This window comes from Serratia sp. NA_112.1 (assembly GCF_052691715.1).
The window spans coordinates 282380-339145 of sequence record NZ_JBQZFO010000001.1; the positions used below are offsets into that span (position 1 = coordinate 282380).

At 54.8% G+C, this 56766-nt stretch carries 52 protein-coding genes, 6 tRNA genes, 1 pseudogene and 1 riboswitch (2 of these 60 only partly in view); of the genes and pseudogenes, 11 read left to right on the forward strand and 48 right to left on the reverse strand.

The features are described from left to right. A protein-coding gene (locus tag ACUTQ5_RS01410; RefSeq protein WP_445649776.1) for a GGDEF domain-containing protein crosses the window boundary here: on the forward strand, positions 1-298 show its final stretch. The gene continues 1151 nt to the left of window position 1, outside the view; only the last 298 of its 1449 coding nucleotides appear in the window; its start codon lies beyond the left edge, outside the window; its stop codon occupies positions 296-298. A gap of 5 nt (positions 299-303) precedes the next feature. Here the strand turns inward: ACUTQ5_RS01410 and ACUTQ5_RS01415 are convergent, their stop codons facing one another. Together ACUTQ5_RS01415 and ACUTQ5_RS01420 are read right to left on the reverse strand one after the other, a co-directional pair. Next, the gene (locus ACUTQ5_RS01415; protein ID WP_174353239.1) at positions 304-465 is read right to left on the reverse strand and encodes a YnfU family zinc-binding protein; all 162 of its coding nucleotides are present in this window, start codon (positions 463-465) and stop codon (positions 304-306) included. Between the two features lie 269 nt (positions 466-734). Beyond that, complete coding sequence (locus ACUTQ5_RS01420) at positions 735-1214, reverse strand: cold-shock protein (protein ID WP_445650239.1); 480 nt, start codon at positions 1212-1214, stop codon at positions 735-737. Positions 1215-1381: 167 nt separating this feature from the next. Here ACUTQ5_RS01420 and ACUTQ5_RS01425 point away from each other — a divergent pair, with 167 nt between their 5' ends. Further along, complete coding sequence (locus ACUTQ5_RS01425; protein WP_174353238.1) at positions 1382-1891, forward strand: VOC family protein; 510 nt, start codon at positions 1382-1384, stop codon at positions 1889-1891. Between the two features lie 30 nt (positions 1892-1921). Here ACUTQ5_RS01425 and ACUTQ5_RS01430 read toward each other — a convergent pair whose 3' ends face one another. The 5 genes from ACUTQ5_RS01430 to ACUTQ5_RS01450 form a co-directional block, all read right to left on the reverse strand. Continuing rightward, positions 1922-2749 (reverse strand): amino acid ABC transporter ATP-binding protein, encoded by an 828-nt coding sequence (locus ACUTQ5_RS01430; RefSeq protein WP_445649777.1) that lies wholly within the window; start codon positions 2747-2749, stop codon positions 1922-1924. A 9-nt stretch (positions 2750-2758) separates the two neighbouring features. Further along, on the reverse strand, positions 2759-3646 hold the full coding sequence (locus ACUTQ5_RS01435; protein ID WP_445649778.1) for an amino acid ABC transporter permease: 888 nt from the start codon (positions 3644-3646) through the stop codon (positions 2759-2761). 48 nt (positions 3647-3694) lie between these two features. Next, the gene (locus ACUTQ5_RS01440) at positions 3695-4222 is read right to left on the reverse strand and encodes a GNAT family N-acetyltransferase (RefSeq protein ID WP_445649779.1); all 528 of its coding nucleotides are present in this window, start codon (positions 4220-4222) and stop codon (positions 3695-3697) included. 92 nt (positions 4223-4314) lie between these two features. Further along, positions 4315-5640, reverse strand: a complete 1326-nt coding sequence (locus tag ACUTQ5_RS01445; protein ID WP_445649780.1) for an LLM class flavin-dependent oxidoreductase — start codon at positions 5638-5640, stop codon at positions 4315-4317. 184 nt (positions 5641-5824) lie between these two features. Next, positions 5825-6988, reverse strand: coding sequence for a M20 peptidase aminoacylase family protein (locus ACUTQ5_RS01450; RefSeq protein ID WP_445649781.1), 1164 nt, complete (start codon positions 6986-6988; stop codon positions 5825-5827). Positions 6989-7334: 346 nt separating this feature from the next. Here ACUTQ5_RS01450 and cspE point away from each other — a divergent pair, with 346 nt between their 5' ends. Next, a complete protein-coding gene (gene cspE / locus ACUTQ5_RS01455; protein WP_002210315.1) occupies positions 7335-7544 on the forward strand; it encodes a transcription antiterminator/RNA stability regulator CspE in 210 nt (69 codons plus the stop codon). Positions 7545-7609: 65 nt separating this feature from the next. Here cspE and ACUTQ5_RS01460 read toward each other — a convergent pair whose 3' ends face one another. From ACUTQ5_RS01460 to ACUTQ5_RS01475, 4 genes and pseudogenes are all read right to left on the reverse strand, one after another. Then, complete coding sequence (locus ACUTQ5_RS01460; protein ID WP_445649782.1) at positions 7610-8800, reverse strand: multidrug effflux MFS transporter; 1191 nt, start codon at positions 8798-8800, stop codon at positions 7610-7612. A gap of 5 nt (positions 8801-8805) precedes the next feature. Next, positions 8806-9402 (reverse strand): TetR/AcrR family transcriptional regulator, encoded by a 597-nt coding sequence (locus ACUTQ5_RS01465; RefSeq protein WP_445649783.1) that lies wholly within the window; start codon positions 9400-9402, stop codon positions 8806-8808. 301 nt (positions 9403-9703) lie between these two features. Next, positions 9704-10087 (reverse strand): fluoride efflux transporter CrcB, encoded by a 384-nt coding sequence (gene crcB, locus ACUTQ5_RS01470; RefSeq protein ID WP_135315492.1) that lies wholly within the window; start codon positions 10085-10087, stop codon positions 9704-9706. A gap of 75 nt (positions 10088-10162) precedes the next feature. Beyond that, positions 10163-10225: riboswitch (Fluoride riboswitch) on the reverse strand. A gap of 151 nt (positions 10226-10376) precedes the next feature. Next, positions 10377-10867: pseudogene (locus ACUTQ5_RS01475) on the reverse strand (diguanylate cyclase); the annotation flags it as partial. Positions 10868-11084: 217 nt separating this feature from the next. On the opposite strand from ACUTQ5_RS01475, the gene tatA reads away from it, so the two are divergent. Beyond that, the gene (tatA, locus tag ACUTQ5_RS01480) at positions 11085-11294 is read left to right on the forward strand and encodes a Sec-independent protein translocase subunit TatA (protein ID WP_445649784.1); all 210 of its coding nucleotides are present in this window, start codon (positions 11085-11087) and stop codon (positions 11292-11294) included. 95 nt (positions 11295-11389) lie between these two features. Here the strand turns inward: tatA and lipA are convergent, their stop codons facing one another. The 13 genes from lipA to leuS all read right to left on the reverse strand — a co-directional run bounded on the left by lipA (position 11390) and on the right by leuS (position 24887). Further along, positions 11390-12355 carry a lipoyl synthase gene (gene lipA, locus ACUTQ5_RS01485; protein ID WP_445649785.1) on the reverse strand — a complete coding sequence of 322 codons (966 nt, stop codon included), beginning with the start codon at positions 12353-12355 and terminating at the stop codon, positions 11390-11392. Continuing rightward, complete coding sequence (gene lipB, locus ACUTQ5_RS01490) at positions 12348-13016, reverse strand: lipoyl(octanoyl) transferase LipB (protein WP_085115566.1); 669 nt, start codon at positions 13014-13016, stop codon at positions 12348-12350. The genes lipA and lipB overlap by 8 nt, the downstream gene beginning before the upstream one ends. Positions 13017-13150: 134 nt before the next feature. Next, positions 13151-13414, reverse strand: a complete 264-nt coding sequence (gene ybeD, locus ACUTQ5_RS01495) for a DUF493 family protein YbeD (RefSeq protein ID WP_009636895.1) — start codon at positions 13412-13414, stop codon at positions 13151-13153. Between the two features lie 111 nt (positions 13415-13525). After that, the gene (dacA, locus tag ACUTQ5_RS01500; protein WP_445649786.1) at positions 13526-14737 is read right to left on the reverse strand and encodes a D-alanyl-D-alanine carboxypeptidase DacA; all 1212 of its coding nucleotides are present in this window, start codon (positions 14735-14737) and stop codon (positions 13526-13528) included. Positions 14738-14915: 178 nt separating this feature from the next. Next, positions 14916-16001 (reverse strand): endolytic peptidoglycan transglycosylase RlpA, encoded by a 1086-nt coding sequence (rlpA, locus tag ACUTQ5_RS01505; RefSeq protein ID WP_445649787.1) that lies wholly within the window; start codon positions 15999-16001, stop codon positions 14916-14918. 10 nt (positions 16002-16011) lie between these two features. Further along, positions 16012-17124 carry a peptidoglycan glycosyltransferase MrdB gene (mrdB, locus tag ACUTQ5_RS01510; RefSeq protein ID WP_153857718.1) on the reverse strand — a complete coding sequence of 371 codons (1113 nt, stop codon included), beginning with the start codon at positions 17122-17124 and terminating at the stop codon, positions 16012-16014. 8 nt (positions 17125-17132) lie between these two features. Beyond that, positions 17133-19028: a peptidoglycan DD-transpeptidase MrdA gene (mrdA, locus tag ACUTQ5_RS01515; RefSeq protein WP_445649788.1), complete on the reverse strand. Its 1896-nt coding sequence runs from the start codon at positions 19026-19028 to the stop codon at positions 17133-17135. 38 nt (positions 19029-19066) lie between these two features. Further along, positions 19067-19537, reverse strand: a complete 471-nt coding sequence (gene rlmH, locus ACUTQ5_RS01520) for a 23S rRNA (pseudouridine(1915)-N(3))-methyltransferase RlmH (RefSeq protein ID WP_445649789.1) — start codon at positions 19535-19537, stop codon at positions 19067-19069. Between the two features lie 3 nt (positions 19538-19540). Next, positions 19541-19858: a ribosome silencing factor gene (gene rsfS / locus ACUTQ5_RS01525; RefSeq protein WP_012005640.1), complete on the reverse strand. Its 318-nt coding sequence runs from the start codon at positions 19856-19858 to the stop codon at positions 19541-19543. Between the two features lie 188 nt (positions 19859-20046). Further along, positions 20047-20709, reverse strand: coding sequence for a nicotinate-nucleotide adenylyltransferase (gene nadD / locus ACUTQ5_RS01530; protein ID WP_445649790.1), 663 nt, complete (start codon positions 20707-20709; stop codon positions 20047-20049). Then, on the reverse strand, positions 20699-21733 hold the full coding sequence (holA, locus tag ACUTQ5_RS01535) for a DNA polymerase III subunit delta (protein ID WP_445649791.1): 1035 nt from the start codon (positions 21731-21733) through the stop codon (positions 20699-20701). The genes nadD and holA overlap by 11 nt, the downstream gene beginning before the upstream one ends. Further along, positions 21730-22290 carry an LPS assembly lipoprotein LptE gene (lptE, locus tag ACUTQ5_RS01540; RefSeq protein ID WP_445649792.1) on the reverse strand — a complete coding sequence of 187 codons (561 nt, stop codon included), beginning with the start codon at positions 22288-22290 and terminating at the stop codon, positions 21730-21732. Before lptE ends, holA begins: the two co-directional genes overlap by 4 nt. A 14-nt stretch (positions 22291-22304) precedes the next feature. Then, positions 22305-24887 (reverse strand): leucine--tRNA ligase, encoded by a 2583-nt coding sequence (leuS, locus tag ACUTQ5_RS01545; protein ID WP_445649793.1) that lies wholly within the window; start codon positions 24885-24887, stop codon positions 22305-22307. Positions 24888-25276: 389 nt separating this feature from the next. On the opposite strand from leuS, the gene ACUTQ5_RS01550 reads away from it, so the two are divergent. Continuing rightward, positions 25277-25759 (forward strand): zinc ribbon-containing protein, encoded by a 483-nt coding sequence (locus tag ACUTQ5_RS01550; RefSeq protein WP_445649794.1) that lies wholly within the window; start codon positions 25277-25279, stop codon positions 25757-25759. A gap of 58 nt (positions 25760-25817) precedes the next feature. On the opposite strand, the gene ACUTQ5_RS01555 is transcribed toward ACUTQ5_RS01550, so the two are convergent. From ACUTQ5_RS01555 to miaB, 12 genes are all read right to left on the reverse strand, one after another. After that, on the reverse strand, positions 25818-26516 hold the full coding sequence (locus ACUTQ5_RS01555; RefSeq protein WP_445649795.1) for an FMN-dependent NADH-azoreductase: 699 nt from the start codon (positions 26514-26516) through the stop codon (positions 25818-25820). A 147-nt stretch (positions 26517-26663) separates the two neighbouring features. Continuing rightward, positions 26664-27596 carry a pyrimidine-specific ribonucleoside hydrolase RihA gene (rihA, locus tag ACUTQ5_RS01560; protein WP_445649796.1) on the reverse strand — a complete coding sequence of 311 codons (933 nt, stop codon included), beginning with the start codon at positions 27594-27596 and terminating at the stop codon, positions 26664-26666. A 115-nt stretch (positions 27597-27711) separates the two neighbouring features. Beyond that, entirely contained in the window at positions 27712-28437 is a 726-nt protein-coding gene (locus ACUTQ5_RS01565) for an amino acid ABC transporter ATP-binding protein (protein ID WP_445649797.1), read from the reverse strand. After that, positions 28437-29111 carry a glutamate/aspartate ABC transporter permease GltK gene (gltK, locus tag ACUTQ5_RS01570; RefSeq protein WP_445649798.1) on the reverse strand — a complete coding sequence of 225 codons (675 nt, stop codon included), beginning with the start codon at positions 29109-29111 and terminating at the stop codon, positions 28437-28439. The genes ACUTQ5_RS01565 and gltK overlap by 1 nt, the downstream gene beginning before the upstream one ends. After that, positions 29111-29851, reverse strand: coding sequence for an amino acid ABC transporter permease (locus ACUTQ5_RS01575; protein ID WP_445649799.1), 741 nt, complete (start codon positions 29849-29851; stop codon positions 29111-29113). Before ACUTQ5_RS01575 ends, gltK begins: the two co-directional genes overlap by 1 nt. Positions 29852-30048: 197 nt before the next feature. Then, positions 30049-30945, reverse strand: coding sequence for an amino acid ABC transporter substrate-binding protein (locus tag ACUTQ5_RS01580; RefSeq protein ID WP_017891918.1), 897 nt, complete (start codon positions 30943-30945; stop codon positions 30049-30051). A 381-nt stretch (positions 30946-31326) separates the two neighbouring features. Then, positions 31327-32856, reverse strand: a complete 1530-nt coding sequence (lnt, locus tag ACUTQ5_RS01585; protein WP_445649800.1) for an apolipoprotein N-acyltransferase — start codon at positions 32854-32856, stop codon at positions 31327-31329. 7 nt (positions 32857-32863) lie between these two features. Continuing rightward, positions 32864-33742 carry a CNNM family magnesium/cobalt transport protein CorC gene (gene corC / locus ACUTQ5_RS01590; RefSeq protein ID WP_012005653.1) on the reverse strand — a complete coding sequence of 293 codons (879 nt, stop codon included), beginning with the start codon at positions 33740-33742 and terminating at the stop codon, positions 32864-32866. Positions 33743-33826: 84 nt separating this feature from the next. Then, positions 33827-34300: an rRNA maturation RNase YbeY gene (ybeY, locus tag ACUTQ5_RS01595; RefSeq protein ID WP_445649801.1), complete on the reverse strand. Its 474-nt coding sequence runs from the start codon at positions 34298-34300 to the stop codon at positions 33827-33829. Then, the gene (locus ACUTQ5_RS01600) at positions 34297-35352 is read right to left on the reverse strand and encodes a PhoH family protein (protein WP_012005655.1); all 1056 of its coding nucleotides are present in this window, start codon (positions 35350-35352) and stop codon (positions 34297-34299) included. The genes ybeY and ACUTQ5_RS01600 overlap by 4 nt, the downstream gene beginning before the upstream one ends. A gap of 214 nt (positions 35353-35566) precedes the next feature. Next, positions 35567-35902: a zinc ribbon domain-containing protein YjdM gene (locus ACUTQ5_RS01605; RefSeq protein WP_261095554.1), complete on the reverse strand. Its 336-nt coding sequence runs from the start codon at positions 35900-35902 to the stop codon at positions 35567-35569. A 141-nt stretch (positions 35903-36043) separates the two neighbouring features. After that, complete coding sequence (miaB, locus tag ACUTQ5_RS01610) at positions 36044-37468, reverse strand: tRNA (N6-isopentenyl adenosine(37)-C2)-methylthiotransferase MiaB (protein ID WP_445649802.1); 1425 nt, start codon at positions 37466-37468, stop codon at positions 36044-36046. 196 nt (positions 37469-37664) lie between these two features. Here miaB and ubiF point away from each other — a divergent pair, with 196 nt between their 5' ends. Further along, positions 37665-38846 (forward strand): 3-demethoxyubiquinol 3-hydroxylase, encoded by a 1182-nt coding sequence (ubiF, locus tag ACUTQ5_RS01615; RefSeq protein ID WP_445649803.1) that lies wholly within the window; start codon positions 37665-37667, stop codon positions 38844-38846. A 107-nt stretch (positions 38847-38953) separates the two neighbouring features. On the opposite strand, the gene ACUTQ5_RS01620 is transcribed toward ubiF, so the two are convergent. From ACUTQ5_RS01620 to nagB, 12 genes are all read right to left on the reverse strand, one after another. Further along, positions 38954-39028, reverse strand: a tRNA-Gln gene (locus ACUTQ5_RS01620). Positions 39029-39047: 19 nt separating this feature from the next. Continuing rightward, a tRNA-Met gene (locus tag ACUTQ5_RS01625) sits at positions 39048-39124 on the reverse strand. 38 nt (positions 39125-39162) lie between these two features. Then, positions 39163-39237, reverse strand: a tRNA-Gln gene (locus ACUTQ5_RS01630). A gap of 47 nt (positions 39238-39284) precedes the next feature. Continuing rightward, positions 39285-39359, reverse strand: a tRNA-Gln gene (locus tag ACUTQ5_RS01635). A gap of 30 nt (positions 39360-39389) precedes the next feature. Further along, a tRNA-Leu gene (locus ACUTQ5_RS01640) sits at positions 39390-39474 on the reverse strand. 10 nt (positions 39475-39484) lie between these two features. Further along, positions 39485-39561 (reverse strand) — tRNA-Met (locus tag ACUTQ5_RS01645). 220 nt (positions 39562-39781) lie between these two features. Then, a complete protein-coding gene (asnB, locus tag ACUTQ5_RS01650; protein ID WP_445649804.1) occupies positions 39782-41446 on the reverse strand; it encodes an asparagine synthase B in 1665 nt (554 codons plus the stop codon). Between the two features lie 289 nt (positions 41447-41735). Continuing rightward, entirely contained in the window at positions 41736-43190 is a 1455-nt protein-coding gene (locus ACUTQ5_RS01655; RefSeq protein WP_445649805.1) for a carbohydrate-binding protein, read from the reverse strand. 338 nt (positions 43191-43528) lie between these two features. Continuing rightward, entirely contained in the window at positions 43529-44281 is a 753-nt protein-coding gene (locus ACUTQ5_RS01660; RefSeq protein ID WP_012005661.1) for an HAD-IIA family hydrolase, read from the reverse strand. 67 nt (positions 44282-44348) lie between these two features. Then, positions 44349-45569, reverse strand: a complete 1221-nt coding sequence (gene nagC, locus ACUTQ5_RS01665) for a DNA-binding transcriptional regulator NagC (protein ID WP_445649806.1) — start codon at positions 45567-45569, stop codon at positions 44349-44351. 153 nt (positions 45570-45722) lie between these two features. Beyond that, positions 45723-46862, reverse strand: coding sequence for an N-acetylglucosamine-6-phosphate deacetylase (gene nagA / locus ACUTQ5_RS01670; protein WP_445649807.1), 1140 nt, complete (start codon positions 46860-46862; stop codon positions 45723-45725). An 18-nt stretch (positions 46863-46880) separates the two neighbouring features. Further along, a complete protein-coding gene (nagB, locus tag ACUTQ5_RS01675; protein WP_012005664.1) occupies positions 46881-47681 on the reverse strand; it encodes a glucosamine-6-phosphate deaminase in 801 nt (266 codons plus the stop codon). 334 nt (positions 47682-48015) lie between these two features. On the opposite strand from nagB, the gene nagE reads away from it, so the two are divergent. The 5 genes from nagE to ACUTQ5_RS01700 form a co-directional block, all read left to right on the forward strand. Then, the gene (nagE, locus tag ACUTQ5_RS01680; RefSeq protein WP_445649808.1) at positions 48016-49962 is read left to right on the forward strand and encodes a PTS N-acetyl glucosamine transporter subunit IIABC; all 1947 of its coding nucleotides are present in this window, start codon (positions 48016-48018) and stop codon (positions 49960-49962) included. A gap of 241 nt (positions 49963-50203) precedes the next feature. Then, positions 50204-51868 carry a glutamine--tRNA ligase gene (glnS, locus tag ACUTQ5_RS01685; RefSeq protein ID WP_445649809.1) on the forward strand — a complete coding sequence of 555 codons (1665 nt, stop codon included), beginning with the start codon at positions 50204-50206 and terminating at the stop codon, positions 51866-51868. 578 nt (positions 51869-52446) lie between these two features. After that, positions 52447-53850, forward strand: a complete 1404-nt coding sequence (gene chiP / locus ACUTQ5_RS01690) for a chitoporin ChiP (RefSeq protein WP_445649810.1) — start codon at positions 52447-52449, stop codon at positions 53848-53850. 59 nt (positions 53851-53909) lie between these two features. Further along, the gene (gene chiQ, locus ACUTQ5_RS01695) at positions 53910-54236 is read left to right on the forward strand and encodes a ChiQ/YbfN family lipoprotein (protein WP_445649811.1); all 327 of its coding nucleotides are present in this window, start codon (positions 53910-53912) and stop codon (positions 54234-54236) included. Between the two features lie 14 nt (positions 54237-54250). Beyond that, on the forward strand, positions 54251-56766 hold the 5' portion of the coding sequence (locus ACUTQ5_RS01700; RefSeq protein WP_445649812.1) for a beta-N-acetylhexosaminidase. Its footprint extends 142 nt past the window's final position; the window shows 2516 of its 2658 coding nt (coding positions 1-2516); its start codon is at positions 54251-54253; its stop codon lies beyond the right edge, outside the window.

Sequence of the window (56766 nt, forward strand, 5' to 3'; positions counted from 1 at the left end):
GGGGGAAGAGTTTGCCATTATGCTGCCGCGAGCATTGGCAGCGCAGGGGGTGGCACTGGCAGAACATTTGCGGCAATTGGTACAAAAAGCCGATTTGCTCCCCACGGGCAAAGTGCCGTTGAATATCACCATCAGCGTTGGCGTCGCCAGTCTGGGGATGAACGAAGTTAAATCCTTGGAACAGCTAATGAATATGGCAGATATCGCGCTTTATCGCGCCAAGTCGCAGGGGCGTAACCGGGTGGAGTCGTTTAACGCGGTGAGTGGCAACAGCGTTGGCCACATCATGTTTAAATAAGAGCTTCAGTTCTGCTTGGGTTCAAACTCGGTACCGCAATTTGGGCAGATAAGCATGACATTTTGCCGCAGAGTCGAGCATTTTTGGGTGGTGACGTAGGCGCATTTCGGGCAGGCGATTTTGGTAGAGCGGTTGATAAAGCCTTTAACACTGCTGGTATCAGACATAATAAAATGGCCTGTGTCAGGTGAAAGCCCACGCTAACACAGGTGGTATCAAATTGCTTAGAATGTTTTATACCCGTCGCCTTTCAAGCTGCAGTGTTGTTACCTGCACTATCTCCCCCCAGTTACTTGACTTTAGTAAGCGCCAGGGGATGAGCTAGCTGGTCGTCTGGCTGTGCTGTACAGGGATGTACAAATGCCGCGAGCGCATGGACGCGCCAGAGCGGCCAACTCGAAATTCATAGGGTATATGCGGCTGGCGGTGGTTGTGATTACAGGCTTTTCAACACTTTCAGGGTTTCATCCATGTCGATCTCATGTTCAGAGAAGGTATGGGTGTCGTTCTGGAAGGTGGTGATGGTCAGCATGCGCAGCGTTTGCATGGTTTGCGGCGCTTCTTCGGACTGCGGGCGAATGCGGTTCATCAACAGGCCGACCGACAGCACGGTATTTTCTTTATCCACGTCCGCTTTCACCGGCACTTCTTTGGTGAAGGTGTTGAAGGCTTTGATGCTGGTGATCTTGATTCTTTCGTTGGCGATGATGATGTACTTGCTCGACGCCAGTACCTTGACCGCAAACGCCGATGGGCCTTTGGTGTTGTTGGTCGGTTCGAAGGTCACCGCCGCGTTTTTCTTAATCAGCTCCGGGTTCTGCACTTTAATCACGTGAAAATAACGATTTTCCCCGTTCTCATCGGTAATAAAGCCGAAGCCTTTGTCTTCAAAAAAAGTCGTTATCTTGCCGTTCATCATCATTCTCATAAAGTCGCTCAATACAGTGCATATGATAGCGCGGAATGCCTTGCAGTGACAGGTTGCGTGCCCGGCATTTGATAATGCGATTACGGCATTTAGTGGGTTTGTGGCCACATGCTATTTTCTTTCTGACTTTAATTCATTTCTGAAAGGGAAAATCGATGGGTATTAAACGGCTTAACCATGCGGTGCTGTATGTCAGCGATGTGCAGCAAAGCGCGGATTTTTATCATCAGGTGCTGGGGTTTAAGCTTAAACCCTCAGGCAGCCCGGATAAAGCGGTGTTTACCCAGGCGGCCGATTCGGATAACGATCACGATCTGGCGCTGTTCAGCAAGAACCTGGGGCAGCAGCGGGCCGGGGTATTTCGCGCCAACGGTGAGCCACCGGCGGAAAACGAGCCGCCGGCCGGGTTGTACCACTTGGCCTGGGAGGTCGACAGCCTGGACGAACTTGAGCGCATCCGCGACCAGTTGGCGCAGCGCGGCATTCTTGGGCTGGAGGAAGATCATGGCGTGCACAAAAGTATCTATGGGCACGATCCGGATGGGTTACTGTTTGAAGTGACCTGGTTTATTCCTCCGGCGCTACTGACCGAGCAGGATCGTAATCAGCGCGGCATCAAACCGCTGGATTTTACCGCTGAAAAACGCCGTTTCGCGTTGCTCTAACAGAGCGGGGCGTAGTTGACGCCCCGCTGATCACAGCACTTTATTGAGGAAGTTGATGGTGCGGGGGTGTTGCGGATGGTTTAGTACCCGACGGGCATCTCCCTGTTCGACGATTTGCCCATCGACCATGAACACAATCTGATTTGCCGCCTCGCGGGCAAAGCCAATTTCATGAGTGACCACCACCAGCGTTACGCCAAGATCTGCCAAGCCCTTGATGACGTCCAAGACTTCACCGACCAGTTCTGGATCGAGCGCCGAGGTCGGTTCATCAAACAAAATCACCTTCGGGTTCAGTGCCAAAGCGCGGGCAATGGCGATGCGCTGCTGTTGCCCGCCGGACAGATGGCGAGGGTAGGCATCAGCCTTGTGGCGCAGGCCGACGGTATCCAGCAGCTGATAAGCCACCTCTTTGGCCTCGGGCCGCGAGTAAATTTTATGCACTATCGGGGCTTCAATGATGTTATCCAGTACCGTCAGGTGAGGGAACAGGTTGAAGTTCTGGAACACGTAACCGACGTTGATGCGCTGCTTGAGGATAGCGTTCTCTTTTAGCTCATACAGCTTGTCACCTTTGCGCCGGTAGCCGACATAGTCGCCGTCGATGCGGATAAAGCCTTCATCGACACGCTCCAGGTGGTTGATGGCCCGCAACAGGGTAGATTTGCCGGAACCTGAAGGGCCGAGGATCACCGTGACGGTGCCCGGTTGCAGTGTCAGGCTGACGTCGTTCAGCGCCTTGTGCTTACCGAAAAATTTGCTCACGTTGCTGATTTCAATCAGGCCGCGCGCCGGTACCGGAACGATGCGGTGAACCGCCGCTCCGCGCAGGGCATAGTAATCAATGGCTTCGGACATGGGTTCCTCCTAACGTTTTAACCAACCGACCAGTTTCTGCCAGGGCGTTGGCGGCAGTTCGCGCACTGCGCCACGGGCGAAATAGCGCTCGATGTAATACTGAATGATCGACAGCGCGGTGGTGATGAACAGGTACCAGACAGTGGCGACCATTAGCAGTGGTATCACCTGCTGGGTGCGGTTATAGATCACCTGAATGGTATAAAACAGCTCCGACAGCGCCAGCACGTAGACAATTGAAGTGCCCTTCGCCAGGCTGATAATTTCATTGAAGCCGGTCGGAATGATTGAGCGCAGCGCCTGGGGCAAAATAATGCGGAAAGTGCGGCGATAGCCCGGCAGCCCCAGTGCCGCCGCCGCTTCATGCTGGCCATACTCGACACCGATAATGCCGCCGCGGATGATTTCTGCGGTATAGGCCGACTGCACCAGCGTCAGCCCCAGCACCGCAACCGAGAACTGGCTGAGGATATCGATGGTCGGATAGCTGGCGAACACCAGTGAGGTAAAGGGGATGCCCAGTGAGATGGAGTCGTACAGATAAGAGAAGTTATACAGAACGATCAGCACCAGGATCAGCGGCAGCGAGCGGAACAGCCAGATGTAACCCCATGCCAGCAAAGCCAACAGGTAGGAGCGCGATAACCGTGCCAGGGCCAGCAGCGTCCCGAAGATGATACTGAACAGCGTGCCGAGTAGCGTCAGCAGCAGGGTTTGCCCCAGCCCTGATAATACCGCCGGGGCAAAGAACCATTCGGCGAATACCCCCCATTCCCAGCGTTCGTTGGTCGCCACAGACTGGAGGATCGCCGCCAGAATAAACACCGAGAACAACGCACCTGCCAGCCGCAGCGGGTAACGTGCGGGAACCACTTTTAAGACTTCTTGTTTGGACATCACAACTCTCCTGAAACAGATAAAAGGGTGGGGAAGGGGAAACATCCCCTAGGCAATCTTCCTTTCCGGCGCGCAACAGAGCGCGTCTGCTGTTATCAGGCTTTTGCGAAACGGCAGCCGGCCATCGTAAGGGGGGCGGCTGTAGACTTCAGTATCGACGCTGGTATCGAACTGCGGCTGGTAGCCGTTGCTCAAATACAAGCCCACCGCCTCCGGCTGGCGAAAGCCGGTGGTCAGGTAGAGCTGGCGGTAACCCTGTTGCTGCGCCAGCGTTTCCAGTTGCTGCAATACCCGTTGTGCCAGGCCCTGGCGGCGCAGATCTGTTCTTGTCCAGATGCGTTTCAGCTCGGCAGTTTGCGGATCGTAGCGTTTGAAGGCCCCCATGGCGATCGGCTCTCCAGCGCGTAACAGCACGATAAAGGCGCCTTGCGGCGGGGCGTACAAATCCAGTGCTTCCTGTTCCTGATCACCAAAATAGTCGCCGTAGCGTTGGCGATATTCACCGAATAGCCCGGCGATCACCGGCTGGACCAGCGGATCGCAGGGCAGCGTTTGGATAAAAACGTCGTTTGCCATCTGTATGCTCCTAATCGCCCGGATCGTTACGTTGGGTGGGCAGGACGCTAAAGGTTGTTTGCATAGCGGATATCCCTGAGAAATTATTATTGTTATTGAGTGAATTGATTGGCAGGCAACTTAAGGCCCAGATGGTCACGCAGCGTGTCACCGTTGTAATCGCTGCGGAACAGGCCGCGCTGCTGCAGGATCGGCACCACGCGATCGACAAAGTGGCCGAATGAATTTGGCGTGCCGCCGCTGATGATGAAACCGTCGGCTGCTTGGGTGTCGAACCAGCTTTGCAGGCCGTCCGCCACCGCTTCCGGCGTACCGCCAAATATCGGGCGAGGCGATGCGGCTTCCAGCGCGACTTCCCGTAGCGTCAGATTGCGTTCGCGGGCATTGAGCTTGATGGCGTCGGTGGTGCTGCGGAAGCTGTTTTGTCCCAGATCACCGACGTCCGGGAAGGGATCATCGAGCGGGTGGTGGGCGAAATCATAGTGCTCGAAATAGCGGCCAAGGTAGTTGAGGGCATTTTCGATACTGACCAGGCGGGCGGTTTCCCAATACTGGCGCTCCACATCTTCATTGTCGTCACCGACAATCACGCTGACGCCCTGAAAGATCCGCAGGTCATCCGGTTCACGGCCTTGTTCCACCAGCTGTTTTTTAACGTCCTGATAAAACGCCTGTGCCTGTTGCTGACTTTCATGGTGGGTGAAAATGGCGTCGGCGTGTTTGGCTGCCAGTTGCTTACCGTCTTCCGAGGCACCGGCCTGGAACAGAATCGGCCGTCCTTGTGGCGTGCGGCCGATATTCAACGGCCCCTGTACCGAGAAGAACTCGCCCTGGTGATTCAGTGTATGCAGTTTACCGGCGCTGAAGAATTCACCGCTGTTCTTGTTGCGCACAAAAGCGTCACCTTCCCACGAGTCCCATAATCCTTTGGTGACGTCGAGGTATTCGCTGGCAATGCGGTAGCGTAGGCTGTGTTCAGGATGCTCGGCGCGCGAGAAGTTCTTTGCCGACCCTTCCAGAGGCGAGGTCACCACGTTCCAGCCGGCCCGGCCTTTGCTGAGGTGATCCAGGCTGGCGAACTGGCGCGCAACGGTAAAGGGATCGCTGTAGGAGGTGGATAAGGTGCCCACCAGCCCGATTTTATCGGTGGCGGCGGACAGTGCGGCGAGCAGGGTTAAAGGTTCAAAACGATTGAGAAAATGGGGAATTGATTTCTCATTGATATATAAGCCGTCGGCCACAAACACGAAATCCAATTTACCCTGTTCGGCTTTTTTTGCCGTGGCAATATTGAAATCGAGGTTAATACTGGCATCGGCAGTGGCGTCTGGATGTCGCCAGGCAGACATATTTCCCGATGCGCCATGCAAAATGGCGCCAAGGCGCAATTGTCGTTGTTCTTTCGCACTGTTGCTCATTGCTTTCACCCTGTTAAGTGCCTGTGTGGCGCTATATTTAGAGCCCCACTATTGATGAGCACCAACAGGATGTAAAACAACAAAACAGCATATTCTAATGTTGAAACTGGCAAATATAACCGAGGGGGAAATAATAACTCGCAGCGCAGAATACACCGCGCCGCGAATAATAACCGGGGGAGTTTTATGCCTTGCTGGTGGCTTTTTGCGGCGTGGTGACTAATTGCTGCAGCGTGCGTTCAGCCAACAGTTCGAAATATTGCGAGGCTGGGAAAATTGCCTGTTCATCCGGGTTGAAGCGCGGGTGATGCAGACCAAATTCACTGGCCGAGCCAATACTGACAAACACGCCCGGGACGTGGTGCAGATAAAGCGCAAAGTCTTCCCCGCCCATCTGCAGTTCAGCCTCTTCCACCCGGTAGCCGGCTTCGGCGGCGACGGCTTTACTGAAGGCTGCCCAGCGTGCGTCATTGACTACCGCCGGTGGGCCGGCCTGCCAGCGTAGTTCCGCTTGCGCGCCAAGGGATGCGGCGACGCCGTTAATCACCTGGCGAATTTTATCCGGCACCTGGCGGCGAACTTTATCGCTATGGGTCCGTACAGTCCCTTCCAGTTCTACGGTCTGAGGCAGAACATTCCAGGTGTTACCGCCCTCAATACGCGTGATGCTCACGACCAACGACTCCAGCGAACTGAAGCTGCGGCTGGGCAGGGTTTGCAGCGCGTTGACAATCTGGCTGGCCGTGACGATGGTGTCCACCCCTTGCTCCGGTTTGGCGGCGTGCGCTCCCTTGCCGGTGATCAGGATCTGGAAGCGATCGACATTGGCGTAAAACGCCCCGGCGCGGGTGGCAAAGGTACCGGTCGGCAGCTCCGGCGCGTTGTGCAGACCGAATACCGCCGCCACGTTATCCAGTGCCCCGGCGTCGATCAGGTGCTGGGCACCGTTGAAGGTTTCCTCCGCCGGTTGGAAGAAAATGCGTACCGTGCCGGGCAGGGTGGCTTCGCGTGCTTTCAACAAATGCGCCGCGCCCAGCATCACCGAGGTGTGGAAATCATGTCCGCAGGCGTGCATAACGCCGCTGTTTTGCGAACTGAACGGCACACCGGAAATTTCCTCAATCGGCAGGGCGTCAATATCCCCGCGCAGCGCAATGATCGGCCCCTTGCCACTGCCGATTTCAGCCACCACGCCGGTCTTCAGCTCCAGCGGAAGAATACGGATACCGGCCTCTTCCAGCCAACGGGTCAGGCGGGCGGTAGTGGCAAATTCGTGGTTGGACAGCTCAGGGTTCTGATGCAGTTCACGGCGGTAGGCGACGATTTTTTCGGCCAGTTGGCTGGTCATAGTCTTGGCTCACAGTGGTTAATAAGCCTTAACCCTAGTGCAGGGTGACCGGAAGCAAAAAGACTGTCTGGTTATATTACATAGCGATTGTGTCTGCATCACGCCGGCAAGGCAGGCTGACGGCGGGTGAAACAGGCGTTCGACCGCTGTTCGACGTAGTTTGAAGAGGATTGGACTACCTGCGGAGACAATGGCAAAGGGGGCAAGCGATTTACACCGAAGGACACGGACTTTTTCACTCTTTATCGATTTTATGTGATCCAGGGTGTGGACAAAATCCCGTCTAATTGCTGTACTGTATTGGACACATGTTTAGTGTCTTTCATTCACGTTAAAGGTAAGTTTGATGTCTAAGATTAAAGGTAGCGTTAAGTGGTTTAATGAATCCAAAGGCTTCGGCTTCATTACTCCGGAAGATGGTAGCAAGGACGTTTTCGTTCACTTCTCTGCCATCGCTAGCAATGGTTTCAAAACTCTTGCTGAAGGCCAGCGTGTAGAATTTGAAATCACGAACGGTGCCAAAGGCCCATCTGCTGCTAACGTTATCGCTATCTAATGCTACAGCCGAAATTCTTAAAACCCGCTCACTGAGCGGGTTTTTTATTGCTTTTTTTCGTCGTTTTATGCCTGCGCTTTGCGTACCAGCAGTTTAAACAGCGTGATGGCGACGGCGTAACAGCCGACAATGGTCAGTGCCATTGATACGCTGGAAGTGCCGCCCAGCCCCGTCAAGGGCACGCTGCAGGCACCGAGTGTGAACATGCTCACGCCAATCAGCGCAGAGGCACTGCCTGCCTTGTCGCCCTGGCTTTGCATCGCCAATGACGATGCGGTAGGGCCGACAATACCGATCACTGCCACCGAGAAGAACAGCGGTACCATCAACAGTGCCAGCGGCGCGTGCAGGCTGGCTGCCAACAGTAACAGCAGCGAAGAAATCGCCGCCAGGGTCAGCCCTCCTTTCAATACCTTCCTTTCACCAAAATGTATGCTCAGGCGGCTGGCGATTTGCGCGGAAATAATCAGCCCGACGCCGTTGATGGCGAAGCACAGGCTGAACATCTGCGGGCTGAGGCCATAAATCTGCTGCAGCACGAAAGGCGAGGCGCCGATATAGGCGAACATCCCGGCCATCACAAAACCTTGCGTCAGGCACAGGCCCATAAATTGACGCTGGATCAGCAATCCGCCCAGTGACCGCAACATGGCAAAAATACCGCCCGGGCTGCGGAGTTCGGCAGGTAATGACTCATCCAACTTCAGGCTGGCGAGCGTGAACAGCAGCACGGCAATGGCCGCCAGTACGCCAAAAATCCCGCGCCAGTCCATAAACTGCAGCATGGCGCCACCCAATACCGGCGCAACGATCGGTGCCAGGCCGTTGACCAACATCAGCAGGGCGAAGAAATGCGTCAGTTCGTGTCCGGAATAAAGGTCCCGGGCGATAGCGCGAGAAATGACGGCACCGCCGGCACCGGCCAGCCCTTGCAACAGACGGGCAATCAGCAACTGATCGATATTGGGGGCCAGGGCGCACCACAGCGAGGCGGCCAGCAGCAGCGTCAGCGACACTAACAACGGGCGCATACGGCCGAGTTTGTCGCTGTAGGGGCCAAAAATCAGCTGGCCGACGCCCAAACCGAGCAGGCCGGCGGTCAGGCTGAGCTGTGCCGTAGCGGTTGAGGTATTCAGATCGCCTGCCATTTCCGGCAGGGCGGGCAGGTAGAGGTCGATGCACAGCGGCCCCAGTGAGGCTAGCAGGCCAAGCACGAGCGCGTACACCAGACGTTGTCTGGCAAGTTGTCTGGTCATAGGGATTAGGGTTTCCTGAACAGGTGAGAGATAGCTTGTTGGTATAGGCCGTTCAGCAGGCTGACATCGGCTTTTTGTGTGGTCAGTATACGGTAACCGGTGCCTTCGCTTAATACGGCGATAAATTCCACTCGGGCGGCGATCTCCTGCTCACTGAAGTGTGGGTAGATCCGCTGCAGGTTTTGGCAAACATGGTGGAACAACCGCGTTTCGGCATCGCTGAGCATTTTTGCCACTATCGGGTTACGGGTAGCCTCAGCGGTGACTTCCAGCATCAGCATATGATCGGTTTCGCTTTCACCCGGCTGTTGAAACAGGGTGCGCGCCACCAAAGTACCGGCGATCAGGTTGATATGATCGCCAAGATCTTCCAGTCGCCGCATTTTACTGGCGATGATACGGTTAACGATCTCTTCGATGATCGCATCTTTATTGTCGAAGTAGCGGTAGATCTGGCCGACGCTAAGCTGGGAACCCTGCGCGATTTGCGCCATGCTGGCGGCATGAAAACCGTGCTGACGAAAACAGAGTTTTGCGGCGTCGACAATCTGATCGCGGCGGGCCTGTGCTTTGGCCTGCCTGCTGTCGCTGGTGGATATCATGTCCCGATCCTTTGCCAAGTGAAATGCGGTTCGCCTTCTGGGTGCGAACGTTCATTCTCAAGTGTAATGCAACAATGACAATAGGCAAAAGCGTAACTGTAAAGGAGGGGATTGCAGGAGTTAACTTCAGGCGAACAGATAAACCTTGACGAAGACACCCACAATCAGCAGGCACAGCAGGGTGGCGGTCACTTCAGCGGGCGATTTTGGCAGGCTAAACATCTGAGTTCTCATCCAGTGGGGTACTGGATGAGATTATGCTTGGGGCAGATTAAGGAAACATTAAGAAGCCGAAATTAAATTATTGCCCGTTAATCCACACTACCAGCATAAATGCCAGTAGGGTCATCGCCAGTGAGCCAGCCAGATTAAGCAGCATATTGGCCAGCGCCCAGGCGAAACGGCCATCCTGCAGCAAATACACCACCTCCAGAGAGAAAGTGGAAAAGGTGGTTAATCCGCCGCAAAAACCGGTGGTGATCAGCAACTTCCAGGTGGGATCCAGATGCGTCAGACGGGTGAAGATGGCGATAGCCAAACCGATAATGAAGCCGCCCAGCAGATTGACCGCCAGCGTCCCCAGAGGGATGTGCGCGTTAAGCGGATTCATCTTCATGCTTATGGCCCAGCGCAGAACGCTACCCATACCGCCGCCAATAAAAACTGCCAGTAAAGAACTCAACATGGTCGAAACTGCCTTTCATTAAATGGGGGACAAGCTCAGAAAGGTTCAGGCGCAATGCTACGCACCTCTCCGAGAGATTACGTAGACATCATCAGCCCGTGAAGGCGGTTAAGGAGGAATGTCATCTCCGTCGTTCGGCGCCGCTGTTTGCCGCGCAGGCGGGATCTTACACCCGATGATGCCTGGTTTGTAGTGTCAAAAGTGACGGGAAAGTGAAATTGTTCCCTCGCTCTCAGTAGTCGGGGACGGCCAGCTCCAGACGGTTGCGGCCCTTATTCTTCGCCCGGTACAGCGCCTCGTCACCCAGCGCATGGCCAAAGCTGTCGTTAATGGTTTTAAAACGATCGATATCCATCAGGCTCAGGGTGGCGCCGTGCTAATAGCGACGGCAGCTGTCAAATTGGTGATGCAGCAAATGTTCCCAATGGTGACGGTTGTACAGCCCCATCAGGCCGTCACGCATGCTGATGCGCAGCAACTCCTGTTTTTTCTCCGCCAGCCGTTTGGCGGTGCGGTAGCTTACTAACCCCAATAGGATAGGGTAGAGATAGCTCATGGGCAGGCACAGATAAGTTTGCAGCGGCGTGCCCATTGGTAAGTCAGGTGTGGCCAGATAAAACCGTGGAAAATCAGCAGACTCCAGACCCAGGGGGAGGCCTGCTGCGTATAAAGCGCCGAGAACACGCAGATAAAGCCGCCCCCGACGATGCGTGGCAGGTAAGTGCGCCTGGCGAAGCTAAGGCCGGAACGTCTGGTATCAATGACTGATGGCGTATACATCCGGCAACTCCATGATGGGCAGGAGGACAGCGTACCACGCGGGTTAAAAACCCAGAATAGTCTGAAGCATGCCCAGTCGATTTAAAGTTGCATGTTGGCGTGGGATCTTACTCTGTTACATGTTGCTGTTGTTTTGAATCTGGGAAAGTAGCTAAATATCCTCAGGCAAGGTTTTTTCTCGCTGCGTTCGTAGCGCTATATGAATAAGAAGGTGAGTATGGAAGGGATCAGTATTACCAAACTTCTGGTGATTGCGGTGTTGATCATCTTGCTGTTCGGTACCAGCAAACTGCGTACTTTAGGCGCGGACTTGGGCGCTGCGCTGAAGGGCTTCAAAAAGGCGGTGGGCGATGATACGACTCCGCCAGCGGCAAATACGGCTGAAAACCAGTCGAACCCGCAGAGCGTCGAAAAGAAAGACGCTTAATTCCGCTTTCTGCCGGGCAATAAAAAACGGATGCCACATGGACATCCGTTTTTTGCCGTTTCCGTCATTGGAAAAGTAACAAATAATTACTGAATTTACTTCACTTCCATCCCTTTTGCCTGCAAATCGGCATGGTAGGACGAACGGACAAACGGACCGCAGGCGGCATGGGTGAAGCCCATTGCCATCGCTTCTTCTTTCATCTCATCGAACTCGGCCGGGCTGACGTAGCGCTGAACCGGCAGGTGATGGCGGCTTGGCTGCAGGTACTGGCCCAGAGTCAGCATGGTGACGCCATGGCGACGCAGATCGCGCATTACTTCAATGATTTCCGCATTGGTTTCCCCCAAACCGACCATCAGGCCAGACTTGGTTGGGATGTGCGGATGCGCTTCTTTAAACCGCTCCAGCAGCTTCAATGACCACTCGTAGTTAGCGCCCGGACGAACCTGACGATAGACACGCGGTACGTTTTCCAGGTTGTGGTTAAACACATCCGGTGGCGTTTCGGTCAGGATTTCCAGCGCACGATCCATACGGCCGCGGAAGTCCGGTACCAGCGTTTCAATCTTGATGGTCGGGTTTTTAGCGCGGATAGCGGCGATGCAGTCGGCAAAGTGCTGGGCACCCCCATCACGCAAGTCATCGCGGTCAACCGAGGTGATCACCACATAACGCAGACCCATATCGGCAATGGTCTGAGCCAGTTTTTCCGGCTCGTTGGCGTCTGGTGCCACCGGGCGGCCGTGGGCCACGTCGCAGAATGGGCAGCGGCGGGTACAGATGGCGCCGAGGATCATAAAGGTGGCGGTGCCGTGGTTGAAGCACTCAGACAGGTTAGGACAGGAAGCTTCTTCGCACACCGAATGCAGACCGTTTTTACGCATTGCGGCTTTAATGCCCTGAATGCGCGTAGAGTCGGCAGGAAGTTTGATTTTCATCCACTCTGGTTTACGTAACAGCTCCTGCCGTTCAGTGACCACCGTTTTTACCGGGATCAACGCCATTTTGTCTGCATCGCGGTATTTGACGCCGCGTTCCATCTGAATTGGTTTACTCATAATCGTGCAGGTTCCAGTTACGAAGCTCGACCTTCGGGTAGCCGAGTAAATGAACAAATTCCTGTACCAGGACTGGGTGTACGTCTTCAATGCCAACACCGGGCACCAGCGCGCTGACCTGCGCCATCTGCATACCGGCGTAACCGCAAGGGTTGATACGCTGGAAGGGGCTGAGATCCATGGCCACATTCAGGGCCAGGCCGTGGAATGAACTGCCTTTACGGATCCGCAAACCCAACGAACAGATTTTTTGCTCCCCCACGTAAACACCGGGCGCATCCGGACGGGCACGCGATTCAATGTGAAAGTGGGCGAGGGTATTAATAACGGTATCTTCGATAGCCGTGACCAGTTGGCGCACGCCAACCTTGTTGCGCTTCAGATCGACCATCACGTACATCACCTGCTGCCCCGGCCCATGATAGGTTACCTGGCCGCCGCGATCGCTCTGGACAACCGGAATGTCACCCGGCATTAACAGATGCTCCGCTTTACCGGCTTGGCCCTGGGTAAACACGGGCTGATGCTGAACCAGCCACAGCTCATCGGGCGTGGTTTCGGTTCGGCGATCGGTGAAGTTATGCATGGCTTGGGATACAGGCTCGTAGGGCTGTAACCCCAGCTGACGCAAAATGATCTTGTCTGGTTGCAAAAGAGTCATCGTCAGGTTACAGAAGTGGTAATGCCATTATACCGGGCGCTCTGGCCGGCGACCAGCATTTCGCTGACCAAAAATGCTCAACCCGGGCAGAGGATGCTCTGTCCCGGGCTGAAATACAGGGGGTTGTGCTGGAATTACAGCACCATGCGGACAATTTCAATGTTGCCCAACTCATCATATAAGGTTTCCACCTGATCGATATGGGTGGCGGTGATGGTGATGGACACGGAGTGGTAATTGCCTTTGCTGCTAGGTTTAACCTGTGGGTTGTAATCCCCGGGAGCATGGCGCTGCACCACTTCAACCACCTGGTCCACCAGCTCGGGTTGTGCCAGGCCCATTACTTTGTAGGTAAATGAGCAAGGGAATTCGAGCAGTTCGTTCAGTTTAGTTTTCATGTGCGCTCCAGAGTGCGGCTATCGGTATAGCGATTCTATAAATTATAACTCCCGCCGGAGCGGGAGTTAATGTTAATCAGTATATGGGGGCGATTTCGCCCATTTCAACTGTTAACCGAACCAGTGGTGGAACATCAGTTTGATGTAATCCACGATACGGCTGAAGAAACCGCCTTCTTTCACTTCGTTCATCACCACCAGTGGGCGCTGATCGATGGTTTTGCCATCGAGCTGGAAGTTGATGCTGCCGACAACCTGGTTTTTCGCCAGTGGTGCATGAATTTCCGGCGTGTTCAGCACATAGCTGGCTTTGAGATCTTTCATCCGGCCGCGTGGGATGGTCAGGTAAACGTCTTTGTCTACGCCCAACTCAACGCGATCCGCATCGCCGAACCAGACGGGTTCAGACGCAAACTCTTTGCCCACTTTCAGTGGGGCAACGGTTTCGAAGAAGCGGAAGCCCCAGGTCAGCAGTTTCTTGCTTTCGGTCTCACGGCCTTTATAAGTACGACCGCCCAATACTGCAGAGATCAGACGCATCTGGCCTTCGGTCGCAGAAGCGACCAGGTTGTAACCTGCCGCATTGGTATGACCGGTCTTGATACCGTCCACGTTCAGGCTGGTATCCCACAGCAGACCATTACGGTTCATCTGGCGGATATTGTTAAAGGTGAACTCTTTTTCTTTATAAATCGCGTATTCGTCCGGTACGTCGCGGATCAGCGCCTGGCCGATCAACGCCATGTCGCGCGCTGAACTGTACTGACCCTGTGCATCTAGGCCGTGTACCGTCTGGAAGTGGGTGTTTTGCAGACCCAGCTTGCTGACGTAGGTGTTCATCAGGTTAACGAACGCGTCCTGGCTGCCAGCTACGTAGTCGGCCATCGCCACGCAGGCGTCGTTACCTGACTGCAGGTTGATGCCGCGGGTCAGCTTGGAGACCGGTACGCGGTCGCCCGGCTTAAGGAACATCAGCGAAGAACCCTTGAATACCGGATTGCCGGTAGCCCAGGCGTCTTGCCCCACGGTAACCATGTCTTCCTGGCCGATTTTACCTGCTTTCAGCGCCTGGCCGATGACGTAGCTGGTCATCATTTTGGTCAGACTGGCTGGATCGCGGCGGGCATCGGCGTTCATTTCCGCCAAAACTTTACCGGAGTTGTAATCAATCAGGACGTAGGATTCCGCATCGATTTGCGGTACCCCTGGGATCATGGTCTTGATATTAACGTCATCGGCATGCGCAACGGAGGTTGCACTCATTGCGATAACTGTGCCGAGCGCTATGCTCTTGATTAAGCGGAAAGAAGTTACTTGTTTCATGATCGAGACTACAACATCCATGAGGGTAAAATTAAAAACGAGCCACACTATAACAGATGAGATCCCGGCAGGCATTAGCCAATGCTCTGACTAAGCGCGCTTTACAGGCTTTAGCTGAAAGAAAATGTTTCAGCTAAAGAAACGCTAATCAGTCGCGTTCGCCTGCCGGAGAGCTGTTTTAGGGTGCGGCAGTGACAAAAGATTGTTGCTGCGCTTCGCTGGCCAGACGTTGCTGCAGTTCGGCGGCTTGCTGGCGACTGTTAAACGGGCCTAGCTGTACGCGATAGATGCTGCCGCTGGCGGCCACTTTGCCCGGTACGCCAAACTTTTGGCTCAGGCTTTGTTGCCAGCTCTGCGCACGTTCGGCACTGCTCAGTGCGCCGACCTGCACCACGTAGCTACCACCAGCAGAAGCATTGGCGGCAACGGCGGCGGTGGTCGCAACCGGGGCGGCAATGGCTGCAGCACTGACGGCAGGTTCAGGTTCTGAGCCTTCCAGTACGCCGACCGGTACGGCGCTTGGCGCACCCAGGAAACCGCTGCGGCTATTGCCGGTGGTAGTTACCGGGGCGTTGTCGCCGGTGTTCAGGCTGCTGTTGTCAATCGGACGTACTGCGGCGCCGTTGGGGACCGGGACATCCTGTTGCATTGGGGTTCCCATGCCGCTGGAGCCGAGCTCTGGGCGTGCGGGCAGGGCATAGCTTTGTTTGGCAACGGTAGTACCGATGGTGCCTGGGCCGCTCAGCGTGCCGTCCGGAGCCACGTTGATGAAATCAACCTTGACCTTGGTGTTGTTGGACAGGTTCAGGCGGTCGGCGACGGCTTTCGACAAATCGATAATGCGGCCCTGGGTGTAAGGCCCGCGATCGTTAACCCGCACCACCAGTTGACGGCCATTGGCCAGGTTGGTCACGCGTACGTAGCTTGGGATCGGCAGCGTTGGGTGTGCGGCGGTTAAGCCATTAGGATCGAACTGTTCCCCCAGCGCGGTGGTATTGCCCCGAGCTTCTTCACCGTAGGAGCTGGCCAAACCGGTCTGCGAGAAGTTCTGCGGATCCTTGACGATGCGGTAAGTGTTGCCATTAACCTTATAATCCTGCATGTTATTAGGGTTATAGGGTTCATATTGAGGCTCAACGCCACCGATCTCCACCACCGGGCCGTTATACGGCTGCTGCGGTGGCGCTTGCTGTTCCGTGGTCGGGGCGGTACAGGCGGAAAGTAATACCGCGACAACGCCGACCCAAAGCCATTCCTTACGCATTACTCACCCCTTATAAACTCTTGGACATCATTTTTCGATGTGTGTGGATCGACATGATAATGCCGAACCCAGCCATAAGCACAATCAGCGCCGAACCCCCGTAACTGACCAGAGGCAAAGGTACGCCAACTACCGGCAAAATGCCACTGACCATACCAATGTTAACAAACACATAAACGAACAAAATCAGCATCAGACCGCCGACCATCACCCGGCCAAAAGTGGTTTGTGCCTTGGCGGCGATCATCAATCCACGAATGATAACCAGCAGGTACAGCGCCAGCAGCACCAGAACCCCAATCAGCCCCAGCTCTTCGGCCAGGACCGCGAAGATAAAGTCCGTATGGCGTTCCGGCAGGAATTCCAACTGTGACTGGGTACCGTGCAGCCAGCCTTTGCCGGACAGGCCGCCTGAGCCGATGGCGATTTTCGACTGAATAATATGGTAACCGGCACCGAGTGGGTCGGTTTCCGGATCCAGCAGCATCATCACGCGGTCGCGCTGATAGCCGTGCATCAGGAAGAACCACAGTACCGGGATAAAGGCAGCCAGCAGCACGGCGGCTACGGCGATCAGCTTCCAGCTCATGCCGGACAGGAACAGCACGAACAGGCCGGAGGCGGCAATCAGAATCGAAGTCCCCAAATCGGGCTGCGCGGCGACCAGCAGGGTCGGCAGGAAAATCAGCACCAGCGCAATCGCGGTATTCTTTAGCGAAGGCGGACAGACGTCACGGTTCATAAAGCGTGCCACCATCAGCGGCACGGCGATTTTAGCGATCTCGGACGGCTGGAAACGCACAAAGCCAAGATCCAGCCAGCGTTGCGCGCCTTTACTGATCTGACCGAAAGCGTCTACCAGTATCAGCAGGATCACGCAGAAAATATATAAATACGGCGCCCAGCTTTCATAGACCCGCGGCGGGATTTGCGCCATGACGGCCATTACTATCAGCCCCATGACAATCTGGCCGATCTTGCGCTCCATCATGCCCATATCCTGACCGCTGGCGCTCCACATTACGAACGCGCTGTAGACCAGCAGGGCCAGAATTAATAGCAGGAATGTGGGGTCGATATGGATTTTGGTCCAGATCGAGCCCTTTTGTTGGCTTTCAGTCATGTTCTACCTTAATCACCCTCTACGCCTGGTGGCAGTGGGGCTTCAGATGGTAATTGCGTATTGTTGTCGCCCAGCAAAATATGGTCGAGGATCTGTCGGGTGATCGTCCCGACCGCCGGACCGGAGCCGCCGTTTTCCAGAATGATGGCGACCGATACCGTTGGATTGTCGTACGGCGCAAAGGCGGTCATCAACTTATGGTCACGCAGGTGTTCCGCCAGTTTATGGGCGTTGTAGGTTTCGTAGCCGAATACCTGTGCGGTACCCGATTTCGCCGCGGCTTTGTAAGGTGCATCCGAGAAGTACTTACGCGCCGTCCCGTTCGGACGGTTGGCTACACCATACATGCCGTCTTTGGCAATTTCCCAGAAGCCTGAATGAATATCGCCGATCTGCGTGCTCTCTTCCTGGGTGAAGGGCACCAGCGCACCATTGATGCGGGTGCTCTGCAGCAGGTGTGGCGTCTTGACGTTGCCATCGTTAATCAGCGTGGTCAGTGCCTTGGCCATCTGGATCGGCGTTGCCGTCCAGTAGCCCTGGCCGATACCTACCGGAATGGTGTCACCCTGATACCAGGGTTTTTTATAGCGCTTGAATTTCCAGTCGCGGGTCGGCATCAGGCCGGAACGTTCTTCGGACAGATCGATGCCGGTATAATCGCCGTAACCGAACTTGGTCAGCCAGGTCGACAGGCGATCGATACCCATGTCGTAGGCTACCTGATAGAAGAAGGTATCCGCTGACTCTTCCAGCGCCTTGGTGACGTTCAGGCGGCCGTGGCCCCATTTTTTCCAGTCGCGGAAGCGTTTTTCCGAGCCGGGCAACTGCCACCAGCCGGGATCGAACAGGCTGGTGTTTTTGGTGATCACCCCGGCACTGAGCGCCGAGACGGCAATGAACGGTTTCACCGTAGACGCCGGTGGATATAGCCCCTGCGTGGCGCGGTTAATCAGCGGCCGGTTCGGATCGTTGAGCAGCCCCTGATAGTCTTTGTTGGAGATGCCATCAACGAACAAGTTCGGATCATAGCTGGGGTTAGAGACCATCGCCAGAATGCCGCCGGTGCGCGGATCGCTCACTACCACGGCCGCGCGGCTGCCAACCAGCAACTGCTCGATATAGCGTTGCAGGTTGAGATCCAGCGTCAGGTAAACGTCCTGACCGGCGGAAGGGGGCTGTTCATGCAGTTGGCGGATCACCCGGCCACGGTTGTTGACTTCAACCTCTTCGTAGCCGGTTTTGCCATGCAGGGTCTCTTCGTAATAGCGTTCGATACCCAGCTTGCCGATGTCGTGAGTGGCGGCGTAGTTTGCCAGCTTGCCGTCTTTATCCAGACGTTCAACATCGCGATCGTTGATTTTTGATACGTAGCCGATCACATGAGTCAGAGCGGAGCCATAAGGATAGTAGCGACGCTGGTAGCCTTTGACCTCGACGCCGGGGAAGCGGAACTGGTTAACCGCAAAACGCGCCACCTGGACTTCGTTCAGGGCGGTTTTCACCGGAATGGATACGAAGCGGCGTGAGCGTTTGCGCTCTTTCTCGAAGTTGGTGATGTCGTCATCGGTCAGATCGACCACCGGACGCAGTGCCTGTAGCGTGGCCTTCAGGTCATCGACCTTTTCGGGCATCAGCTCCAGTTGATAAATGGTGCGATTGAGCGCCAGCGGGGTGCCGTTGCGATCGTAGATAATGCCGCGACTGGGCGCGATCGGCACCAGTTTGATGCGGTTTTCGTTAGAACGGGTACGGTAATCCTCAAAGCGGACGATTTGCAGGTTATACAGATTGGCGATGAGGGTGCCGGTCAGCACCAGGATGACCAGGAACGCCACCAGGGCGCGGCGTACAAACAGGGCGGATTCAGCCGTATAGTCGCGAAAAGGGTTACGTTCTATTTTCATCCCGCTGCTTTATTTCACTCTGTCCCGGTTACCACCGGTTATTCCCGGTGGTAAGGATGATTTGTTGTAATACTCCAGGCGCGATAGAGGCTTTCAGCCACCAGGACGCGCACTAAAGGATGCGGCAATGTCAACGGTGAGAGCGACCAACTTTGTTCGGCTGCGGCCTTGCACGCCGGGGCCAACCCTTCCGGGCCGCCAATCAGCAGGCTGACGTTGCGGCCATCCTGCTTCCAGCGTTCGAGTTGCTGCGCCAGCTGTGGCGTTTCCCACGGCGTACCGGGGATATCCAGCGTGACAATACGATTGCCTTTGCCTACCGCCGCCAGCATCTGCTCGCCTTCCTTTTCCAGAATGCGTTTGATATCAGCATTCTTGCCGCGCTTGCCCGCCGGGATTTCGATCAGCTCAAACGGCATGTCTTTCGGAAAACGGTGCAGATAATCCATAAAGCCGGTCTGCACCCAGTCTGGCATTTTAGTGCCGACAGCGACCAGTTGCAGTTTCACCGCTTAGCTCCAGAGTTTTTCCAGTTCGTACAAACGACGGCTTTCTTCTTGCATCACGTGGACGATCACTTCGCCCAAATCAACCACTATCCAGTCGGAAGCTTCCTGGCCTTTCATGCCATAGAGTTCCATGCCCGCAGAACGGGATTCTTGCACCACGTGGTTGGCGATCGACATCACGTGGCGGGTAGAGGTACCGGTGCAGATGATCATGCAATCGGTGATGCTTGATTTACCCTGTACATCCAGAGCGATAATGTCTTGGCCTTTCAGGTCATCAATTTTATCGATGACGAAATCTTGGAGCGCTTTACCTTGCAAAGGTTCCCCCTCGGGAGTGTTCTGTTCATTCGACTGCGGCGGGCAACTGCCCGTTTTGCGGCCTGAATCAATGATAAGTCGGCAGGATGCCACCGTGCGCCTTCTGGCGACTGCCCGGCCAGCTAAGGTTTCCGGGGTTTTCAGCGAATACCTGAAAAATAGCGGCGCAGTATATCATGCGGCTCTCGCTAGCGATATAAACCCTGTAACTCGATATAGCGCTGTACTGAACGCGGCAACAGGTCGTCGCAGTTGAGGCCCTGATGGCGACGCTGGCGGATTTCCGTCGCTGAAATTTCAAGCTGTGGCGTATCGGCCAGGTAGATATAGCCCTGTGGCTGCTGGCTGAGCAGCGCGGCATCGGTCACCTGATGCTGTTCCAGCCACTGCTGCAGTTCCTGCGTGTCCATTCGGTCATTGTAGCCCGGACGGGCCAAGACCAGCAGGTGGCAGGTATCGAGTAGAGACTGCCAGCGGTGCCACTTGTGCAGCGTCAGCAGCGAGTCTTGGCCAATGATAAACGCCAGCGGCAATGCAGCGCCACGTTCTTTACGAATGGCTTCCAGCGTCTCTATGGTATAGGAGGGCGTTGTGCGGTGCAGTTCGCGATCGTCAACCGCAAACAGCGGGTTGCCGGCGATCGCCAGTTCAACCATCTTCAGCCGTTGCTGAGCGTTAGCCTCGGGCTGAGGGCGGTGTGGTGGCACATGGTTCGGCAACAGGGTAACCCGATTCAGGCCTACCTCTGCCGCCAGTGCTTCCACCGGGCGCAGATGGCCGTAATGGATTGGGTCAAAGGTGCCGCCAAACAGAGCGTGCAGGACCGTGGTGTCTTGCGAATTAGTGGGCATCGGAAAAACTCGTGGCCAGAGGTTTGCCGCACAGCAGCATTGACAGGGTTTCCAGTTCCGACCAGACCGACTGGCCGTAATCCTGCTTAAGGGTGATTTCAATCTGCGTCAGCAGATGAACCGCTTGCCGCAACTGGGCACTGGATAACCGCTGCAAGGCCTGGGTGACCAGGTTACGGCGGTTTTGCCAGACCTTGTACTGGTCGAACAGCGTACGCAGCGGCACTGACGCCATGCGCCGTTGCAGGTTCAGCAATTGCAGCAATTCGCGCTGTAAGGTGCGCAGCAGGATCACCGGCTCGACATCTTCCTGCTGCATCTGTTGCAGGATATGCCAGGCCCGTTTGCTTTTACCCGCCAGCAGGGCGTCCAGCCAATGGAATGGCGTGAAGTGCGCGGCGTCATTGACCGCCAGCTCGACACGCGGCAGCGTGAGCTTGCCATCCGGATGCAACAACGACAGTCGTTCCAGCGCCTGCGATAGCGCCAGCAGATTGCCTTCATAGCAGTAACACAGCAACTGATTGGCCGCGTCGTCCAGTTCCAGCTTCATGGTTTTGGCGCGCTGGGCTACCCAACGGGGTAACTGTGCCTGTTCCGGTGTCTGGCAACTGACGTAAGCGCCATGCGGGCTGAGTGCCTTGAACCAGGCGCTGTTTTCCTGCGCTTTGGTGAGACGTGGCCCACGCAGCATCAGCAAAATATCGTCATGCAGCAGAGCGGCCAGCTTAATCAGCTGTTCGCCTATCGGGGCGGTCGGCCCGTTTTCAGGGAAGATCAGCAACAGCGTCTGACGGCTGGCGAACAGGCTCATCGCCTGACAGATGCTGAAAATGGCGTCCCAGTCGGTATGGGCATCAAGCGAGATGCTGTAGTGCTCGGTGAACTGGTGCTGCTGTGCCGTTTGGCGGATCAGATCCTGGCTTTCCTGCAACAGCAGCGGTTCATTGCCACTCAATAAATAACAAGCGCGCAGCCCCTCTCGGAGCTGCGCGGCAAGTTGTTCAGGGTAAATACGGATCATTGATCTACGCGACTGGCCGCTTTTTCACCGGCCGCAGCGGCTTTCTGCTGCGTTTCTTCTTCCGCCGCGTGCACCGTCAGCAGTTTACGCACCAGTTGCTGGGCAGCCTGCTCACGCATTTCCTGGCGAATGATTTCCTGTTCGGAATCTTTTGCCAGTGCGGTTAGCGGGTTATCGAAGAACGAACGGAATACTTTTACGCTCAGCGGATACAGATCGTGACCTGGGATCAGCACCTGTGCCTGGACCGTCAGCACCATTTGGTACTCAGCGGTTTTACCGTCCTGGAAGATAGAGGCGGTATCCTGGCTTTCAGTGGCGCCAATGATGCGCAGGGAAGGAAGATCCTTACGTTTTGCATCTTTGACAATGGTCACGTCGCTCAGACGTAATTGCTCACGCACCGAACGGGTCAGCGGACCATAAGGGTCTGAGCTGTCCAGAATCAGCGTTTTCATTTCCGGGGGTACCTGCGTGGTGCCACGCAGGTGAAAACCGCAGCCGGTGGTGACCAGCACCGCCAACCCCAGCAACAGCGTCAGAATACGTTGTCGCACAATTCCTCCTTGTGTTAACCCACAACCAGGTTAAGCAATTTGCCCGGAACATAGATCACTTTACGAACCGTAACCCCGTCCAGATATTTAGCGACCAGATGTTCCTCAGCGGCGCACGCACGCACCTGTTCTTCGGTTGCATCAGCTGCCACAGTAATTTTAGCGCGAACCTTGCCGTTGACCTGTACTACCACCAGCTTGGAGTCTTCGACCATCGCCTGCTCGTCGGCTTGCGGCCAGGCTGCGGTGTCCACATCGCCTTCACCGCCCAACGCCTGCCACAGTGAGAAGCACACGTGCGGGGTGAACGGATACAGCATGCGAACCACTGCCAGCAGGGCTTCCTGCAGCAGAGCGCGATCCTGCTCGCTTTCCTGCGGAGCACGGGCCAGCTTGTTCATCAGCTCCATCACGGCGGCAATGGCGGTGTTGAAGGTCTGACGACGGCCGATATCATCGGTCACTTTGGCGATGGTTTTGTGCAGATCGCGACGCAGCGCTTTCTGGTCTTCCGTCAGCGTTGCTACGTTCAGCGGCTGTACGGCACCTTTTTCCAAGTGTTCGTAGGCCAGTTTCCAGACGCGTTTCAGGAAGCGGTTCGCCCCTTCCACGCCGGACTCTTGCCATTCCAGCGTCATTTCTGCCGGTGAGGCGAACATCATGAACAGACGCACGGTATCCGCACCGTATTTCTCAACCATTACCTGTGGGTCGATGCCGTTGTTCTTCGACTTCGACATTTTGCTCATGCCAGCATAGACCAGTTCACGACCTTGTGGATCGGTGGCTTTAATAATGCGGCCTTTGTCATCGCGCTCAACGGTGGCGTCGACCGGGGAAACCCAGACGCGTTCGCCGCTGTTACCGCTGTAGTAGAAGGCGTCTGCCAACACCATACCCTGACACAGCAGGCGTTTTGCCGGCTCGTCGGAATCGACCAGGCCCGCGTCGCGCAGCAGCTTGTGGAAGAAACGGAAGTACATCAGGTGCATGATGGCGTGTTCGATACCACCGACATACTGATCCACCGGCAGCCAGTAGTTGGCGGCAGCCGGATCCAGCATGCCCTGGTCGTACTGCGGGCAGGTGTAGCGCGCGTAGTACCAGGAAGACTCCATAAAGGTGTCGAAGGTGTCGGTTTCACGCAGCGCCGGCTGACCGTTAACGGTGGTTTTCGCCCACTCGGGATCGGCCTTGATCGGGCTGGTGATGCCGTCCATCACTACGTCTTCCGGCAGGATCACCGGCAGTTGGTCTTCCGGGGTCGGCATTACGGTGCCGTCTTCCAGGGTGACCATCGGGATTGGTGCGCCCCAGTAACGTTGACGGGAAACACCCCAGTCGCGCAGACGGTAGTTAACCTTGCGCTGGCCGACGCCTTTGGCGACCAGTTTGTCGGCAATGGCGTTGAAACCGTCCTGGTGGTCCAGGCCGTCAAACTCGCCGGAGTTGAACAGCGTGCCTTTCTCGGTCATCGCTTCTGCCTGGACATCCGGTTGGCTGCCGCCCTGCGCCAGCACTACCGGTTTAATCGGCAAACCGTATTTGGTGGCGAACTCCCAGTCACGTTGGTCGTGAGCCGGAACGGCCATTACCGCGCCGGTGCCGTATTCCATCAGCACGAAGTTGGCGACCCAAACCGGCACTTGCTCGCCGGACAGCGGATGGATGGCGAACAGGCCGGTCGGCATGCCTTTCTTCTCCATCGTCGCCATTTCGGCTTCGGCCACTTTGGTGTTGCGGCATTCTTCGATAAATTCAGCCAACGCCGGGTTGTTCACCGCGCCAAGCTGGGCCAATGGATGGCCAGCCGCAACGGCAACGTAGGTCGCACCCATAAAGGTGTCTGGACGGGTGGTGTAAACGGTCAGTTTTTCGTCGTTGCCCGCCACGTCAAAGGTGATATCCACCCCTTCGGAACGGCCAATCCAGTTACGCTGCATGGTTTTCACCTGCTCTGGCCAGCTTTCCAGCGTATCGAGATCGTTAAGCAGTTGGTCGGCGTAGTCGGTGATTTTGATAAACCACTGTGGGATCTCTTTACGCTCAACCTTGGTGTCACAGCGCCAGCAGCAGCCGTCGATAACCTGTTCGTTGGCCAGCACGGTCAGATCGTGTGGGCACCAGTTGACCGCAGAGGTCTTTTTGTAGACCAGGCCTTTTTCGTACAGCTTGGTGAAGAACCACTGTTCCCAACGGTAGTAATCCGGATCGCAGGTGGCGATCTCGCGATCCCAGTCGTAGCCGAAGCCCAGCAGTTTTAGCTGGTTCTTCATGTATTCGATGTTGTCGTAGGTCCACGGGGCCGGCGCGGTGTTGTTTTTAACCGCGGCACCTTCCGCCGGCAGGCCGAACGCATCCCAGCCGATCGGCTGCAGTACGTTTTTGCCTAGCATGCGCTGATAGCGCGAGATCACGTCGCCGATAGTGTAGTTACGAACGTGCCCCATGTGCAGACGGCCTGATGGGTATGGCAGCATGGATAGGCAGTAATACTTTTCCTTGCTTGCGTCTTCGGTAACCTTGAAAGTCTGCTTCTCTTGCCAGTGAAGCTGTACGTTCGATTCTATGTCTTCTGGACGGTATTGCTCTTGCATGGCGGCTGGTGGTCCTGTAGGTGTAAAACAGCTCCCCCTTTATCTTTCAAGCCACAGCGTTGTTGGCTGCGTACACTCAACCCAGTCACTTACCTTTGTAAGCTCTTGGGTTTCACGTACTGGCCACCTAGCCGTGACTCGAAACCTATCGGGGGGATTTCTGTAGCATTCTGTTGAGTACTTATAGATCCGCATAGCATAGCTGATAAGACCTCTTGGCAACAACACCAAGCGCCCGACTCGGCGTATTTAAAAAATCTCCGCCATGATATGACTCACATCTTGAGGATCCCGTGCGTTGCCAAGTGACATCAGCAATTTACCGCTAAAATGATAAGAGCTACTTTGAAGAGGTAAGCCCTGTCACGTAAGTTCATCGAGGAGAGATTATGAACAAGGTTGCTCAGTACTACCGCGAATTGGTGGCATCTCTGACCGAACGCCTGAAAAATGGCGAACGTGATATTGATCCACTGGTGGCGAGCGCTGAAAAACGGCTGAACGAAGCGGGTGAGCTGACGCGCGATGAAGTGGAGCAGGTGACCCAGGCGGTACGGCGAGATCTGGAGGAGTTTGCGCGCAGTTACCAGGAAAGCCGGGAAGAATTTACCGACAGCGTTTTTATGCGGGTGATTAAAGAGAGCCTGTGGCAGGAGCTGGCGGACATTACCGACAAAACCCAGTTGGAATGGCGCGAAGTTTTCAAGGACGTCAGCCACCATGGCGTTTACCACAGCGGTGAGGTGGTCGGCTTGGGGAATTTGGTGTGCGAGCAGTGTCACCATCATTTGGCGTTTTACACGCCGGAAGTGTTGCCGCTATGCCCGAAATGCGGCCATGACCAGTTTCAGCGTCGGCCTTTCGAACCTTGAGGTTTCCCGCACCCTGGCCTTTTCCCGAGTGGAAAGGGCCGGGGCAGGGAGGTCGTCATTAACCGAACAGCTTTTTCATCAGGTTACTAAGGAAACCGCCGCCGGCAGGTGCCATGGCCAGTTCAGGCTGGCTTGCGAGGGCGGTGTATACTGTCGCAGGCACTTTCTGCGCAACCGCGATACGGCTGTCCTGCGTTGCTTTTTCTGCCGCTTCCGGCCCGTAAGCAAAACCTTCCGCCAACACGAACTCCACGTCAGTAATACCGATAAACCCTAAGAACAGCTTCAGGTAAGGCGTGATCAGGTCGGTTGGTGTATCAGCATGGATACCGCCGCGGCTGGAGATCACAATCGCTTTTTTACCGGTGACCAGGCCTTCGGAACCCTCGGAGGTATAACGGAAGGTTTGGCCGGCACGCGCGACCAGGTCGAAATAGATTTTCAACTGGGTCGGGATAGTGAAGTTGTACATCGGGGCGCTGATGATAATGGTGTCGTGCGATTTCAACTCGGCAATCAGCTCATCGGACAGCGCCAGCGTCTTTTGCTGATGTGGCGTTAAGGGTTTATCGCCGGCGCTAAAGCCGCCAAATACTTCACCATCGAGCTCCGGCAGGGTCGGGTTGGCCAGGTCGCGGAAGGTAAAGCTATCGCTTGGGTGTGCTTCACGCCACTGTTGAACAAAAAAATCGACTAATTTTCCAGACTGGGAGTAATCGCCCAGGATACTTGATTTCAGGACCAGTATACGACTCATGCGGGTATCTCCAGGCTTGCTCTAAGGTTTTCAGCGTTTGCTGTGCGTGTAAAGCATCTTAGAGGCAAGCCTGGACCAGTGATAGCGTAAAAATTCGCTGAGTTAAATCAAAAAAACTGAATGTTGGCTGTGTCCGAGCCTCGGCTGCTAATAACGCGCGATACGTTCGGCCAGCAGATTGATAAACCCCTCACGATCGATATCGGTCAGCACTTCCACGTTGGCCGCTTTGCCGTTTTGCCCGAAGATATCCACCACTGTCATCCCCTGGGTGTACTCTCCTTTGGTTTCTACACCGACCCAGCGTTCGATACTGCCAAACAGCTGTGGCGCCAGCAGCCAGGCGATGGTACAGGGGTCGTGCATCGCGGCACCGGGCAACCCGCGCGGGTGGCTGAGATACAGCGGCAGGTAGAAGTCGAGCATTTCAGCTACCGCTTGTGCGACCGGGTTTTCAATCTGGCGGATTCGTTCGATATCCTGCTGCAGCACCAGTGCCTGATGGGTGACGTTCAAACCTGCCATGGTTAGTGGCACGCCAGATTTGAGCACCATCTCGGCGGCTTCCGGGTCGACGAAAATATTAAACTCCGCCACCGGGGTGGTGTTACCGGCGTTCATACCGCCGCCCATAAAGACGATACGCTCGATGTTGCCTTTCAGCTCAGGGTGTTGAGCCAGCAGCAGGGCGATATTGGTCATCGGGCCGGTAACCACCAGAGTGATGGGGTCCGCGCTGCTGCGCAGCAGGCTGGCGAGCAGTTCGACGGCACTTTGTTTCATCGGCTTGAGGGTGGGCGTTGGCAGATGGGTATTGCCCATGCCGGTTTTGCCATGCACATAGTCGGCAATCACCAGCTCACGCATTAGTGGGCCCGCAGCACCGGCGGCAACCGGAATATCTTCGCGCTTCATCAGCGTCAGCAGTCCGAGCGCATTATGCAGGGTTTTCTCCGGCGTCTGGTTACCGGCAGAGGTCGTAATGGCTTTCACTTCAAGTTCCGGTGAACTCAGTGCCATGGCAAGGGCAATGGCGTCGTCGAGGCCGGGATCGCAATCGATGATAATAGGGCGGGGCATGTTCTTTCTCCTCTGTTTGTTATCCCGTGAGCATCGGACCAAAAAGGGGGAGAAACAAGCGCTTTTAGTGCCGGTAGAGAAGATGCGCCCCTGGCGGGGCGCATGGACTGAGTGTTTAGTGCAGGATCTTGGCCAGGAAATCCTTGGCGCGATCAGATTCCGGATTGTTGAAGAAATCGTCTTTGTTGCGGTCTTCGACAATTTTGCCTTCGTCCATAAAGATCACCCGGTTGGCGACCTTGCGGGCAAAGCCCATTTCGTGGGTAACCACCATCATGGTCATGCCTTCGTTTGCCAGTTCGACCATAACGTCGAGCACTTCGTTAATCATTTCCGGATCGAGCGCCGAGGTAGGTTCATCGAACAACATGGCGATAGGATCCATACACAGCGCACGAGCGATAGCTACACGCTGCTGTTGGCCACCGGAAAGCTGCCCGGGGAACTTGTTGGCATGAGCGCTCAGGCCGACGCGCTCCAGCAACTTCAGACCTTTCTCGCGGGAGGCGGCTTTATCGCGCTTGAGCACTTTTACCTGCGCCAGCGTCAGATTGTCGATGATCGACAGGTGCGGGAACAGCTCAAAGTGCTGGAACACCATGCCGACCTTGGAACGCAGCTGTGCCAGATTGGTTTTCTTGTTGTTGACCGGGGTACCGTTCACCAGGATATCGCCCTGCTGGATCGGCTCCAGGCCGTTGACGGTTTTGATCAGGGTAGATTTGCCCGAGCCTGAAGGACCGCAGACTACCACCACCTCACCTTTTTTGACTTCGGTGGTGCAATCGGTCAGAACCTGAAAGTGACCGTACCACTTAGAAACATTTTTCAGGGATATCATCAAACAGTCCTTTTCTTCAAATAGCTTACCAGCGCCGAGGCGGCGAGACTGATAACAAAGTAGACAAAGCCGGCGAACAGGATCATTTCAACCTGGGTGCCGTCGCGCTCGCCGATGGTTGAGGCGGTACGGAAGAAGTCAGCCAGGCTCAGTACGTAGACCAGAGAAGTATCCTGGAACAGTACGATGCCCTGAGTCAGCAGCAGTGGCACCATGGCGCGGAACGCCTGCGGCAAAATAACCAGTTTCATTGACTGCCAGTGGCTCATGCCCAACGCCAGCGCAGCGGAAGACTGACCGCGCGAGATGCTGATAATACCGGCGCGGATGATTTCCGAGTAATAGGCCGCTTCAAACAGGGAAAAGGCTACCATAGCCGAAATCAGGCGAATATCGGTTTTCGGCGACAGCCCCAGAACCTTTTGCAATAAGCTTGGAACCACCAGATAGAACCACAGCAGTACCATGACCAGCGGTACCGAACGGAACAGGTTGACGTACAGCGCGGCAAACCAGCTCACGGGCTTGAATGGCGACAGACGCATGACGGCCAGAATGGTGCCCCAGAGAATACCGAAGACGACAGCGGTCACGGTGATCTTCAGCGTGATCAACATGCCCTGCAGCAGATAAGGGAAGCTTGGGACAATCGATGCCCAGTCAAATTCGTACATTATTTACTCCCCAAATTGCCGGGCAACTGCACTTTTCGCTCTACCAGTCGCATAAACAGCATGATCACGGCGTTGATGGCGATGTAGGCCAGCGTAATCGCGGTAAAGGATTCATAGGCGTGCGCCGAGTAATCCAGCAGTTTGCCAGCCTGTGCAGCCATGTCGACCAGCCCGATGGTGGAAGCGATGGCGGAGTTTTTAACCAGGTTAAGCATTTCCGAGGTCATCGGCGGCACAATCACCCGGTAGGCGTTCGGCAACAGCACGTAGCGATAGGTTTGCGGCAGCGTCAGGCCCATCGCCAGTCCGGCGGATCTCTGCCCACGTGGCAGTGACTGAATGGCCGCACGTACCTGCTCACATACGCGAGCGGCGGTAAACAGCCCCAGGCACAGCATCGAGGAAACGAAGAACTGCACGTTAGGATCGAGTTCGGTTTTGAACCACATGCCGATATTGGCAGGCAGCAGTTCCGGGATCACCAGATACCAGGTAAAGAATTGCACGATCAGCGGCACGTTACGAAACAGTTCGACGTAACAGGTACCGAGGGTGGAAAGAAAGCGGTTGGGTACGGTACGCAAAATACCGAATAGCGAACCGACAAAGAAAGCGATAATCCATGCACAGACGGAGAGGGCTACCGTGACCTGAAAGCCGGACCAAATCCAGCCGAGGTAAGTGGTATTCCCAAACGGGGCCTGCTGCAGGAAGATACCCCAGTTCCAATCTATTGACATAACAAACTCCGTTAAGCGGGCGCAAAGCGCCTAAAGATTGATGACTATTCACGCCGAAAGTACCGCGGCCAGTCGGGCTGACTTATCTGTGCGGCATCGGTGGAGCGTTAAGGGGAAAATGCGGGAGGGGAACGGCCTCCCACATTCCTGTCTGTCCCAGCCATCAACAGAGCCAGGTTGTCCTGACTCTTGTTCTATTAGTTCAGTGCTTTGTCGTTAGGCTCTTTGAACAGCTGCTTCATGTCGTCTGACAGTTCGAAGTTCATGTTGAGGTTCTTTGGTGGGATGGGCTGTTTGAACCACTTATCAAACCATTTTGCCGCTTCACCTGAAGTCTGGGCCTGAGCGATGGTGTCATCGACCAGTTTTTTGAACTCAGGATCTTCTTTACGCAGCATACAACCGTAGGCTTCTTTCGACTGCGGCGTGCCGAGGATTTCCCATTGGTCCGGCTTCTTGGCTTTCGCACGTTCACCGGCCAGCAGGGCGTCATCCATCATAAAGGCCACTGCGCGGCCGCTTTCCAGGGTGCGGAATGAATCACCGTGGTCTTTGGCGCTGATGATGCGCATGTTCATTTTGCCGCTGTCATTGAGTTTATTGAGCAGCACTTCCGAAGTGGTGCCGGAGGTGACTACGACCGGTTTTCCGGCCAGATCTTTGAAATCTTTAACGTCAGAGCCTTTTTTCACCAGCAGGCGGGTACCGACCACGAAGATGGTGTCGGAGAAGGCCGCCTGTTTCTGGCGTTCAAGGTTGTTGGTGGTCGAGCCGCACTCGAAGTCAAAGGTGCCGTTTTGCAGCAGTGGAATACGGTTCTGTGAGGTGATCGGCAGCATTTTGACCTGCAGATCCGGAGCGTTCAGTTTTTTCTTAACTGCTTCAACGATTTGGTTGGAGTAATCCTGGGAGTAACCCACCACTTTCTGCTGGTTGTCGTAGTAGGAGAACGGCACTGACGATTCGCGGTGGCCGACAACGATCACGCCGTTGTCTTTGATTTTCTTCAGCGTACCGGTCAGTTCTTCCGCATGGGCTACGTTAGCCGCCGTACCGATCAGCAGTAACGATAACGCCAATTTACGCATTTGCATGGTCCAACTCCTTTGCTGTTGTGGTGGCTCAAATTCAAAGAGCATCAGATTCTAAATGGAGATTTATTGCTCAAGTATAAAGATAGTCCTAGAACAGATAACCGTTAGAAAATAGCCGATTGTAAACAGATTGAAACTAAAATGTTTCTTTTTTGAGACGCCACGCGCACCAAATTATTGCAACAAAACCCCAGCGCACCCTTATGGTGCCAGTGATGCTCTCGAGTTGTGCACAAATACGACGGAACGTCAGCAAAAGTAAATCGGCTCTAAATCACGGAGTAAGTAAAGCAAGGAGTGTGCCAGAAGCGTTGATTTGGCAATGATTTTTGACAGAAGGGGAAAAACAACGGGGCGCGCCGATGGCAGCGCCCCGGGGAATTATTTGCGACGCAGGCCTAGGAGCAGCGCCAGACCACCGAACAGCAAGGTGATTATCCACAATGGCGTGGCGCCAAAGCGGGCATAAGGCGTAATGCCGGTGGTTGGTGTGACTTTCACCTCAAGTACCTTGCGGGTGAACTGAGGGATCTCTGCGATTACCTCACCGTTGGCGTCTACCGCGGCGGTGACGCCGTTATTGGTGCTGCGCAACAGGGGCCTGCCCAACTCGAGTGCACGCATGCGCGCCATCTGGAAGTGCTGCCACGGTCCGATGGAATGACCGAACCAGGCATCGTTGGAGATGGTCAGCAGGAAGTTGGTGTCCGGGCGGAAGTTATCGCGCACCTGCTGGCCGAGGACAATTTCATAACAGATCGCCGCCGTCAGGTTATAGCCTTTCACGCTGAGCTGTGGTTGGACGTAATCGCCACGGCTGAAAGAGGACATCGGCAGATCGAAGAAGGGTGCCAGTGGGCGCAGCAGGGTCTCAAGCGGCACAAACTCGCCGAACGGCACCAGATGGTGCTTGTTGTAGCGGTCTTTGGCCGGATAAACGTACGGCGTCTCTTCACCCAACACGATGGCGCTGTTGAAGATTTGCTGGCCCTGCGGGGTGGCACGGACGTCAACAATGCCGGTGATCAGGCTGCTATTTTTGGCGCGCATCAGGTCGTCCATCATGGTCAGGAAGCCGTTCTGGTTGGCTTCATAATCCGGGATGGCGGACTCCGGCCAAATGATGATCGGCGCTTTGCCCATATAAGGACGGGTTTCATCCAGATAGGTTTGCAGCGTACCGACCAGCGCTTTCGGATCCCACTTCATCGACTGAGCGATATTACCCTGCACCATAGCGACGTTGACCGCCTTGTCCGGCTGCGGGGTATACCAGTGCAGTTGGCGCAGTGGCCACGGCAGCAGTAGCAGCGCAATTGCCACCACCGCTGGCGTGATGCGGCGTTGATTGATGGCATACACCAGCAGCCCGGCCATCGCCATCAGCATAAAGGTGATGGTATCCACCCCCAGCAGCGGCGCCACGCCTTTCAGTGGACCATTGAGCTGGCTGTAGCCGAATTGCAGCCAGGGGAAACCGGTCAGCACCCAACCGCGCAGAAACTCAGTGACTTGCCATAGCACCGGCGCGGCAATCGCCAGGCGATACCAACTGGTGGTCGGCCAAAGGCGTGCCAGCAAGCCGGAGAACAGCCCGGTATATAGCGATAGATAAGCCGCCAGCAGCACGACCAGGAAGATATTGACGGAGAACGGCATGCCACCGAAGTCGGCGATACTGACGTAAACCCAGTTGATGCCGGTACCAAACAGGCCAAAGCCCCAGCAGAAGCCGAGCAGGGCAGATTGTTTGGTGGTACGGTTCAAGGTAACGGCCAGTAGGCCAAACAGGGAGACAATGGCCGCTGGCCAGATGTCGTAAGGGGAAAATGCCAGCGTGCCGCTGGCACCCGTCAACAACGCCAGCAGGGCGCGAACCCACTGGCGATCAAGATAAGAGGCTTTAGCCATGTTCGATTTATTCTTCCAGTTTCGGTTGCGGAGAATCGTCCGGAATTTTTACATGAACCTGGATGATACGTCGACTGTCGGCCATCGCAACTTTAAATAGGTAACCTTCGATTTCAATGGTTTCTCCACGTGCAGGCAGGTGGCCGAAGGCTTGCATGACCAGGCCACCGATGGTGTCGACCTCGTCGTCGCTGAAGTGGGTGCCGAAGGCTTCGTTGAAGTCTTCAATAGGCGCCAGTGCGCGCACGGTATACATATGACGGCTGAGCTGGCGGATGTCCAGGTCGTCCTCGTCGTCATACTCATCTTCAATTTCGCCGACAATCAGTTCCAGAATGTCTTCGATAGTCACCAGGCCAGACACGCCGCCGAATTCGTCAATGACAATCGCCATGTGATAACGCTGGGAGCGGAACTCCTTCAGCATCCGGTCGACCCGCTTGCTTTCCGGCACCACCACTGCGGTGCGCAGCACCTTGTCGATGCTGAATTCCTCGGACTCTGCGCGCATAAACGGCAGCAGATCCTTGGCCATCAGAATGCCTTCGATGTGATCTTTATCTTCGCTGATCACCGGGAAGCGCGAGTGGGCGGATTCGATAATCACGTCCAGGCACTCTTCCAGCGTTTGGTTACGCTTGAGCGTCACCATCTGGGAGCGCGGGATCATGATGTCGCGCACACGCTGTTCGGCGATATCCATCACGCCTTCCAGCATGTCTCGGGTATCGGGATCGATCAGGTCGTTTTGCTCGGAATCACGGATCAGCTCTACCAGATCGCCACGGTTTTTAGGTTCGCCGTGGAACAGCTGGTTAAGGATAAGAGTAAAGAACCCCTTCTTGGGACTGGGGCTGTCATTGCTTTGTGAATGGTCGTCGCTCATGGCGTTTTAGTTAATATCACTCATGTCAGAGTTAGGGGAGTCAGCGACAGCCCCATACAGGGGCTGTGGGGAAATCAGCTGACGTCAGAGGGGGTCTTTTTCCGCCAGGTACGGGTCCGGGTAACCCAGTCCGTGCATGATTTCGGTTTCCAAAGACTCCATTTCTTCGGCTTCATCGTCTTCGATGTGGTCATACCCTAGCAGATGAAGGCTGCCATGGACAACCATATGCGCCCAGTGGGCCTCCAGCACCTTGTCTTGCTCAACCGCTTCCCGTTCAACCACCTGACGGCAGATGATCAGATCGCCCAGCAGCGGCAGCTCGATACCCGGGGGAGCTTCGAACGGGAATGACAACACGTTGGTCGGTTTGTCCATGCCACGATAGGTCAGGTTCAGTTCATTGCTTTCGGCTTCATCCACCAGGCGAATGGTGACTTCGGAATCGATCTGAAACTGCGGCAGCACGCCTTCCAGCCAGCGCTGGAAGGTGGCTTCGTCCGGCAGGCCACTGTTGTCTGCACAGGCCAGTTGCAGATCCAAAATCACCTGACTCATGGTGTCTCCTGCTCGGAGGCGAGGGTCGCCTCGCGTTTACGTTGTTCGGCAATAGCGTCTTTGCGCTTTTGTTCGGCGGCTTCCCAGGCTTCATAGGCGATGACCACGCGGGCTACCACCGGATGGCGCACCACGTCTTCACTATGGAAGAAGTTGAAGCTCAGTTCTTCGACGTCCGACAGTACTTCCACGGCATGGCGCAGGCCGGATTTTTGGTTGCGCGGCAGGTCTATCTGCGTCACGTCACCGGTAATCACTGCCTTTGAATTGAAGCCGATGCGCGTCAGGAACATCTTCATCTGTTCGATGGTGGTGTTCTGGCTCTCATCAAGAATGATAAACGCATCGTTCAAGGTGCGGCCGCGCATGTAGGCCAGTGGCGCCACTTCTATCACGTTACGTTCAATCAGTTTCTCCACGCGCTCAAAGCCCAGCATTTCGAACAGGGCGTCGTACAGTGGACGCAGGTAAGGATCGACCTTTTGGCTCAGATCCCCCGGCAGGAAGCCCAGTTTCTCACCGGCCTCGACCGCAGGGCGGGTCAGCATAATGCGACGAATTTCCTGGCGCTCCAGCGCGTCTACCGCAGCGGCAACCGCCAGATAGGTTTTACCAGTACCGGCCGGGCCAATACCGAAGGTAATGTCATGGTCGAGAATATTGGCGATGTACTGCGCCTGGTTCGGCGTGCGGGGTTTCACCATGCCGCGTTTGGTTTTGATGGTGACTGCTTTGCCGTAATCCGGCACGCTGTCGGCAACCTGTTCCAACACCCGGCTTTCTTTGATCGCCAGATGGATCTGTTCCGGATCGATATCCGGGATCACGCCGCGGATCGGCGAGGTGTCCACATACAGGTGGCGCAGGATATCGGCGGCGGCAACCACGCACAGGTTTTTGCCAACCAGCTTGAAACGGTTGTCACGGCGGTTGATTTCAATGCCCAACCGGCGTTCGAGTTGTTTGATATTGTCATCAAACGGGCCGCACAGGCTGAGCAATCGCTGATTGTCTGCCGGCTCTAACAAAATTTCTTGTGTTGCGACGTTCAAACTATTCCTCAAGGCTCATATCGGGCCTGGTTGATTTTCGGTACGCGCATTCAGGGCAAACCCTGAGGTTCTCTACCCTGAATTATTCATGGTGCGGCGCATGGGCGCAAGTTTACCCATGATCTATCTGTGCGTCGGCGCTGAATTTCAAGGGCAGGCGGAGGAAAAACGCGGCCAAAACAACCGCGTAATGACTTGAGAATGGACGCTGGGATCAGTTCTTTTTCACGAACTCGGACTTCAGTTTCATTTGGCCAAAGCCATCAATTTTGCAGTCGATGTTGTGGTCGCCTTCCACCAGGCGAATGTTCTTCACCTTGGTGCCAATTTTCAGCATCGAAGAGCTGCCTTTGACCTTCAGATCTTTTACCACGGTTACTGCGTCGCCGTCGGCCAGCAGGTTGCCGTTGGCATCTTTGACAATCAATGCATCGCTGTCTTCCGCCGGGGCGCTGTCGCTCCACTCATGGGCGCACTCAGGGCAGATAAACAGGCTATTGTCCTGATAAGTGTATTCGGAATTGCACTTCGGGCAGTGTGGGAGTTGCATGCTATGTCGCCTCTTCAATAATCAAAAAATAAAAAAAAGAAAATTGCCGGGCGCGTGGCCCGACAGAGAAATAATAAGGATAACCGTTATCGTGGCGGCGGGAAGCGCGGCCGCCACGTTTAGCGCCAGGCGGAAACAGCGTCAGGGTTGGTAAATGCCGACACCCAGCGCATTCTCTTTGCGGGTACGGGCGATCACCGACTGCGGGGATTCATGTACGCGCAGTTCCATCTGCTGTTCGGTACGCACCACTGCGCCACGCAGTGAGTTGGTCAGGACTTCGGTGATTTCCACATCCACGAACTGGCCAATCATATCCGGCGTGCCTTCAAAGTTTACCATGCGGTTACAGGCGGTACGGCCCGCCAGCTCCATCACGCTTTTACGTGAGGTGCCTTCCACCAGAATGCGCTGTACGGTGCCGAGCATCCGGCGGCTGAATTGCAGCACCTGCTGGTTGATGCGATCCTGCAGGATATACAGGCGCTGTTTCTTTTCGTCTTCGCTGACGTCGTCCACCATATCAGCCGCCGGGGTACCTGGGCGTGACGAGTAGATAAAGCTGAAGCTGGTGTCGAAGTTAATCTCGGCAATCAGGTTCATGGTCTGTTCGAAGTCGGCCTGGGTTTCCCCTGGGAAGCCGATAATAAAATCGGAGCTGAGCTGGATGTCCGGCCGCGCCTTGCGCAGTTTGCGAATGATCGCTTTGTATTCCAGTGCGGTGTGCGCGCGCTTCATCATGGTCAGTATGCGGTCTGATCCGCTCTGTACCGGCAGATGCAGGAAGCTGACCAGCTCCGGCGTGTCTTCGTATACCGCAATAATATCGTCGGTGAATTCAATCGGATGGCTGGTGGTGAAACGGATGCGGTCGATGCCGTCGATGGCCGCTACCAGGCGCAGCAGTTCGGCAAAGGAGCAGATGCCGCCGTCGTAAGTGGCCCCGCGGTAGGCATTGACGTTCTGGCCGAGCAGGTTGACTTCACGCACGCCTTGCGCCGCCAGTTGGGCGACTTCAAATAACACGTCGTCGCTTGGACGGCTGACTTCTTCTCCGCGGGTATAAGGCACCACGCAGAAGGTACAGTATTTGTTGCAGCCTTCCATGATGGAAACAAAGGCGGTTGGGCCTTCGGCACGGGGTTCCGGCAGACGGTCGAACTTTTCGATCTCCGGGAAGCTGATATCGACGATTGGGCTGCGGGTGCCCTGTACGTGATTGAGCATTTCCGGCAGGCGGTGCAGGGTTTGCGGCCCAAATACTACGTCGACGCAGGGCGCACGGCTGCGGATGTGTTCACCTTCCTGCGAGGCCACGCAGCCCCCCACGCCGATGATCAGCGCCGGGTTCTTTTCTTTCAGCAGCTTCCAGCGGCCCAACATGGCGAAAACTTTTTCCTGCGCTTTCTCGCGGATCGAGCAGGTATTGAGCAGCAGCACGTCCGCTTCTTCAGCGTTGTCGGTCCATTGATAACCGTGCGTGCTTCCCAGTAAGTCCGCCATTTTTGATGAATCATATTCATTCATCTGACAGCCCCAGGTTTTAATATGTAGTTTTTTGGTCATGACTTGCCATTACTCAGTGCGGAGCGAAAGTTGCGATACGCGACATGCAGGGCGCTATTGTAAACATTTGACGCCGTTGTGACCAGCACGGGGGAAAAGGGTATACGACCTGAAGCCAAATTAAAAATCCGTTACACTGATGCCAAACGCCATACCGGTGGGGATGGCGATAATTAACCAAGAAAATATAGCCAATATGAACACTTCTCAAAAACGGTATGACGCGGTGGTGGTAGGTGGCGGCATGGTTGGCGCGGCCGCCGCGCTGGGGCTGGCGCAGGCCGGTTGGTCGGTGGCATTGCTGGAGCATCAGGCGCCGCAAGCGTTCGATGCGCAAAGCCCGCCGGACTTGCGTATTTCCGCGATTGGCTGCACCTCGGTAGGGTTGCTCAAACAGCTCGGCGCCTGGCCGGTGGTGCAAGCGATGCGCACCGTACCGTACCGCCGGTTGGAAACCTGGGAGTGGGCGTCGGCGCGGGTGGCGTTTGACGCCGCTTCACTGGGCCTGCCGGAGCTGGGCTTTATGGTGGAAAACCGCATTTTGCAACTGGCGCTGTGGCAGCAACTCGAGCAGTGCGACAATCTGACGCTCTATTGCCCCGCCAGGCTGCGTTCGCTGCAACGGGACGATGACTATTGGCAATTGACACTGGATTCTTCTGAGACGCTACAGGCGCGTTTGGTGGTAGGTGCAGATGGTGCCAACTCACAGGTGCGTAATCTGGCGACCATCGGCACCAGCGGCTGGCAGTACCGTCAGTCCTGCATGCTGATCACCGTCGAGACCGGTGCGCCGCAGCAGGATGTAACCTGGCAGCAGTTTTTCCCTTCCGGCCCACGCGCTTTTCTGCCGCTGTATGATCAATGGGCTTCACTGGTGTGGTACGACAGTCCGCAGCGTATCCGTCAGTTGCAGGCGATGTCGCCAGCGCAGCTTGAGCGCGAAATCGCTGAGGCGTTTCCCGCACGTTTGGGGGCGGTGAAAGTGCATGCCGCCGGATCTTTCCCGCTGGCGCGTCGCCACGCACAGCGCTATGTGTTACCGGGGCTGGCGTTGCTCGGTGATGCGGCGCACACCATTAATCCGTTAGCCGGACAGGGCGTGAACCTGGGGTATCGCGATGTAGACGCCTTACTGGCGGTTTTGAGTGAGGCGCGGGAACAGGGCGAGGACTGGAGCAGTGAAGCGGTGCTGATGCGCTATCAGCGCCGTCGCCGTACCGATAATCTGCTGATGCAAAGCGGCATGGATCTGTTTTACACCGCTTTTAGCAATAATTTGGCACCCTTAAGTGTGGCACGTAATCTTGCGTTGATGGCGGCCCAGCGAGCGGGCAAGCTAAAGGAAAATGCGTTGAAGTACGCGCTGGGATTGTAATGGCCCCATGTTAGTAGGGGCGCTTCATGCTGCGCCCTGATAAACAGCCTTCTTTTCGCCCAAACGCCAGACAGCAAAAAGCCCGCCGAAGCGAGCTTTTCTAAATATGGCTGGGGTGCCAGGATTCGAACCTGGGTATGCTGGTATCAGAAACCAGAGCCTTACCGCTTGGCGACACCCCAATGGTGTAACAGTAAAGTATGGTGGCTACGACGGGATTTGAACCTGTGACCCCATCATTATGAGTGATGTGCTCTAACCAGCTGAGCTACGTAGCCATTTATTGATATTTTACTTTAAAAGTCAATGATGTTGATGGCTGGGGTACCTGGATTCGAACCAGGGAATGCTGGTATCAAAAACCAGTGCCTTACCGCTTGGCGATACCCCATCAACAAATTTTCAACTTCTTCTTACTGCATCAAACCATTTAAAAAATGGCTGGGGTACCTGGATTCGAACCAGGGAATGCTGGTATCAAAAACCAGTGCCTTACCGCTTGGCGATACCCCATCTGATGCCTTGCAACCCGATGATAAGAAATGGTGCGGGAGGCGAGACTTGAACTCGCACACCTTGCGGCGCTAGAACCTAAATCTAGTGCGTCTACCAATTTCGCCACTCCCGCAAAAAAAAGATGGTGGCTACGACGGGATTTGAACCTGTGACCCCATCATTATGAGTGATGTGCTCTAACCAGCTGAGCTACGTAGCCATCTTTTTTCGCGCAACCTTCATCGGCGTTGCGGGGCGCATTATGCGTATATGGCCGTTTTGCGTCAACAAGTTTTTTCCCGAAAAAGCGACCGGATGTGTTGTTTGTCTGGGTTATGAACATAATGGCGAGAAAATCATCAATTCAGACAATTAATGGTTGAAAACATCAACAAAAAGGCGGGCCCGAAGGCCCGCCCAGAGAATTAAACGCCCGGCGATTATTTGTAGGCGGACTGGTGAACGCCGACTGCACGACCAGAAGGATCGTCCATCTTTTTGAACGACTCATCCCATTCGATGGCTTTCGCTGAAGAGCAGGCCACTGACGGGCCACCGGGTACACATTCGGCTGCGCTTGGCAGTGGGAACAACTCTTCGAAAATTTCGCGATACAGGTAGCCTTCCTTGGAGCTCGGCGTGTTGTACGGGAAACGGAAACGTGCGGTTTCGAGCTGTTGATCGCTGATCTGCTTGGCAGCGACTTCTTTCAAGGTGTCGATCCAGCTGTAGCCAACGCCGTCGGAGAACTGCTCTTTCTGGCGCCAGGCCACGCTGGCCGGCAGATAGGACTCAAAACATTCACGCAGGATATGTTTTTCCATTTTGCCATGGCCGCACATTTTGTCTTTCGGGTTGATGCGCATCGCCACATCGAGGAATTTTTTATCCAGGAAGGGCACGCGGGCTTCGACACCCCAGGCGGACATCGCCTTGTTGGCGCGCGCGCAGTCAAACATATGCAGGGCCAGTAGTTTGCGCACGGTTTCGTCGTGGAACTCACGAGCATCCGGTGCCTTATGGAAGTACAGGTAACCGCCGAACACTTCGTCCGCACCTTCACCAGACAGCACCATCTTGATACCCATCGCCTTGATCTTGCGTGACATCAGGTACATCGGGGTGGAGGCGCGAATGGTGGTGACGTCATAGGTTTCGATGTGATATATCACGTCGCGAATGGCGTCCAGGCCTTCCTGCACGGTGAAATGAATTTCGTGGTGTACGGTGCCCAGGTGGTTAGCCACTTCCTGCGCAGCGCGCAGATCCGGTGAACCTTCCAGGCCGACGGCGAAGGAGTGCAACTGCGGCCACCAGGCTTCGCTGCGCTCTTGATCTTCCACACGGCGTGCGGCGTACTTTTTGGTAATGGCGGAGATCACCGAAGAGTCCAGGCCGCCAGACAGCAGCACGCCGTACGGCACGTCAGACATCAGGTGGCTTTTCACCGAATCTTCCAATGCGTTTCGCAGGGCATTTGCGTCGGTGACGTTGTCTTTAACCGAATCGTAATCGAACCAGTCACGCTGGTAGTATTCGCGGATCTCACCGTCCTGGCTCCACAGGTAGCTGCCCGCCGGGAATTCTTTGATGGTACGGCAAACCGGCACCAGGGCTTTCATTTCAGAGGCCACATACAGGTTGCCGAATTCATCATGCCCCATGTACAGCGGGATAATGCCCAAATGGTCGCGGCCAATCAGGTAAGCGTCCTTCTCGGAGTCGTACAGGGCAAAGGCGAACATCCCCTGTAGATCGTCAAGGAAGTCGGTGCCTTTTTCCTGATACAGCGCCAGGATCACCTCGCAGTCGGAACCGGTTTGGAACTCATAGCGATCGCTAAGTTGTTGGCGCAGCGCTTGGTGGTTGTAAATTTCACCGTTAACCGCCAGAACGTGGGTGTGAGCAGCGTTGTACAGCGGTTGGGCGCCATTGTTGACGTCGACAATCGACAGGCGCTCATGCACCAGAATGGCTTTATCGCTGGCGTAAACGCCGGACCAGTCCGGGCCGCGATGGCGCATCAGACGGGACAGCTCAAGCGCTTTCTTACGCAGTTCAACGGGATCGGACTTCAGATCGAGCACACCGAAAATAGAACACATATACCGACTCTCCTAACGACTTTTTTAGACTGTGATGTTGCTTTGGTTGTTATAGGCAGCGTGGTCGGCTCATCAGCGATGGCGCGGTTTTGCTGCGTTGTGTTTATGAAAATGCGTCAAAAGCAGCAGGGGATGCAAGCGTTTTAGCGCTACGCCGAAAAATAGTTGTTTTGGATAGGTCGAATATTAGCGGATATTCAATTAATTGATATTTAAATTAACGAATGTGCAATTTTTTAATAAATAGATGAGTTGCCGGACAGTTTTTCCGGCAACTCATTGTTGCTTATCAGGCGGTCAACTGCCACAGGGTGAAGGCCGCATCCGGCGTCCAGCCTGTGTTAGAGGTGTGTGCCTGAAGACAGGTGTATTTCTTGCCTTTATAGGTCACCACATCGCCGACCTTATAGCTGTGGCTGTTCTGCCACTCGCCAGCGCCAGGATCCGGAGGTGTGCTGCCGTCTGCGGTTTTCACTGCCAGCGCGCTGCTCGGCAGTGAGGTACTGCCCTGGTTATCGGTGGCGGTAACGAAGTAGCTGTATTGCGTTGCCGGAGTGAGGCCACTGTCTTGCAGCGACAGGCCGCCGGTCTGTCCGATAGCGCTACCGTTACGGTAAACTGTATATTGGCTCACCGGATTGACGCTGCTGGCAGCCGCCCAGTTCAATGTCAACGACGTTGCGGCGATCGCGGTGGCGTTCAGCGCCGTTGGTGCATCAGGCTTTCCCGGTGGTGGCGTGATCCCCCCCTGGATCAGCGCGGCATAGCGAGTTTTGAATTCCCAGTTATAAGCCACGCCGGCCTTGCTCCGGCCGTTGTCCCAGTTTACCGACCAGGTCATCAGGCCCTTGATCGACAAACCTTTGGCATCAAGACGGGTGAAGGCGTTATAAACCGCCATTTTGTCGACCACATAACCGGTGGCGGCAGCGTCATTGTTGGTTGGCAGACCGATAACGAATTTGGCGGCTGGGATTTTTGTATAGCCACGGGTGCCGGTAACCAGACTTTCGGTCAGGTAATACAGAAAATCTTCTTTCATGACGTCGTTATTCTGGGTGATCCAGGCCCCTTTGCCGCCATTGGCTTCATCAACCCAGATACCATCACCGCCCTGATTATAATATTGCGGTGCGATAAAGTCGTAATAGCCTTCGAGCGCGGTAATATAATCCAGGTAAGTACCGTTGGTGCGTAAATAAGGAAATTCTGGCGCCATGCTGACAATAAATTTTTTACCTTCGGCCGCATAGTGCGCTTTTACTTTTTTCAATGCAGCCGGTAAAACGGTTTTATTATTGGCTGCGCCAATGGCGGCCTGTTCCAGATCGATATCCAACCCATCGAAGCCGTAAGTTTCTACCAGGCGGATAATCTCATTGGCCAGCTTGTCTTCATCGCCGGTTTTTAATTCGATATGCGCGTCTGCGCCACCCAGTGAAATCAGTACTGCGCGGCCCTGGCTGTTGAGCACGCCAACCTGACGGCGGAACTCGGCATCGGACAGGTTGTAAGGCTTGAAGGTTGGGATGCCTTCGCCTTTCATAAAGGCCACGGCGACCACGTTATATTCAGCAGGAATGTCGGTCAGATTCATATTGGCGAATTGACCTTGCTGATAGCCGTCACTGGCACCGGCAGCCCAGTTGTGCCAAAAACCCATCATGATTTTTTTATTGGTCATATCCGGCATGATAGCGGCGTCATCTGCCAGTTGTGCATTGAGAATATTATTGGTGCTCATGGTAACCTCGTTATTTTAAGTAAGATTATTTCCGCACGACGTCAATATCAGTGATTGGCGGGCGTAAATATATAGTGCGCTTTTTTAACGAGGCTGGAGTGAAACCTTTTGTGGGCAATAATAAATTTAATTCAAGCTGATTAAATTAAAAGGTGGCCGTAATGGCCACTTCAGACTGATGACAAACCTCATTCCTGCCCAGAGCGAGTAGAGGCCGATAAATAAAAATCCGGAAAATCAATTTATTGATTTTCGGCTGCTCGCCACAAAGCAGGAAAAACCACGCTTTTTCCTGCTTTGTCAGCAACCTAAGGTGGCCGTAATGGCCACCTTAGGGATTAGAAAATATTGATATCGGCGACGGACGGGAAGATATAGCTCGGGCGGAACGGCATGGTTTCGACATCGTTCAGCGTAGAGACGCCGGACAGCACCAATACGGTTTCCAGACCGGCCTGGAAGCCCGCCAGGATATCGGTGCGCAGGTTGTCACCGACGATCACCGTTTCTTCCGAATGCCCCTGCATCTTGTTTAGTGCGGCGCGGATGATCCACGGGCTTGGCTTGCCAACGTAAAACGGTTTGCGGCCGGTGATTTTCTCTATGGGGGCGCACAGCGCACCGCAGGCCGGCACAAAACCATGGCCGTGGGTATCCGGGTTGGTAGCAATAAAGCGCGCGCCGTTATTCACGAAGTAGGCGGCCTTGTGCATCATGTCCCAGTTGTAGGAGCGTGTTTCGCCGACGATCACGAAATCCGGATTGATGTCGGTAATGGTGAAGCCGGCTTTATACAGTTCATGAATCAGCGCGCCTTCACCGACCACATAGGCTTTTTTGCCTTCCTGACGGCGCAGGAAATCGGCGGTGGCCATAGCTGAGGTATAAAACGCGCTTTCCGGCACTTCCAGTCCGGCGGCGGCGAAGCGGTTCGCCAGATCCTGCGCGGTCTGCGACGGATAGTTGGTCAGCACTACCAGCGGCATACCCTGTTCCTGAATGCGTGCCAGGAAAAGGTCGGCACCGGGAACCGGCGTGTTGTCATGCAGCAGCACGCCGTCGATATCACATATAACGTTCTTGATTGTCATTGTTGCTGTTTCTCATGATTGGCGGCAGGTAAAACGCGAAGATAGCACACCTGCCTGAAGCGGCGGATCAGCTTTCCAGCAATCGCTGCAATAGCACGCCGTTGAGCATCGCCCGCTTGGCCAGGGCGAAAGCGCCGATCGCCGAGCGATGATTGAGTTCGGAGGTGACCACCGGCAGATTTTTGCGGAAGTCCTTCAGCACCTGAGTATTGATGCAGCTTTGGATCGCCGGCAGCAGTACTTTTTCCGCCTCGGTAATTTCACCGGCGATCACCACTTTCTGCGGATTAAACAGGTTAATGGCGATTGCTACGGCTTTGCCGAGGTAGCGGCCGACGTGTTCGATCACTTCGCTGGCTAGCAGGTCACCGCGGTTGGCGGCCTTGCAGATGGCGGCGATGTTGCAATCGTCGAGGGTCATTTTGCTGGGGTAGCCCTGGGTCAGTAAGTGGCGTACACGGTGTTCAATAGCGGCGTTGGCGGCGACGGTTTCCAGACAGCCGAAGTTACCGCAGTGGCAGCGTTCGCCCAATGGGTCGATCTGAATATGACCTATCTCACCGACATTGCCGTTGTTGCCCAGGAAAATCTGGCCGTTGACGATAATGCCGGCGCCGGTGCCACGGTGCAGGCGCACCAGAATAGAGTCTTCGCAGTCGCGGGTGGCACCAAAGTAATGCTCTGCCAACGCCAGGCTGCGGATATCGTGGCCAACAAAGCTGGTAACGTTAAAACGTTGCTGCAGATTATCGACCAGCGCCCAGTTGTTGACGCTGATGTGTGGCATGTAACGCACTACGCCCAGCGCCGGATCAACCAGACCAGGCAGGATCACCGCGATGGCGATCAGCTCGCGCAGCTTGCGCTGGTAGTTTTCGATAAACTGGGCAATGGCGATAAACAGCGCGTTTTCCAGTGTCTCCTGGGTGCGTTCCGGCAATGGGTAGTGTTCTTCGCCGAGCGATTTACCGCTCATGTCGTACAGGGTGATGGTCGCGTCGTGACGACCGAGACGCACGGCCACGGTGTGGAAATGCCGGGTTTCGGAGACAATGGAAATGGCGCGGCGGCCGCCGGTGGAGGCTTGCTGATCGACTTCTTTGATCAACCCGCGCTCCAACAGCTGGCGAGTAATTTTAGTGACGCTGGCGGGCGCTAGCTGGCTCAGTTCGGCTATTTGAATGCGTGAAATCGGACCCTGTTGGTCGATCAGGCGGTAAACCGCTGCGCCGTTGAGTTGCTTGACTAAGTCAACGTTCCCTATCTGTGCCTGTCCGCCAGTACTCATCAATAATTTTACTCTCTGTCTACCCTTCATACTTCAAGTCACAGGGTTGTTGGCCGCCTTTACTCACTCAAATCACATACCCGCGTATGCTCATTGAGGTTCGTTCAGTTGCCGCCTACCTGCGACTCGAATTATTTTGGGTACATATGTTAGTTAAACCTCGTTACCGTTAACGAGTGTTTTGGTGATTTTAAAATCACGGGTAAAGGCGGTTAGGTTCGCCACTTTACCGGGCTCGATAGTGCCTAAACGGTGGTCCACGCCGATAGCACGCGCCGGATACAGCGTCGCCATGCGCAGTGCTTCGTCCAATGCAATACCGACGTGCTCAACGCTGTTCTTTAACGCGTCAATCATGGTCAGTGCTGAGCCGCTCAGGGTACCGTTTTCGTCCACGCACAGCCCATTACGATAGTATATTGTTTTACCGGCAAAAATAAATTGGTCGATATCGGCACCTGCCGGCGCGGTGGCGTCGGTGACCAGCACCAATTTATCACCTTTCATGCGCTTGGCGTTACGGATACTCGCCCAGGCCACGTGATGGCCGTCGGCGATAATGCCGGTATAGACCTCAGGCGTGTCGAAAATTGCCCCCATCAGCCCAGGTTCACGTCCGGTGATATACGGCATGGCGTTATACAGGTGAGTGGCGAAGGTGATACCGGCGGCAAAACCGATACGGGCCTGATCGTAAGTGGCGTTCGAGTGACCGGCGGACACCACAATGCCTGCTTCGGTCAATTGCTTGATAAAGTGCGGCTCCACCATTTCCGGCGCCAGCGTGACCTTGGTGATCACATCGGCATTGGCGCACAGATAGTCGATCATCTCGCTGGTTGGTTTGCGGATAAACGCCGGGTTATGGGTGCCTTTTTTGAGCGGGCTAAGGTACGGCCCTTCCAGATGCAGGCCAAGCGCCTGATTAGGGTGTTTTTTCAGATAAGCGCGCATCACTTCGATGCTGTGCTTCATAAATTCGTCGCTGCTGGTGATCAGCGTTGGCAGATAGCTGGTACAGCCGGATTTTTCGTTGGCACGCTGCATAATTTCCAGCGTCTGTTCCGAAATGGCCTCCAGCGAGTCGTTAAATTGCACGCCGCCACAGCCGTTAAGCTGCACGTCGATCAAACCGGGGGCCAGGATAGCGCCACCCAGATCGCGCGTTTCAATGCCGGCCGGCAGTTCAGCCAGCGGGCAGACTCGTTCAATCAGCCCATCAGCGATAATAACTGCGTGGTCGTCAAGTACGTCGTGGCCGGTATAAATACGGCCGTGGGTTAAAGCGAACATCGTAGCCCCCTGCAAGAATTAAAGACTCTTAACGCTTTCCGCTTCTAACTCGCGGAAATATTTAACGGTTTTGACTTTCAGTTCCATGGTGGACGGCTCATCGCATACCACAACGGCCTTGGCATGCAACTGCAGGCAACTGATGGTCCACATGTGGTTGATATTGCCTTCCACTGCGGCTTCCAGCGCCTGTGCCTTGGCATGGCCGGTCACCAGAATCATCACTTCTTCTGCGTCAAGCAGCGTGCCCACGCCCACGGTCAGGGCAAATTTAGGCACAAGGCTGACATCACCGCCGAAGAAGCGGGAGTTGGCGATGCGGGTATCTTCGGTCAGGGTCTTGATGCGAGTACGGGATGCCAGCGATGAAGCCGGTTCGTTAAACGCGATATGACCGTCGATGCCAACGCCACCCATGAACAGGTTGATTTTGCCGTAGGATTTGATTTTCGCTTCGTACTGGCGGCACTCGGCGTCAACGTCCGGTGCATTACCATTCAGCAGGTTGATATTTTCACTTGGGATATCAACGTGATCAAAGAAATTACGGTACATGAAGGTATGATAGCTTTCCGGGTGTTCCTGCGGCAGGCCAACGTATTCGTCCATGTTGAAAGTCACCACATGCTTAAAGCTTACTTCACCTGCTTTGTGCATCGCAATCAGATGTTTGTAGGCTTCCAGCGGGGTACCGCCGGTAGGCAGGCCGAGCACAAACGGACGCTCCGCAGTAGGCTTGAATGCGTTGATGCGCTGGACGATATGGCGGGCGGCCCATTTGCCGACTTGTGCAGTATCTTTCAGTGGGATAAGTCTCATCTAACACCTCTTGGGGTAAGTAAACTAAAGCTATACTGATTCGAGCCTGAACGAGAGTCTTAAGCCTAACCCAGCTTTATGATTCTCACGTGATGCTTCAGGTTCAATGATTTTTTTAATGATAAAATAAGTTTTGTGTGATGGCTAGCAATGTGGCAGCTTAAGACTGCTTTTTGGTGATTTAAATCACAAAAAAGGAGGTTTTAATTTGCGATACGAAATAATTTTTTTACACTCCACGTGTTGTCGTTCGTCCAGAGTTAATCGCAGTGTGTGATGGCGCTTGCGTAAAATATGATAAAGCTCATAAAAGGGCATTAGGGGGAATATTAAGGTGAACATACTCGGCTTTTTCCAAAGATTGGGCAGGTCGTTGCAACTGCCAATCGCAGTACTGCCCGTTGCGGCGCTTTTGCTACGCTTCGGTCAGCCTGACTTATTGAATATTTCATTCATCGCGCAGGCCGGTGGATCAATCTTCGATAACCTGGCGTTAATCTTTGCTATCGGTGTGGCGGCAACCTGGTCGAAAGACAATGCCGGTTCAGCCGCATTGGCGGGCGCGGTGGGTTACTTCATCCTGACCAAGGCGATGGTCACCATTAACCCGGCGATCAATATGGGTGTGCTGGCGGGTATCATTACCGGCCTGGTGGGCGGTGCGGTCTATAACCGCTGGTCCGGCATCAAGCTGCCCGAGTTCCTCTCCTTCTTCGGCGGTAAGCGTTTTGTCCCTATCGCTACTGGCTTTTTCTGTTTAATCCTTGCTGCCATCTTTGGTTATATCTGGCCACCGGTACAAAATGCGATCCACGCAGGCGGTGAATGGATTGTTTCGATGGGCGCTATCGGTTCCGGTATTTTCGGCTTCGTTAACCGTCTGCTGATCCCGACCGGTCTGCATCAGGTTCTGAACACCATTGCCTGGTTCCAGATTGGTGAGTTTACCAACGCTGCCGGTACCATCTTCCACGGCGACATCAACCGCTTTTATGCGGGTGACGGTACTGCCGGGATGTTCATGTCCGGCTTCTTCCCGATCATGATGTTCGGTTTGCCGGGTGCGGCATTAGCGATGTACTTCGCTGCGCCGAAAGAACGTCGCCCAATGGTTGGCGGTATGCTGCTGTCCGTTGCCCTGACCGCATTCCTGACCGGTGTGACCGAGCCGCTTGAATTCCTGTTCATGTTCCTGGCTCCGCTGCTGTATCTGGTCCATGCCATTTTGACCGGTATCAGCCTGTTTGTAGCCACCTTGCTGGGCATTCACGCCGGGTTCTCCTTCTCTGCAGGTGCCATCGACTATGTGTTGATGTACAACTTGCCGGCTGCCAGCAAGAATGTCTGGATGCTTGTTCTGATGGGCCTGGTCGCCTTCGCGGTGTACTTCGTCCTGTTCTCTATCATTATCCGCGCATTCAACCTGAAAACCCCGGGTCGTGAAGATGCGTCCGACGATGTCGTCGCACCGGAAGCCAACAGCAATACTGATGAAGGCCTGCGTGCACTGTCTCGCAGCTATATTGGTGCCATCGGGGGTTCTGACAACCTGACTGGCATTGATGCCTGTATCACCCGTTTGCGTCTGACCGTTAAAGATTCTTCCAAAGTGCTGGATGCCAGCTGTAAACGCCTGGGTGCATCAGGCGTGGTGAAACTGAACAAACAAACCGTTCAGGTTATCGTGGGTTCCAAAGCCGAAGCCATTGCTGACGGCATGCGTGCGGTGATTGCTACCGGCCCGGTGCCTGCGGCAGAAATGGCGCCGGCTCCTGGTGTGACTACAGTTAAATCGCAGGCAGTGCCTAATGCGCCGAAGGTGGCCTTCGAGTCGCTGGTGGCCCCGGTGACCGGTGAAGTCGTGGCCCTGGATCAGGTTCCTGACGAAGCCTTTGCCAGCAAAGCGGTAGGCGACGGCCTGGCGATCCGCCCGACCGACAAAACCGTAGTAGCGCCGGCAGATGGCACCATCGTGAAAATCTTCAACACCAACCATGCTTTCTGTCTGGAAACCGACAAGGGCGCGGAGATTGTGGTGCACATGGGGATCGACACCGTTGCACTGGAAGGCCAGGGCTTCAAACGCTTGGTAGAAGAGGGTGCTGAGGTGAAAGCCGGCCAGCCAATCCTTGAATTGGATCTGGAGTTCCTGAACGCCAATGCCCGCTCGATGATAAGCCCGGTAGTGGTCAGCAACTCTGACGATTACGCCGGTCTGACGGCGCTGGCGACCGGTTCTGTGGTCGCCGGCCAGACCAAACTGTTCGAGATCCAGAAATAAACCGTTTTACCTGAGTAGTACCCAGGGTGTTTAACGAGTCATGACGGAACGCACCCTACCTTTGGCGGGAAGAGAGCAATCTCTTCCCGCTTTTTTATGGGCAGCGGTTGTCCGGTAAGGGGGCCTTGACCTGTTGTGGTGCGATGCTCCGCATTTTTCGTGAAACAAACGGTTGTTTCCGGGCGTGGCTTGTTGGAACATAGGCGGTTATGAGTAGCGCTTTGCATTGAGGAATAGTGAAATGAGTGAGGCTGAAGCCCGCCCAACCAATTTTATCCGTCAGATCGTTGATGAAGATCTGGCGTCCGGGAAACACAAGTCAGTCCATACCCGTTTTCCGCCGGAGCCAAATGGCTATCTGCATATCGGCCATGCGAAATCCATCTGCCTGAATTTCGGCATCGCTCGAGATTACCAGGGCCAATGCAACCTGCGTTTTGATGACACCAACCCGGTGAAAGAAGACATCGAGTTCGTTGAATCAATCAAACATGACGTCGAGTGGCTGGGCTTTGAGTGGAGCGGCAACGTTCGTTACTCCTCTGATTACTTCGATCAACTGCACAACTATGCGGTGGAGCTGATCAACAAGGGCCTGGCTTACGTCGACGAACTGTCGCCTGAGCAAATCCGTGAATATCGCGGTAGCCTGACTGCACCGGGTAAAGACAGCCCGTACCGTGGCCGCAGCGTGGAAGAGAACCTGGCGCTGTTTGAAAAAATGCGCAACGGCGAATTCGCCGAAGGGACCGCTTGCCTGCGTGCCAAGATTGACATGGCTTCCTCGTTTATCGTGATGCGCGATCCGGTGTTGTACCGTATCAAATTTGCAGAACATCACCAGACCGGCAACAAATGGTGCATCTACCCGATGTACGATTTCACCCACTGCATTTCCGATGCGCTGGAAGGGATCACCCATTCGCTGTGTACGCTGGAGTTCCAGGACAACCGCCGTCTGTATGACTGGGTGCTGGATAACATCACCATCCCTTGTCATCCGCGTCAGTATGAGTTCTCGCGTCTGAATCTTGAGTACGCCATCATGTCGAAGCGCAAGCTGAACCTGTTGGTGACCGAGAAAATCGTTGAGGGCTGGGATGATCCGCGTATGCCGACCGTTTCCGGTCTGCGTCGCCGTGGTTATACCGCTGCGTCAATCCGCGAATTCTGCCAGCGTATCGGCGTGACCAAGCAGGATAACAACGTCGAAATGATGGCGCTTGAGGCCTGTATTCGTGAAGAGTTGAACGAGAACGCACCGCGTGCGATGGCGGTGCTGGATCCGGTGAAGGTGGTCATTGAAAACCTGACCACCGGCGTGGAAATGGTAAGCATGCCTAACCACCCGAGCAAGCCGGAAATGGGCAGCCGTGAAGTGCCATTCAGCCGTGATATTTATATTGATCGCGCTGATTTCCGTGAAGAAGCCAACAAGCAGTACAAACGCCTGGTGCTGGGTAAAGAAGTTCGCTTGCGCAATGCCTACGTGATCAAGGCGGAACGCATTGAGAAAGACGCTGAAGGTGAAATCACCACTATTTTCTGCAGCTACGATCCAGAGACCTTGAGCAAGGATCCTGCCGATGGCCGCAAGGTGAAAGGCGTGATCCACTGGGTGTCTGCCGAGCATGCGTTGCCGGCGGAAATTCGCGTGTATGACCGTCTGTTCAGCGTGCCAAACCCGGCGGCGGCAGAGGACTTCCTCACCACCATTAACCCGGAGTCACTGGTTATCAAGCACGGCTTTGTTGAGCCGAGCCTGGCGGCCGCGCAGCCTGAAAAAGCCTTCCAGTTCGAACGTGAAGGTTATTTCTGCGCTGACAGCCGTGACTCTTCGGCCGAGCACCTGGTGTTTAACCGCACCGTGGGCCTGCGCGATACCTGGGCTAAAATTGGCGCCTGAGTGCTGATCAAAAGCTAATGTGATAAGGCGCAACTTCGGTTGCGCTTTTTTTATGCCTGTCAGCCTCGTTTTCTCCCCGCGACTACTTTTAATTCCCCAATCTATTTTTAAATTTTAATCTGGTGGTTGTATCAGCAATTTCTTGATAAAAATCAGCAGTCATATAACATTACCTTATATATTCGTGATGCGAATTAATGTCATTTAGAGAGCGCTCTCATATTTTTTCTTTTGGCTGACTTTTTTGCTTGGGCTGAAACCATTAATCGTCTCTGATTGACCTGGTATTGGAATTTATTCTGATTTAATTGAATTTTTTATTCGACACCCTCTTTGCATAGCCACGTAACATAATCTCATCGATATGTGCTCTTTGTCATACTTTGACAAATCTCTCTCATAATTCATTTGATAATTCGCGTCGCGAAAAATAGTCTGTCTGTAGCAATAAGTGCTGTGGGATTTTAACCCGTCGGCAACATTTTTTACCCGATTGGGTTTTTATTAGCGGTCGTGCAGGGCAGTGGTGAACACGGGCGACTGCAACTTTTAAAGTTAAGTCAAAGAGGAATTTCATTATGGGTACGCACGGTGCTCAGCGTAAAACGCTGGCGCTCGCAGTCGCGGGTGCGCTGTTGGGAACAGGGTTTGCCATGGCCCCTGAGGCGAAAGCCGCAGGATTTATCGATGATTCCACGATGACCGGCGGCGTGTATTACTGGCAGCGTGAACGTGACCGTAAAGATCTTAATCCGACCAGTGACGATTACAACAAATACACCACCAACCTGTCACATTCGACCGCCAACCTGAGTCTGGATTTCGCCTCGGGCTATGCCTGGGACATGTTCGGTGTGGATGTGGGGGCCTTTACCGCCATTGAGCTGGCCGAATCCAGCGCCAGCGGCCACCCGAATGAAATCGCGTTCTCCTCCAAAAACCGTACCTATGATGAAGACTATTCCGGCGATAAAGGTGGCATCAGCCTGTACAAAGCCGCCGGTAAATTCAAATATGGCCCCGTCTGGGCTCGCGCCGGTTACATCCAACCAAGCGGGCAAACGCTGCTGGCGCCACACTGGAGCTTTATGCCTGGCACCTATCAGGGGGCGGAGGCAGGTGCCAAGTTTGACTACGGTGATGCCGGTGCGTTGAGCTTCTCCTACATGTGGACCAATAAGTACAAGGCTCCATGGCATATCGAGATGGATGACTTCCGCCAGAATGACAAAAAAACCGGCGTCTCCTATCTGCACTCTTTGGGTGCCAAGTATGACTTCAAAAATGATTTGGTACTGGAAGCGGCCTTCGGTCAGGCCCAGGGCTATGTGAACCAGTACTTCACCAAGGCATCTTACAAGTTTGATCTGGTGGGCAACCCGCTGACTACCAGCTATCAATTCTACGGTACCGAAGACCGTATCAGCGACAAGAACGACCCGAACAGCATTTACGACGGCCTGGCTTGGCTGCAGGCGTTGACCTTCGGCTACACCACCGGTCAGTTCAACTGGCGTCTGGAAGGTACCATGGTCAAGGCTGAGGGTAACCAGGGGTACTTCCTGCAACGCATGACCCCAACCTACGCCTCCTCTAACGGTCGTCTCGACGTCTGGTGGGATAACCGTTCCGACTTCAACGCCAACGGCGAAAAAGCGGTTTACGCCGGGGTGATGTACGATCTCAGCAACTGGAACCTGCCGGGTATGGCAGTGGGCGGTTCTTATGTTTATGCCTGGGATGCCAAGCCAAGCACCAACCCAATGTATGACCAGAGCCAGCGTCTCAAAGAGAGCGCCTGGAGCCTGGACGCGCTGTACACCATTCAGGAAGGTCGCGCCAAAGGCACCTTGCTGAAACTGCACTACACCCAGTATGACAATCACACCAATATCCCAAGCTGGGGTGGCGGTTACGGCAACATCTTCCAGGATGAGAAAGACGTCAAATTCATGGTTATCGCACCATTCACCATCTTCTGATGCGTTCCCCGGCGGCAACGCCGGGGACAGCGTTTTTGACACTTAACGGGAAAGTTTTGATGAAAAAAATCATGCTGATGTTAGCCGCCGTGGTCACGCTGAGTGCCTGTGTGCCGCCGGCCGCACCGCCGGAAGACGCCAAACTGAAACAGGCCTACAGCGCCTGCATTAATACCGCTGAAGGCTCACCGGAAAAACTGCAGTCGTGCCAGGCGGTATTGAACGTGCTGAAAAAAGAGAAGCAGCACCAGCAGTTTGCCGAAAAAGAAACGGTGCGGGTGATGGATTATCAAAACTGCATTCAGGCGGTTCACAGTGGTAACGGCCAGGCTTATGACGCCAAGTGCGGCAAAATTTGGCAAGAGATCCGCGATAACAATAATTAAGGATGATGTTAAAAATGAACAAATTCAAATTGAGTACGCTTGCCGCATTAACGGCAACCGTTGGATTATTTGGCAGCGTGGGGAATGCGCTGGCCAATCAGCCGCTGGTGGATCAACTGAGCCAGTTAAAATTGAATTTGAAAATGGTGGATAACCGGGCTGCCGACAGCGGCCTGGATTGCGGAAAACTGGGAGCCGATTGGGCGGCCTGCAATAAGGTATTGATCAGCCTGACCAACGATCATCAGGAGATCAACGGCCACGACTGGGCGATTTATTTCCACAGCGCCCGTCAGACCATGAGGGTGGACAACGATCAATTTAAAATAACCCACCTGACCGGTGATCTGTACAAACTGGAGCCTACCGATAAATTTACCGGCTTCCCGGCAGGTAAAACGGTTGAGATCCCGATTATTGCCGAATATTGGCAACTGTTTAAAACCGACTTCGTACCACGTTGGTACGCCACCTCGGGCGATGCCAAGCCAAAAATTCTGCTTAATACCGATACCGAAGATCTCAGTCAGTTTGTGACCCCCTTTAGTGGCGATCAATGGAAGCGCATCGAGGGCGACAACAATATCCTGATGACTCCGACCTCCCGCTTTACCAAAAACGCCGAGTTGAAAACCTTGCCTGCCGCCTCTTTGCGCGGGCAGATCGTGCCGACGCCGTTACAAGTGAAAGTGCATCCACAAGATGTGAGTCTGAGCAACGGTGTGGCGCTGGAGTTGAGTGCGCTGGCCAAACCGGCCGCGGACGCAGCCACCCAACGTTTTGCACTGTTGGGCATCACCCATAACGCGGCGGGCTACCCGATCAAAACCGATATTCAGCCGGGTAAATTTAAAGGTGAACTGGCAGTGTCGGGAGCCTATGAGCTGAAAATTGGCAATAAGGAAGCGCGGGTGATTGGCTTCGATCAGGCAGGGGTGTTCTATGGCCTGCAATCTATTCTGTCGCTGGTTCCGACCGACGGCAGCGCTAAAATCGCCACCCTCGACGCCAAGGATGCACCACGTTTCCAGTACCGCGGCATATTCCTCGACGTGGCGCGCAACTTCCATCAGAAAGATGCGGTACTGCGCCTGCTCGATCAGATGGCAGCTTATAAGCTCAATAAATTCCACTTCCATCTGAGCGATGACGAAGGCTGGCGCATTGCCATCCCAGGCTTGCCTGAACTGACTGAAGTCGGGGGGCGGCGTTGCCATGACCTGAGCGAAACTACCTGCCTGCTGCCACAGTACGGGCAGGGGCCAGAGGTGTATGGCGGCTTCTTCTCGCGTCAGGACTATATCGAGATCATTAAATACGCCCAGGCGCGCCAGATTGAAGTGATCCCGGAAATCGATATGCCGGCACATGCCCGTGCCGCCGTGGTTTCGATGGAGGCGCGCTATAAAAAGCTGCATGCCGCCGGTAAAGAACAGCAGGCCAATGAGTTCCGCCTGGTGGATCCGACCGATACTTCCAATACCACCTCGGTGCAGTACTTCAATCGTCAAAGTTACCTTAACCCTTGTCTGGATTCGTCCAGGCGCTTTGTTGACAAGGTGATGGGTGAGATTGCCCAGATGCACAAAGAGGCCGGGCAGCCGCTGCGCACCTGGCACTTTGGCGGCGACGAAGCGAAAAACATTCGCCTGGGGGCTGGCTATACCGACCAGACCAAGCCGGAAGCAGGAAAAGGCATCATCGATCAGAGCAAAGAAGACAAGCCTTGGGCGAAATCCCAGGTGTGCCAAAAGATGATCAAAGACGGCAAAGTCGCCGATATGGAACATCTGCCAAGCTACTTTGGCGTGGAAGTCAGTCAACTGGTGAAGGCGCAGGGCATCGACAGGATGCAGGCCTGGCAGGACGGCCTGAAAGATGCGAAAAACGCCAAGGCTTTCGCCACTCCACGTGTTGGGGTGAACTTCTGGGATACGCTGTATTGGGGCGGTTTTGATAGCGCCAACGACTGGGCCAACAAAGGCTATGAAGTGATCCTTTCCAACCCGGATTACCTCTATATGGATTTCCCCTATGAGGTGAACCCGGACGAGCGTGGTTATTACTGGGGTACCCGTTTCAGCGACGAGCAGAAAATGTTCAGCTTTGCCCCGAACAACCTGCCGCAGAACGCCGAAACCTCGGTTGATCGCGATGGCAATCACTTTACCGCCAAGAGCGACAAGCCATGGCCGGGCGCTTACGGTATTTCTGCCCAGATGTGGAGCGAAACTCAGCGCACTGACGATCAAATGGAATATATGATCTTCCCGCGTTCACTGTCGGTGGCCGAGCGCGCATGGCACCGGGCGGGTTGGGAGCAGAATTATAAGGCGGGGCGTGAATATAAAGGTGGTGAAACCCACTTTATCGACAGCAAAAAACTGAACCGCGACTGGTTGCGCTTTGCCAATATTCTTGGCCAGCGTGAATTGGCAAAACTGGACAAGGGTGGCGTGAGTTATCGGCTGCCGGTGCCGGGTGCCCGCGTAGCCGGTGGCAAGCTGGAGGCTAATATCTCGTTGCCGGG

Excerpts from the sequence above, each read along its gene's own strand:
- ACUTQ5_RS01415 (WP_174353239.1), bottom strand. The coding sequence starts at position 465 with ATGTCTGATACCAGCAGTGTTAAAGGCTTTATCAACCGCTCTACCAAA.
- ACUTQ5_RS01420 (WP_445650239.1), bottom strand. The coding sequence starts at position 1,214 with ATGAACGGCAAGATAACGACTTTTTTTGAAGACAAAGGCTTCGGCTTT.
- ACUTQ5_RS01425 (WP_174353238.1), top strand. The coding sequence starts at position 1,382 with ATGGGTATTAAACGGCTTAACCATGCGGTGCTGTATGTCAGCGATGTG.
- ACUTQ5_RS01430 (WP_445649777.1), bottom strand. The coding sequence starts at position 2,749 with ATGTCCGAAGCCATTGATTACTATGCCCTGCGCGGAGCGGCGGTTCAC.
- ACUTQ5_RS01435 (WP_445649778.1), bottom strand. The coding sequence starts at position 3,646 with ATGTCCAAACAAGAAGTCTTAAAAGTGGTTCCCGCACGTTACCCGCTG.
- ACUTQ5_RS01440 (WP_445649779.1), bottom strand. The coding sequence starts at position 4,222 with ATGGCAAACGACGTTTTTATCCAAACGCTGCCCTGCGATCCGCTGGTC.
- ACUTQ5_RS01445 (WP_445649780.1), bottom strand. The coding sequence starts at position 5,640 with ATGAGCAACAGTGCGAAAGAACAACGACAATTGCGCCTTGGCGCCATT.
- ACUTQ5_RS01450 (WP_445649781.1), bottom strand. The coding sequence starts at position 6,988 with ATGACCAGCCAACTGGCCGAAAAAATCGTCGCCTACCGCCGTGAACTG.
- cspE (WP_002210315.1), top strand. The coding sequence starts at position 7,335 with ATGTCTAAGATTAAAGGTAGCGTTAAGTGGTTTAATGAATCCAAAGGC.
- ACUTQ5_RS01460 (WP_445649782.1), bottom strand. The coding sequence starts at position 8,800 with ATGACCAGACAACTTGCCAGACAACGTCTGGTGTACGCGCTCGTGCTT.
- ACUTQ5_RS01465 (WP_445649783.1), bottom strand. The coding sequence starts at position 9,402 with ATGATATCCACCAGCGACAGCAGGCAGGCCAAAGCACAGGCCCGCCGC.
- crcB (WP_135315492.1), bottom strand. The coding sequence starts at position 10,087 with ATGTTGAGTTCTTTACTGGCAGTTTTTATTGGCGGCGGTATGGGTAGC.
- tatA (WP_445649784.1), top strand. The coding sequence starts at position 11,085 with ATGGAAGGGATCAGTATTACCAAACTTCTGGTGATTGCGGTGTTGATC.
- lipA (WP_445649785.1), bottom strand. The coding sequence starts at position 12,355 with ATGAGTAAACCAATTCAGATGGAACGCGGCGTCAAATACCGCGATGCA.
- lipB (WP_085115566.1), bottom strand. The coding sequence starts at position 13,016 with ATGACTCTTTTGCAACCAGACAAGATCATTTTGCGTCAGCTGGGGTTA.
- ybeD (WP_009636895.1), bottom strand. The coding sequence starts at position 13,414 with ATGAAAACTAAACTGAACGAACTGCTCGAATTCCCTTGCTCATTTACC.
- dacA (WP_445649786.1), bottom strand. The coding sequence starts at position 14,737 with ATGAAACAAGTAACTTCTTTCCGCTTAATCAAGAGCATAGCGCTCGGC.
- rlpA (WP_445649787.1), bottom strand. The coding sequence starts at position 16,001 with ATGCGTAAGGAATGGCTTTGGGTCGGCGTTGTCGCGGTATTACTTTCC.
- mrdB (WP_153857718.1), bottom strand. The coding sequence starts at position 17,124 with ATGACTGAAAGCCAACAAAAGGGCTCGATCTGGACCAAAATCCATATC.
- mrdA (WP_445649788.1), bottom strand. The coding sequence starts at position 19,028 with ATGAAAATAGAACGTAACCCTTTTCGCGACTATACGGCTGAATCCGCC.
- nadD (WP_445649790.1), bottom strand. The coding sequence starts at position 20,709 with ATGCCCACTAATTCGCAAGACACCACGGTCCTGCACGCTCTGTTTGGC.
- holA (WP_445649791.1), bottom strand. The coding sequence starts at position 21,733 with ATGATCCGTATTTACCCTGAACAACTTGCCGCGCAGCTCCGAGAGGGG.
- leuS (WP_445649793.1), bottom strand. The coding sequence starts at position 24,887 with ATGCAAGAGCAATACCGTCCAGAAGACATAGAATCGAACGTACAGCTT.
- ACUTQ5_RS01550 (WP_445649794.1), top strand. The coding sequence starts at position 25,277 with ATGAACAAGGTTGCTCAGTACTACCGCGAATTGGTGGCATCTCTGACC.
- ACUTQ5_RS01555 (WP_445649795.1), bottom strand. The coding sequence starts at position 26,516 with ATGAGTCGTATACTGGTCCTGAAATCAAGTATCCTGGGCGATTACTCC.
- rihA (WP_445649796.1), bottom strand. The coding sequence starts at position 27,596 with ATGCCCCGCCCTATTATCATCGATTGCGATCCCGGCCTCGACGACGCC.
- ACUTQ5_RS01565 (WP_445649797.1), bottom strand. The coding sequence starts at position 28,437 with ATGATATCCCTGAAAAATGTTTCTAAGTGGTACGGTCACTTTCAGGTT.
- gltK (WP_445649798.1), bottom strand. The coding sequence starts at position 29,111 with ATGTACGAATTTGACTGGGCATCGATTGTCCCAAGCTTCCCTTATCTG.
- ACUTQ5_RS01575 (WP_445649799.1), bottom strand. The coding sequence starts at position 29,851 with ATGTCAATAGATTGGAACTGGGGTATCTTCCTGCAGCAGGCCCCGTTT.
- ACUTQ5_RS01580 (WP_017891918.1), bottom strand. The coding sequence starts at position 30,945 with ATGCAAATGCGTAAATTGGCGTTATCGTTACTGCTGATCGGTACGGCG.
- lnt (WP_445649800.1), bottom strand. The coding sequence starts at position 32,856 with ATGGCTAAAGCCTCTTATCTTGATCGCCAGTGGGTTCGCGCCCTGCTG.
- corC (WP_012005653.1), bottom strand. The coding sequence starts at position 33,742 with ATGAGCGACGACCATTCACAAAGCAATGACAGCCCCAGTCCCAAGAAG.
- ybeY (WP_445649801.1), bottom strand. The coding sequence starts at position 34,300 with ATGAGTCAGGTGATTTTGGATCTGCAACTGGCCTGTGCAGACAACAGT.
- ACUTQ5_RS01605 (WP_261095554.1), bottom strand. The coding sequence starts at position 35,902 with ATGCAACTCCCACACTGCCCGAAGTGCAATTCCGAATACACTTATCAG.
- miaB (WP_445649802.1), bottom strand. The coding sequence starts at position 37,468 with ATGACCAAAAAACTACATATTAAAACCTGGGGCTGTCAGATGAATGAA.
- ubiF (WP_445649803.1), top strand. The coding sequence starts at position 37,665 with ATGAACACTTCTCAAAAACGGTATGACGCGGTGGTGGTAGGTGGCGGC.
- asnB (WP_445649804.1), bottom strand. The coding sequence starts at position 41,446 with ATGTGTTCTATTTTCGGTGTGCTCGATCTGAAGTCCGATCCCGTTGAA.
- ACUTQ5_RS01655 (WP_445649805.1), bottom strand. The coding sequence starts at position 43,190 with ATGAGCACCAATAATATTCTCAATGCACAACTGGCAGATGACGCCGCT.
- ACUTQ5_RS01660 (WP_012005661.1), bottom strand. The coding sequence starts at position 44,281 with ATGACAATCAAGAACGTTATATGTGATATCGACGGCGTGCTGCTGCAT.
- nagC (WP_445649806.1), bottom strand. The coding sequence starts at position 45,569 with ATGAGTACTGGCGGACAGGCACAGATAGGGAACGTTGACTTAGTCAAG.
- nagA (WP_445649807.1), bottom strand. The coding sequence starts at position 46,862 with ATGTTCGCTTTAACCCACGGCCGTATTTATACCGGCCACGACGTACTT.
- nagB (WP_012005664.1), bottom strand. The coding sequence starts at position 47,681 with ATGAGACTTATCCCACTGAAAGATACTGCACAAGTCGGCAAATGGGCC.
- glnS (WP_445649809.1), top strand. The coding sequence starts at position 50,204 with ATGAGTGAGGCTGAAGCCCGCCCAACCAATTTTATCCGTCAGATCGTT.
- chiP (WP_445649810.1), top strand. The coding sequence starts at position 52,447 with ATGGGTACGCACGGTGCTCAGCGTAAAACGCTGGCGCTCGCAGTCGCG.
- chiQ (WP_445649811.1), top strand. The coding sequence starts at position 53,910 with ATGAAAAAAATCATGCTGATGTTAGCCGCCGTGGTCACGCTGAGTGCC.